The sequence below is a fragment of the Marinobacterium weihaiense genome (assembly GCF_019061305.1).
Lineage (GTDB): Bacteria > Pseudomonadota > Gammaproteobacteria > Pseudomonadales > Balneatricaceae > Marinobacterium > Marinobacterium weihaiense.
This window is the reverse complement of record NZ_JAHQZT010000015.1, coordinates 1-57671: the sequence shown is the minus strand read 5'-3', so window position 1 is coordinate 57671 and position 57671 is coordinate 1. Positions and strand designations below refer to the sequence as shown.

Genomic DNA, 57671 nt, shown 5'->3' with positions numbered 1-57671 from the left:
TTTGCTTAATCTGGGTACCCAGGCACTGACGGCCAACAGGACGGCCTTGTCGGTGGTGGGGCAGAACATCGCTAACGTCAACACCGACGGCTACAGCCGTCAGCGCCCGGAGTTTGCGTCCCGTGAGGGCATTGCCGGTGTCGAAATATATGACATCACCCGCATCGCCGACCAGTTCTTGAGCCGCCAGATCTGGTCGGATACGTCCTCCTACAGCAACTCCGAGATTTACCAGGCGTTTGCCAACGAGCTGGACAACCTGTTGGCGTCCGAGGCCACCAGTATCTCCAGTGCTATGGATAACTATTTTGGTGCTCTGCAAACCGCCGTTGATGACCCGACCAGTCTGCCCAACCGTGAACTCTTTGTCGCCGAGGCCGATGCACTGGTGCAGCGTCTGAATGGCATGGACGCCAATCTGGAACGGCAAAACAACAACCTGAACTCGCGGCTGGAAAGCACCACCTCTCAGGTTAATGCCATAGCGCGCAACATCGCCGAACTGAACGACAAGCTGCGCATTGCCACTGCCGCCGGCAGCGAGGTGAATGAGCTGCTGGACAAGCGTGACGCCCAGCTGGATCAACTGGCAAAGTTCGTTAACTTCACCACGGTGGATGACAAGAATACCGGTGGCGTTAACGTGTTTGTCGGTAAGGGCGAACCTCTGGTGATGGGCAAAGACGCCAACCGTCTGCTGACCACCGTTGACCCGGCTGATGCCAGCAAGCTTAATGTATCGCTGCAGATCGGCAACAACGTCAACAACATCACCGACCAGATCAGTGGCGGTGAAATCGGCGGTTTGCTCGACTATCGTGACAACATGCTGGATACGGCGCGTGATCAGATCGGCATCATCACCCTGGCGTTTGCCGACACCATGAACCAGCAGCACATGAAAGGCATGGATCTGGATGGCGAACTGGGTGGTCCCGTGTTCACCGATATCAACTCGCCCACTGCCATGGCCAACCGTATTCTCAGCGATGGCCGTAACGGCTCCAGCCTGACGAGTTCCAGTGTTCACATCGATAACACCAGTGAGCTGAAAGCGAGTGAATACAAACTTGTCTTCGATGGCGACAACAGCTTCACCCTGGTACGTGAAAGTGATGGCAAGCAGTGGGATGCCGACGACTTCGCGGCCCAAGCCAGCGCTGAAGATGTGGATGGCGACAAGCAGATTCACTTTGACGCCGGTTCAGGGGAAATGACCCTGCGCATCGATGGCTTCACCCTGAGCATGGACCCCTCCGGCAACGCCTTTACCGCCGGTGATCAGTACGTGATCCGTCCGGCCCGTACCGCAGCGTCCGATATTGATATGGTGCTGCAGGACCCGCGCGACCTGGCGCTGGCCAGTCCGGTCAAAATCGAAGCTGGCGAGGGCAACCAAGGTACCGGTGTTGCCTCGGTCACCGTGACTGATCGGGCAAGTCTTGAAGGTGCGCTGAATGGTCAGCGTCTGGATCCGCCGATCAAAATCGAGTTCAGTGAGGTTGAAGTCCCGACTGACCCCTCTGATCCGGCTAGCCCGACCGAATTGCAAGCCGTTTATCGAATCTATGATGTCACGGACCCGAACAACCCGGTGGAAATCGACCTCAGTGATGCAGCTACGCCACCCATTGAACCGACGCCCTTTGTGGCTGGTGAACCGCTGAGCCTGCCGGATTATGGCTACGAGGTGGTGATCAAGAACCAGCCCAAGGCCGGTGACACCTTCACCCTCGGCTACAATGAAGGTGGCGTATCGGATAACCGCAATGCGCTGGCCATGTCGGATCTGCAGTTTGACAAAACCACTGTGGATAAAGCGTCCTATCAAGATCGTTATGGTCAGTTGATCGAGCGTGTCGGCACCCAAACCGCCGTGGCGCAGATCAACGCTCAAGCCAGCAAGTCGGTGTTGGATTCCAACCTGAATGCACGCTCCAGTATCAGTGGTGTCAACCTGGACGAAGAAGCGACCAAGCTGATTCAGTTTCAGCAGGCGTACTCGGCATCGGCCCAGTTGATTCGTGCATCGCAGACCATTTTTGACGCTTTGATCAGCGCCGTATAAGGAGTCAGTCATGCGTATTTCGACCTCCCAGGTATTTTTATCCAACCTGGACAACCTGACCCGCACCAACACCGAGCTGTTCAAAACCCAGCAGCAGCTGTCCACCGCCAAAAAGGTGCTGCAGCCATCTGATGATCCGTTGGCCGCGGCCCAGATCATCAAGCTGAAAAAGGAAGTGGCGCGCAACGACCAGTTTCAGGGCAACATTGATGTATCCCGTCGGCGCCTGGAGCTGGAAGAGATCGCGCTGGATCAGCTCAACAACATCAATATCCGCCTGCGTGAAATCACCATCCAGGCCGGTAATGGGGTCTTGTCAGCGGCTGACCGTGAATCTTTAGCCACCGAAGTGGATGAAATGACCCAGCAGATGTTGGGTTTGATGAACACCAAGGATGCTCAGGGTGAATACCTGTTTGCCGGTTTTAAAGGGGGTGACGCGGCTTACGTGTACGACGAAGACACACGTCAGTATGCGTATCAGGGCGACAGCGGCCAGCGCTATATCCAGATCGGACCGGACAACCGCATTGCCTCCACCGACTCGGGCCAGAAGCTGTTCGAGCAGATTGAAGGGCCTGAACGTCCAGTCGTTACCAACAATCCAGATGGTGCGGTTACGCTTGTGGGGGTGGCTGACCCGGAGTTGTTTGAAGCTGCAGTAGACGCGGGTAAACTGCCGTATCGCTTTAGTGTTAGCTATGATGCGGGTGACCCCGCAGCAACACCGCCAGTGCTTCCATCTAATCAGCTGGTTGTGACGGATGCATTGGGTGATTCGGTAGAACCCGATGATGGTACACCCGTACCCTATACAGTAGCAGCCGGTGATGAAGTTACTTATGGGGGTATGACAGTCAAAATCGGCAATCTGCCGGATGCAAGTGCTGCGAATGATTTTACCGCCAGCATAGATGCGCGCACGGAGCGTACCAACCCGCTCAACGTAGCGCTGAACCTGAGCGAAGGCTTGCGCAACCTGGATCTGAAAGACCCGGCCCAGAAGGAAACTTTCGGTAACTTGATCGCCGATACCCTGAACAGCCTGAAACAGGCGGAAGAGAGCAACATCCAGGCGCGCACCTCCCTGGGCGCCCGCATGAATGCGCTCGATCAGCAGGAAGCGGTCAATACCGACTACCAGCTGTTCACCAAGGAAGCCTTGTCATCCTTTGAAGATCTGGACTACGCCGAAGGCCTGAGCCGTTTTGCTCTGCAGCAGACAGTATTGCAGGCAGCGTACCAGAGCTTCTCGCAGATCAAGGATCTGAGCCTGTTCAACTATATCTGAAGGTTGACTGGGCATATTGAACAAAACCTGCCGCCATTGCCTCGCTGATCCGAGTGCAGGCGGCAGAGTATAAAGCTTGGCTATTTGAACGAGCCATACGCCTTGCTGGCCTGTTTGCCCAATTTGATCTTCGCCTTCTCGGCGCCCAATTCATCACGCTTCTGCTCCAGCAGATCCGCAATGCTGTTTTCCAGTGCCCGCGCCTGTTCAATCAAGTCCCGGCAGCCTGCCAGCACATCGCGCGGGTAGGGCTGTTGGCTTTCCTGATCCAGCTCTGCCACCAGCACGGTGCGCTGCTGCTGCAGTTCTTCAAGTGGTAGCAGCTCACCGGCTTCAATGCTGTCATGCATTGCTTGCGTGGTTTGCAGCAGCTGGAGGGAGAGTTCGGTTATTTTGTCCATGTAGGCTTACCCTCAACGGCGCATGTTGTCAGCGTAGGTGACGTGATTGAAGCTATCGATCATCCATGTCAGCTGCTCGCGTGGAATTTCGGTCGGAACCAGCTCGAAGTGTGCCATACGTCCGATAATTTTGACCGGCTTCGCCAGTCGTTCAACTACATGGTAATAGTCCCTGTCGGCATAATCATCAAACAGTACGATCGTTGGTTTTTTGATCTTCATGAAAGTTGCCACGAAACAGGCGATTCTGAAGCGCCCGTCGATCAGGACTACATCCGGCTCAATAAAATCATCCCTGTCCCAGACGCTCAGTGGATAGGCATGGAAGTTACGCCAGCCAGAGTCATCAACCGGCCGAGCCCAGGCGGCGGTTGGGCCTGTGTTAACCGAGTGGATGATGGCGGGTGATGGGTGTGGCTCCTGCGCGATATAGCGGCGCATTTTATCGGCCCAGTCCAAGTCATTCTCAACGGTGAAGATACGCTTGCCTTTCATCTCTGAGGCCACAATGGTAGAGCCACCACTGCCGTACTCAAGAATTGTATGGGCACCGGCGTAAACCTCCTTCAAGTGCTCGGCAACCGCTGCAGGCAGGGTCAGGTGCGGCTTGGCAACCGGCCCGGCGGCGGAGGTGTGGGTGCTACTGTTGGCAATCAGCCTTGGTGGGCGTCTTATGCCGGAGGGTTTGCGCGGTTGCTTGTCTGCAATCTGCTTGTGCACCTTGTAGTCGATGTACTGCGAGGCCTCTCCGGTGCTGCCTTCATCGGTAACCGGATCGTTGTACCCAAGCACTTCATACGCCAGCCCCTCAAGACCGTAGGCCGTATCAGCAATAAAAGCGAGCTTGCGCCGATCATTGTCGCTCATCGCCTTCAGGCGTTCATGTGCCGGAATAAACAGCGCGGTGGCACTGAACAGCTCATTGGCGTATCGGTTGGCACCGATGATCGTTTGCGGCACGTGTGTGCGGCGCTCGTCATCACTGAAACAGTAAAAACGAAAGCCATGGCGTGCCGCCCAATGGGAAATCTCAGTCAGATTGGGTTGACGATGGTGTGTGGGCTGGAAGGCGATATCCGCATGCAACAGTAATGCATTTTTAAGGGCGTTTGAACCCTGCTCCAGCACATCAAGGCTGTTGTTTAGGTCGTCCAGGACCAGCCAGTCGATGCGTGGCAGTTCGCTGACAGTATCCAGTGCCAGAGTATTGATCGGCAGCTCTGCCAGTACTTTCAGCTCATGGCGGATCGGCTCGGGTAGGTGATCATGCGCGGGTAGCGGTTTAAGTGTGCCGCTTAGATTACCAGATTGACAGGCATACAGCGTTGCCGGTTTGCCATCACCTAAAAGAACATTGGGATAGTAGTGCATGCCATCAGCATGACGCAGCAGGTGCTTAAGGTGATGACTGGCCGGGTCAAACGCGATCAGTTCGAGCGTACCGGCCTCCAGCATCTGCTTGATCACTGGCACATTCATCAGCTGACCTCCGTGATCAATCGCGATCACCTTGCCTTCGAACTCCCATTTGAAGGTCTGCTGATCTTCAGCTTCGGGCGGTGCCTCCGGATGTAGGAGCGGCACGGGTTCGGCTTCATCGGCAAACACCACCTCGCCCTGTTCATTAAAGCTTAAGGCCTCGGGCTGTTTGCCTTCGCAGTAGCGCTGCCAGATCGCACGCAAGGCATTGTTCAGATGGCCGGCAAAAGTATCGGCATCGCAGACCGGCGATTGCAGCAAGACTGCACGCAGGTGGGTGCGGATGGTGGCCAGGCTATCCAGATCGGCAGCCAGCTCCAGTACCCGGGCGTGGTATTCCTCCCAGCTGTGTGTGACAAGCTCCGGCATGCCGGCGTTGACCAAGTGGGTAGCCGAGTGGCGGCCTGCGAAGGTTGGTCCCGGCATGGTGACCACCGGTACCCCCATGGCAAAAGCTTCACAGGTGGTCAGGCCGCCGGAGTAGGGCCAGGGGTCAAGCGCGATATCCACTTCGTTGTAGCAGTCCAGCAGCTCTCGGTGTACCGAAGGGCCTTCAATGCGAACCCGCTCTGCACTGATACCCAACTGCTCCAGTTTGGCCCGGATTCGCTGCTGTAACTCTTCCGAGACGTAGAAGTGCCCCTTCAGGTACAGGTGCGAACCTGGCAGGGCGTGCAGGATGTTAGCCCAGTGTTCCAGCACCACATCGTTAACCTTGGTAGGGTTATTGAAACACCCCAGCGTAATATAGCCGTTGCGTTGCGCCGGCAGTGACTTGACTGGCGGGATGTAGTCGGGCATCTCATAACAGATGTAGTCGCCCGGCAGCCGCATCAACTTTTCGGTGTAGAGATGGTCGACCCCGGCAGGGGTTTCGATCCAGTCACTGACCAGGTAATCGATACTGCTCAGGCCGGTGGTGTTGATAAGGCCGCCCACCCATTTCACCAACACCGGTGCCGGCTCCAGCGCCATCACGCGCATGCGGCTGCCACTGAAGTGACCGGCCAGATCGATCAGGATATCGATTTTGTCCTGCCTGATTTTGGCGTCCAGCGCCTCATCGGACAGGTGGTTCACCAACTCGTAATGCCCCAATGCCTGAAAGCGCTTGTTGATACCATCAACCTTGCCGTTACTGCTGTAGAAATAAAACTCAAAGGCATAAGCAGGAAGGTGCTCCAATGCACGGGTGATCATGCGGCCCACAGGGTGGCCATTGAAACCTCCGGAGACCATGCCGATTCGTAACACTTTATCGGGTGTTGTATCGCTCGCAACGGCTCGGATGGCCGGTTTGTTCAGGGGAAAACGGCGCTCCCACTCCAGGCAAACCTGGTGTATCTGTTCGGCGGTTGCATCCGGGTCGTAGTGCAAAATGGACAGGTAGTTGGAATAGGGCAGTGTATTACGACCCGCTATGGGGATGGCTTTTTGGTACAGGGACTGAGCGCGTTTGAGGTCGCTCAGGTCGCGATACAGGTTGCCTGCGTTATTCAAAATATTGTCATTGGTGGGAAACGCCTTGAGCAACCGTTCGTAGATAGGAATAGCCTCGGGATGACGGTACAGCTCGGTTAAAATAGTGGCTTTATGAAACAGGTAAAACTGATCATTCGGCGCCAGTGCCAGTGCCTTGTCGATCTGCTCCAGTGCCGAATTCAGCTGCTTCTGCTCGTAGTGGGCATGAGAAGCAAAATAGAAGGCTTGATCACTGTCTTCTTTTACGGCCAATACTTTATTTGCTTCCAGCAGAGCATCCTGGTGGCGGCCGGATAACAGGAAAAACTCCGCATGCAGCAAGTCCAATGCTGTATCGCGCTCACGCAGCAGGGTTAGGCTGTTGTTATCGAACAGCTGCTTGGCAGCTGTCATATCCTTGGTATCGAGCGCGTAACGCAGCAAATACTTATAGGCACTCAACGTATCGTTGCCCATTGCAAGCTGCTGCCGGGCAGTGGCTACCGTCATTGATGAGGCTTTTTGGGGTGAGGTGCGTTTGGGCTGTTTTGGCTGTGCGCGGCGCTTGCTCATGCTGGCATCCTGTTAAAGCGAATCTGACCGACATCCTAAAGCGGGCTTCGTTCGTTGTCACGGCTGGTGTTGGGCGTGGTTTTAGGTGTGAAGGGGGGCACGAAAAAAATCTCAAGCTTTCCTGGCATCGGGCGATAACAAGAGTACGAGTGGTTAACCGTGCAGCTTGAAAAGCTGAAAAATTTCAAAGATGTGCTTACAGGTGGCCAGAGTGGCCACGTATTGAGGAGATAGACTCATGGCTATGGTAATCAACTCCAACATTATGTCGCTTAATGCGCAGAACCAGCTGACCAAAAGTCAGAACGATCTGAACACCTCTATGGAGCGCTTGACCAGCAGCAAGCGAATCAACTCTGCTGCTGACGATGCTGCGGGCTTGGCCATCGCCAACCGTATGACTTCTCAAATTCGTGGTCTGGATCAGGCGGTGCGTAACGCCAACGATGGTCAGGCACTGATCCAGACCGCCGAGGGCGCGCTGGATGAAACCACCAATATTCTCCAGCGCATGCGTGAGCTGTCGGTACAGTCTGCCAACGGTACCTACGACTCAGGTAACCGTGCCACCCTGAACGCCGAGGTCTCTCAGCTGCAGGAAGAGCTGACCCGTATCGCTGATACCACCTCGTTCAACGGCCAGAAATTGCTAGATGGTAGCTTGGGCGAGTTGAAGCTGCAGGTGGGCGCCGACGCCAACCAGACTATCTCTGCCGAAATTGGCAAACTGGATGCCAAAGGCTTGGGTGGCAGCTCGGCTGATGTGATCGGTACTGCAAGTAGTGCCTCTTTGGCAGACGGTTTAGGCGCTATTTCAGATAGTACAGACGCGACAACTATGAAAATTAATGGCCAAAGCGTCGGTAACCTCACTGATGGTGCGACAGGCTCTAGTTCTCTTCAGAGTAAGCTGGATGCGATCAACTCCAGGATTTCTGGTGTTGAGGTGGGTGCCTTTACCGAGTTGGAAGGCAAGTCTGGCGATTCAGTAACCGGTGTGATTACTGGCAGTAATGTACTGGAGATCAAACTTGTAGGTCCCGGTGCTGAAAATAACCAATTACAAATCACTGATACCGGCAGCATGGAAGAGCTAGTGGATAAAATCAACGAGCAGGGCGGTGGCATGCTCAAGGCCAGCCTGAACGATGAGGGTGGTCTGGTTCTGTCCAGTGAAACCGGTGCACAGATTACGGTAACAGCGAGCGATGCCAGTGTCGCGGCAGGTCTTACTGATGATAATGCGACTGATAAAGTTCAGAACGCCCAGCTAACTTTCACCATCACCGACCCCAGTGTTGAGAATGTGGATATCGAGTTGGGTACAACTGCGGTTCACGCTGCGGCGATAGGTGCAACAATTGGTCTGCAGGAGCGTGATGGCGCTGATATTACCGGCTTCTCTACTGGTGGTGGTGCCACCCTGGCTGCTCAGGAATTGGTGATCAACGGTGTTGCTATTGGCGCGGCTGAGACTGGAACAGGGGTCTCCACTATCGCGGCCAACAATGTAGCAGCGATTAACGCAAAATCGGCTGAAACCGGAGTGGTTGCCTCCGTTGCTGATGATGAGTCCATTACTCTGCACTCAGTCAGCGGCGATGAGATCAGTATCTCCTACGGTGATGCGGCGACTGCCGAAACCAACGTGAAAGCGATTGGATTCCTGGAAACCAATACGGCTGAGAGCGCGGGCAACTCTGTAGCCGATATCGACATCTCAACAGCAGCAGGTGCCCAGAAAGCGATCGGTATTCTGGATGATGCGCTGGAACAGGTGAACAGCGTCCGTGGTGACCTTGGTGCGATCTCCAACCGTTTGGACTACACCATGAACAACCTGTCCAACATCTCCGAGAACCAGGCCGCTGCTCGGTCTCGTATCGAAGACGCCGACTTTGCCAAAGAGTCTGCCAACCTGTCCCGTGCACAGGTACTGCAGCAGGCCGGTTCAGCCATGCTGGCCCAGGCCAACGCTGCACCGCAGCAGGTACTGTCACTGCTGCAGTAATACGCACTAGGGTCTATCCTTAATGTGTAAGGGCTGCCCCACTGGGGTAGCCCTTTTGACCAGGAGGTAACGGGTATGAGCATCGAATCAATCGGCACGAATAATGCCCCGTCACAACAGGTCGTGTCTTCCCGTCAGCTGCCTGAGGCCAACAACGCCGCCACTGCTGCACAGGTTAAGCCCCTGACCAACAGCACCCAGTCGGTACAGCAGAACGCACCGGCAGAGAAGGTTGAGGTATCGGCAGAACGGCTGCAGGATGCTGTCGAGAAGATGAACGAACTGATGCAAAGCGGTAATCGCTCGCTCAGGTTCCAGGTGGATGACACGGCCGAACGTGTTGTCGTCAAGGTACTGGATATCGAAACGGATGAAGTTATCCGCCAGATACCCACGGAAGAAACCTTGAAATTTTCAGAATTTCTTGAGGGTATGGTGGGGTTGATCTTCGACCAGAAGGCCTGATCCTTCCGGGCAGTCTGCTACACTGTATCGCCCAAGCCCAGTCAGGGAGGCCCCTCTAATGTCCAATATCATTTCATCACTTGGTGGCGGTTCAGGGATTGATACCACCAATCTGGTATCCCAGCTGACTCAGCTGGAGCGCGCGCCCAAAGAGCAGCGTCTGGATACGCGCCAGGAAAAACTCGAAGCGCAGATCTCCGGTTACGGCGCGCTCAAAAGCGCCATGTCTGAATTCCAGAGCCTGATGGCTCCGCTAGGGGGCAGCGATATTTTCAACGCCCGCTCGGTTGCCTTCCCTGAAACCAATGTTATCACCCCCAATTCACTTGCCGCCGGTGCTCAGGCGGGCAGCTATCAGATTGAAGTGCTTGATGTCGCCCGCGCCCAGTCGCTGGTGATGGGTGGCAGCAGCGACCGCAATGCGCCCCTGGGTGCAACCGGTGAGCTGAATATTCAGTTCGGCGAGTGGGGCTACGACACCACTGATCCCAATAACCCCATCCCTGACAGCTTCACGCTGAACGATAATCGCCCCGCGCTGAATATTACGGTGGAGGCGACCGACACCCTGCAAACCCTGGCGGACAAGATCAACAAGGGTGATTCCGGGGTGCAGGCCAGCGTAATGAAGGTGGATGGTCAGTTCCAGCTGATGCTGAGCGCACCTTCCGGTGGCGGCAACGCCATGCAGATTACGGCATCCGATCCATCCCTGTCGGCATTCGAGTTCAATGCCACCAACCAGGGCGCGCTGGAAACCCAGCAGGCCAGTGATGCGGTGCTGAAAATCAACGGCCTTGAAGTTCGCCGTGAAACCAACACGATCAACGATGTGATCGATGGTTTCGACTTTACCCTCAACCGCGCCAGTGTGGGCGAAACCGTCAGTTTCTCCATCGATGCCGACAAGGGTGTGGCGCAGCAGGCGATCCGCGATTTCGTCGAGGGTTATAACAGCTTCCTGCAGACCGCCAAGAACCTGACCGGCGTCACCAAGGATGAAGACGGCAATACCGTGCGCGGAGAACTGGCCGGTGATGGTACCGCCAAGTCATTGATCAGCCAGCTGCGCAGCATGATCGGCAGCGAGGTGCAGGGGCTTGAGTCGGGCTTTACCGCGCTGACCAACCTGGGTATTCGTACCGAGCTGGATGGTACTCTTTCAATCAACGAGAAAGAGTTTACCGCCGCCATGACCGATAACTTTGATCAGGTCGGTCAGTTGTTTGCGCGCAAGGCCAGCTCAAGCAATAACTTTGTCGATGTGGGTATCGGCGCCCGTGCCGGTGGTACGGTAGCGGGGCAGTACAATGTCGAGATTACCCAGGACCCGAGCAAGGGCAGCATCCAGACCGATGCGGTGGCTGAAGGCCTGTTTGATACGCCTTTTGATGCCGGCGCGGGTGATAACAGTTTCAGAATCAGCGTAAACGGCACCCGTTCCAACCTGATCACCTTGACCGGTACCTATACCAGCGCAGAAGAGATGCGCGCCGAGCTGCAGTCGCTGATCAACGGTGACGAGCGCCTGAAAGGGGTCAACGCCCAGGTGGACGTGGCTTATGATGAAGGCACTGGCCAGTTCAGCTTCACTTCGCGTGATTACGGCAAAACCTCCACTGTGAGCTTCAGTGGCGCCACTGCCGCCATGGCCGACTTGGGTATCAGCGATGATTTGCTCGGTACTCAGGGCAAGGATGTACAGGGTACAATCAACGGGGTGAAGGGCTTTGGTGCCGGTGAGGTGCTCTTGCCTGAACTGGGGTCCGACGCCTACGGCCTCAACCTGACTGTGCGTCCCGGTGCTTCCTCTCAGGGGGCTTTTACCATGAACTTCTCCCAAGGGGTCAGCGGTGAGTTGAGTGGCCTGATCGAGCGGTTTTTGGGGCAGGGCGGTGCCATTAGCTCCCGTGAAGAGAATATCGACAAGCAGTTGGAGGAGGTCGCCGTTGACCGTGAAGACCTTGATCGCCGCATGGAGCAGTATGAAACCCGCATAAGCGCCCAGTTTCTGGCGATGGAGCGAATTATCAGCAGCTTGAACGGGACCGGCGATTCCCTTGATGGTCTTATTGATCGCTTGCCGTTTACCGCGAAAAAGTAAAACCGAGCCGTTATAGTCATGGTTCTTTTTTCATTTACCGACAGCTAAGAGTAATCAGATGAACAACAAGGCAATGAATCAGTACAAAAGTGTCGACCTCAACGCTGCGGTTGAAGCCGCCAGTCCCCACCAGCTGATCAGCATGCTCTACCGGGGTGTACTGGAAGCACTGGCCAAGGCCGGTGGTGCGATCGAGCGCAAAAATATCGAGCAGCGCGCTGAGCAGATCAACAAGGCCTGCCAGATCATTGTTAACCTGAAAGGCTGCCTGGATATCGAGAAGGGTGGTGAAGTCGCCGAAAATCTGGACAGCCTGTACGATTACATGCTGCGCATCCTGATGGAAGCCAACCGCAACAACGATGCAGCCAAGGTGAAGGAAGCCGCCGACCTGCTGGCACCTATCGTTGACGGCTGGTCACAGATCCCGGCTGAAGAACATAACAAAACCGCTGTGAAGTAAAAGCGGTAAAAGGGTCGAGTAACGTTTACTCACCCCGCACCTGAACAAGCCGAGTTTATGCTCGGCTTTTTTGACGGCATTCACAAAAGGAGGTGTGATGAGCCATGACCAGAACTTCAAGAATCTGATTCTTGATTACCCTCGCGAGGCGCTGGAGTTCTTTGCGGCTGACGAAGCCGCAAAGATTGACGCCTCAGCACGCATTTTACCCCTGCGGCAGGAGCAGTTGAAAGAACGCCTCGGCGACCGCTTTCATGAGCTGGATGTGCCGCTGCTGGTGGAGTGGCCTGATGACAAGCGTGAAGCCTTGCTGTTCATACTGGAAGAGGAAAGCGACCCGCGCCGTTTCTCCATCCACCGGCTGGCGCACTACTGTCTGCACCTGGCCGAAATGCTCAACACCGAGCGGGTGGTGCCGGTGGTGATCTTCCTGCGTGATGGCGCAGTGCCTGACCGGCTGGAACTTGGCGGCGATCGCCACACCTATCTGAGCTTCCGTTACCTGGCTTGCCACCTGCCTCGCCTGGACTGGCAAGAGTACCGCGATAGCCAGAACCTGACCGCACGGCTAAACTTGCCCAATATGCATTACGCGCCTGAGCGGCGTGTCGAAGTCTATGCACATGCCGTGCGAGGGTTGTTCGAGCTGGAACCCGATCCGGAAAAGCAGATCAAATACATCGACTTTATCGACATCTATACTGCGCTTGAGCCGGACGAGCTTGAGCGTTATTGCCAGGAATATTCGGAGGATGTGCAGAAAATGAGCAGCTTCGCGAAACGCCATTTGGAGCAAGGCCGTCAGGAAGGTATGCAGCAAGGTATGCAACAGGGCGAGGCCCGGATTCTGTTGCGCCAGATGGAGCGTAAATTCGGCAAGGTATCGGTCGAAGTACGCCAACGCATTAACCAGGCTGATGAATCCACACTCTTGGAGTGGTCCGAACGTATCCTGACCGCCAACAGCCCGGAAGAGGTGCTGCATTGAATGATTAATGCTTTGTCGCCTGTTTGGAGTAGCTGTGCGTTTATCCACTGAGCAAATCAACGCAATACTGAACAGCGTTACTCAGGTACTGGGAGATGCTGTCCTTTTCGTAGGGGTTTATGGCTCTCGTCTGGACGATGAGCGAAGAGGCGGTGATGTTGATTTGTACTTGGAAACTACCCGCCCGGTACCGTTATTGCGGAAGGCGGCGCTTGTTCTTGAGCTGGAAAAGCAACTGGGTTTGCCCGTTGACTTGCTGGTGCATGTGGCGAGCACAGCGTACACCCCCTTTCAGCTGATAGCGCGAAAGAACTCCATGTGTCTGAAAGAGGCTGCATAATGGTTGACCTTCTGCAAAATGAAAAACGATACCTGTCTCAGCTATTGGAAGCTGTTCAGCGATGCTCCTATTTTCTGCATGAATCAAGCTCCAAGTTGGAATGGCCGTTGAGTGGTGATTCCCTTTGGCAGCGGCGCAAGGATGCCGAGTTATTTGAAACCTTGGCTGCCATCAATGAGCGCTTTGCAAAGCTGCAGGATACACTTGCTTCAACCATGCGCCACTGTGCGCTATTGATGAGTGAAAATACGGATAACTTCTTGAAAGTTCTTGTGTACTTTGAGAAGCGTGGAGTAGTGCCATCAGTTGAGCTGTGGCAACAGGGACGCATGGCTCGGAATATGGCGGCGCATGATTATGAGACGGACTACAGCCTGATCGCTGAACATTTTAATGTGCTCTCTGAGCTTACCCCGATGTTGCTCGTAACAGCGGGTCATTTGGTCGAAATTTGTAATAACGAACTGAAACTGAGTGCCGAACCTGGCGACTTCAACGATGAATTTGCCACGCTCTTGAGAGATATCGAGTGCTGGGAGAAATAAATGAGCAGTTTCGCGGAACCTATCCTGACCGCCAACAGCCCGGAAGAGGTGCTGCATTGAATAGCAACGCCGATATTCGCTGGAAACAGCGCTTCCAGAACTTTTCCCGCGCTTTTACATTGCTACGTGAAGCGATGGAGCTTGATCCTGCAGGACTGAGCTAGCTGGAAAATCGTTATTTTGGCTGGATGGACGATGTCCTTGAAGATGCCTGAAAGTGCTACCGGTCTGACTGCTGAACAAACAGGGTTGCTTGCTGAATGCTTTGACGCTTTCCCTGCTGTCGAGCAGGTGGTGCTGTATGGCTCCCGTGCCAAGGGTAATTGGCATGCACGCAGTGATGTTGATCATTACGACACCCTCAAGAATGCCCGCTTAAAAGACCATATCGACAGGGTTGGCATCGTGATTTATGACCGTCAACAAACGCATTGTGGTAAATAATGCCAATCCATTGACATCCCCCGCCCATCCAGTACCTTTGACAGAATCCTGACGAACCTCTTCGGATTCACCCATGCAAGGAACGGATACCCCCATTGCCCGCTTTGAGCTGCTGATACTCGACGATGATGCCGAGCGGCGGCAGGCGCTGCATACCTGTTTTGCCTTTATCGGCCTTGAGTGCCATGTTTTTGACTTTGTGAGCTGGCTGCAGCAGGGCAAGGCGTTTGATCTGTCGCGTATTGGTTTGGTGCTGATCGGCGAGAGCAGTCTGCCCATTGCGCTGGGCAAACTGATGACCGAACTGGATGCCGCGCGGGTGCGGCCCAAGCTGCTGGCCTGTGATTGGCCGGAGCTGTCGGCCGATGATTTTGCCCGTCACGGCATTCTGGGCCTGCTGGAAGCACCTTATCGTTATCCACAGTTGCTGGACTGGTTGCATCTGTGTGGGCTGATGCACGAGCAGCAACTGGACGCCTGGCCTTTGCAGGCGGAGATGCCGGGGTTTGTCGGCCAGAGCAAGCCGGTGCGCGAGATTCGTCAGCTCATTACCCAGGTGGCGCCGCGGGATATCAGCGTGTTGATCACCGGTGAGTCGGGCACCGGCAAGGAAGTCGTCGCCCGTTGTCTGCACGAACATTCGCCACGTTGCGACGGGCCTTTTGTGCCGGTGAACTGCGGGGCGATTCCATCGGAATTGCTGGAGAGCGAGCTGTTCGGTCACGAGAAGGGCGCGTTTACCGGCGCCATTTCCAGTCGGCCGGGGCGTTTCGAGCTGGCCAATGGCGGTACGCTGTTTCTGGACGAGATCGGCGATATGCCGCTGCCGATGCAGGTGAAATTGCTGCGGGTGATTCAGGAGCGCCAGTTCGAGCGGGTGGGCGGCAGCAAGACACAGGAAGTGGATGTACGCATCGTCGCGGCCACCCACAAGAACCTTGAGCTGATGATCGAGGCGGGTCAGTTCCGCGAAGACCTCTATTACCGTCTCAACGTGTTCCCCATCGAGATGCCGGCGCTGCGCGATCGGCTGGAAGACCTGCCGCTGTTGATCAACAACCTCTGTGGACAACTGGACGAGGGCTGTTCGCTGCAGTTTCATCCGGCGGCGCTGGCGTCACTGCAGCGTCACCCCTGGCCCGGTAATGTGCGTGAACTGGCCAACCTGATCGAGCGGCTCAGTATTATTCATCCCGGCGGGGTGATCGGGGTGTCCGAGTTGCCGCCAAAATTCCGTCACGTAGAAGAACCAGACCCGGCACGCTACGAACAGCTTAGCCTGCCGAATACGGTTGAAACCGAACCAGCCATGGCTGCGGTGAATAGAACCGGCACGCTGGATTTATCCACAACCCTGGCGTTGCCGGATGAAGGGATCGACCTTAAAGGCTGGCTGGAATCTCAGGAGCAGGCCCTTATCCGCCAGGCGCTGGATGCCTGCAAGCAGGTGGTGTCCAAGGCCGCACGATTGCTGCAGATCCGCCGCACCACGCTGGTGGAAAAGATGCGCAAATACGGGATTGAACGCCAGTGACCGATAGCCAAGCCCTTGAACAGCGCATCACCGAGCTGGAAGCGGAGCTGGCACAGTCACGTCAGCAGCAACAGCATCTGCAAAGCCTGATCAGCCGCATTCCTGGTGGGGTACTGGTGATCGGCCAGACCGGCCGCATCAACGACTTTAACCCGGCTGCCGAGACGCTGTTGGGGGTCGATCTGGCCGGCAAAAGCTGGCTGGAGGTGATCAATCTCTGCTTTGCGCCCCGGCCCGATGACGGTCATGAGGTGTCGTTGAAAAACGGCCGTCGCGTCAGCCTGTCGACCCAGGCGCTGGAAAACGAGCCCGGCCAGCTGGTATTCATCACCGATCAGACCCACACCCGCACCTTGCAAGAACAGCTGCATCACTATCAGCGCCTGTCGGAGATGGGACGGATGATGGCCTCGCTGGCGCATCAGGTACGCACCCCTTTGTCGGCGGCGCTGCTCTATGCCAGCCATTTGATGGCGCCGCAGCTGGATGATGACAAGCGCATCCGCTTTGCCGGCAAAGTGAAGTCGCGACTGACGCATCTGGAGCAGCAGGTGCGCGACATGCTGATCTTTGCCCGTGGCGAAACCAAACTGGAAGACCGTGTCGATGGCCGCACGCTGATGGCGCGGCTGGAGGATCTGCTCGACCAGCCGCTGACCCAGTATGACGCCGATTGCGACTGCATCAATGAGGCACCTGATGTGCTGATCCAGTGCAATCTGGAGGCCCTGCTGGGGGCAATTCTGAACCTGATCAACAATGCGCTTCAGGCCTGTGGCGAAGGCTGTGAACTGCAGCTGCGCATTAGCCGAGAGGCGGACCGGCTGTTGATCGCCGTCTGCGATAACGGCCCCGGTATGGATGCCGCCACGCTGCAAAAGGCGCAGGAGCCTTTCTACACCACCAAATCCCACGGTACCGGGCTGGGCCTGGCGATCGCCCAGGTGATGGCACGCGCCCACCACGGCACCTTCGAGCTGGATTCCACCCCGGGGCAGGGCACCTGCGCCCGTTTCCGGCTACCTTTACTCCAGCCTGTAACGCAACCAACCGAACAAGGAATGACATGAGCGCGACCGTTCTGATCGTAGAGGATGACGTGGATCTGCGCGAGGCGATCACCGATACCCTTGCGCTGGCCGACATCGCCTATCTGGAAGCCGGTAGCGGCGAAGAGGCGCTGGCACTGCTCAAGCAGCAGTCGGTGGATATGGTGGTTTCCGACGTCAATATGCCGGGGATGGACGGCCATGCACTGCTGGCGCGGTTGAAAGAGACGTTTCCGGCCCTGCCGGTGGCGCTGATCACCGCCTATGGCCAGGTGAGCAAGGCGGTGGATGCGATCCGCAAGGGGGCGGTGGATTACCTGATGAAGCCGTTCGAGCCGGAGCAGCTGATCGAGTTGATCCGCACCCATGCCCAGGGCATCACGCCTGCGAATCGGGACGAGCCCATCGCCGAAGCGCCGGGTAGCCGACAGCTGTTGCAGCTGGCGCAACGGGTGGCCGCCACCGATTCCACGGTGCTGATTACCGGCGAGTCCGGTACCGGCAAGGAGGTGCTGGCGCGTTATATCCACGATCACTCTTCGCGTGCCGAGCAGCCGTTTATCGCCATCAATTGTGCCGCCATTCCCGAAAGCATGTTGGAAGCGACCCTGTTCGGCCACGAAAAAGGCGCTTTTACCGGTGCGGTGAGCAGTCAGCCGGGCAAGTTCGAGCAGGCCAACGGCGGTACCCTGCTGCTGGACGAGATCAGCGAAATGGACCTGGGCCTGCAGGCCAAACTGCTGCGCGTGTTACAGGAGCAGGAGGTGGAGCGCATCGGCGGGCGCAAGGTGATCCCGCTCAACGTGCGGGTGCTGGCCACCAGCAACCGCCAGCTGGAACAGACCGTGGCCGAGGGCCGGTTCCGCGAAGATCTTTATTATCGCCTGAACGTCTTCCCGCTGCAGTGGCAGCCGCTGCGTGAGCGCATCGAGGATATCCCGCCGCTGGCGCAGCGTCTGCTGGCGCATCACTGCCGCAAGATGGGCCGGGCAGCGGCCGTCCTGGATACTGCGGCGGTGCAGCGCCTGTGTCAGCACAACTGGCCCGGTAACGTGCGCGAGCTGGATAACGTCATCCAGCGGGCGCTGATTCTGCAGGGCGGGTCCCGGATTCTGGCATCGGACCTGCATCTTGGCACCCAGGCGATCCCCTTGACCTCTTCTCCGGTCGAGATCGCACCGGTAGAACCCGTTGAAGAGGCATTGCCCGATGGGCTTCTGGGCAATGATCTCAAGCAGCACGAATATCAGTTGATTGTCGAAGCGCTCAAGGCCACCGGCGGAAGTCGCAAGGATGCCGCTGAAAAGCTCGGCATCAGCCCACGCACACTAAGGTATAAGTTGGCCCGAATGCGTGAAGAGGGAATTGATCTGGAGTCGATGTTAGCAGGTTAGTAAGCAGTCGCTTACCGTGGAGTTTAAGACTTTTGTTGTGATCCGAGTAGACCAATGTCTAATTCAGGGGGATGGAGCGGCTTGGGTATAACCGTTCTATCCAACTCGCATACGCCGACACACCAATAACAATAGCGGCGTGAAAGGTATAACAACAAAACGCAAGTTAAGGGCATCACGATGAGTGAACAAAACGTATTTCCGGTCGATCCGGCTTTCGCGGCCAAGGCGCATATCGACAACGATAAGTATCTGGCCATGTATGAGCAGTCGGTTAACGATCCGGATACTTTCTGGGGTGAGCAGGGCAAGCGCCTGGATTGGTTCAAGCCGTACACCCGCGTCAAGAACACCACGTTTGATCCGCACAACGTCGACATCAAATGGTATGAAGACGGCGAGCTGAACGTCGCGCACAACTGTCTGGACCGTCATCTGGAAACCCGTGGCGATCAGGTGGCGATCATCTGGGAAGGCGACGATCCCAACGAAGATGAAAAAATCACTTACCGCGATTTGCATGCGCGTGTGTGCCGTTTTGCCAATGCGCTGAAGACCAAGGGCGTGCAGAAAGGCGACGTGGTCACCCTGTACATGCCGATGATCCCGGAAGCGGCCGTGGCCATGCTGGCCTGTGCCCGTATCGGTGCGGTTCACTCCATCGTCTTCGGCGGTTTCTCGCCGGAAGCGGTTGCGGCCCGTATCGAGGGCGCCAAGTCCAAGGTGGTGGTCACCTCCAACTATTCCCTGCGTGGCGGCAAGGCCGTACCGCTGAAAGAAAACGTCGACAAGGCGCTGGACAACCACGAAGCGGGCAATCTGATTGAAACTGTATTTGTGGTCAAGCGTGTCGAAAAAGAGGTGGCCTGGAACGACAGCCGCGATGTCTGGTTTGAAGAAGCGGTTGCCAATGAGCCCGCCGAGTGCCCGGCAGAGCCAATGAACGCCGAAGCGCCGCTGTTCATTCTGTACACCTCCGGTTCAACGGGTGCGCCCAAGGGCTTGGAGCACACCACCGGCGGCTATCTGGTGTACGCCTCCCTGACCCACGAAACTATCTTCGATTACCACGAAGGTGATGTGTACTGGTGTACGGCTGACGTGGGTTGGGTCACCGGCCACAGCTATATTGTTTACGGTCCGCTGGCCAATGGTGCCACCACGCTGATGTTTGAAGGCGTGCCGAGCTACCCGGACAACAGCCGTTTCGGCCGCGTGATCGAGAAACACAAGGTCAATCAGTTCTACACCGCGCCGACCGCCATCCGTGCCATGATGCAGCAGGGTGAAGACGTACTGGGTGATTCCGACCTGTCCAGCCTCAAACTGCTGGGCTCCGTGGGCGAGCCGATCAACCCGGAAGCCTGGAACTGGTACCACCGCGTTGTCGGTCAGGGCCGCTGCCCGATCGTGGATACCTGGTGGCAGACCGAAACCGGCGGCATCATGATCGTGCCGCTGCCGGGGGCAACTCCGAACAAGCCGGGCTCCGCATCCCGTCCGTTCTTCGGTGTACAGCCGGCGCTGCTGGATAACGAAGGCAAGGAGATCGAAGGTGCCGGTGAAGGCAACCTGGTGATCAAGGACTCCTGGCCGGGCCAGAGTCGCTCCATCTGGGGCGATCACGAGCGCTTCATCCAGACCTACTTCTCCAGCTTCAAGGGCGTGTACACCACCGGTGACGGCGCCCGTCGCGATGAAGATGGCTACTACTGGATCACCGGCCGTGTGGATGACGTAATCAACGTCTCCGGTCACCGTATGGGTACCGCCGAAGTGGAATCCGCGCTGGTGGCACACCCGGCGGTTGCCGAAGCGGCTGTAGTCGGTTACCCGCATGACCTCAAGGGTCAGGGTATTTACGTGTATGTGACCCTGCAGACCGGTTATGAGCAGTCTGACGAGTTGATGAAAGAGCTGCGCAGCTGGGTGCGTTCCGAGATCGGCCCGATCGCATCCCCTGATCTGATTCAGTTTGCACCGGGCATGCCGAAGACTCGCTCCGGCAAGATCATGCGCCGTATCCTGCGCAAGATCGCGGAAGACGATTTTGGTGCCCTGGGTGACACCTCTACCCTGGCGGACCCGAGTGTGGTTGATGATCTGATCGAGCACCGCATGAACCGCAAGGGCTAATTCGGTCGCTGCTACAAGTAAAACGCCGCTCGGCTGTGCTGAGCGGCGTTTTTTTGTGCGCAAAGTAGCGACAGGTAGGCGCGTGGTGGGGCTTTGTCGACAAAAGAGTGCTATTATTGCGCACCGGAAATCTCAATGTTCGCCACCTTCATGGACCCCCGGTCGGTCCTGAAGTACCAGGGAGATGATGTATGCAGCTGGCCCAGAAGATCATTATTGCGGATGACCATCCTCTTTTTCGCGCTGCCTTGCGTCAGGCAGTGACACAGGCGGTGCCTGGTGTTGAAATCGTGGAAGCGGATAGCCTGGCAGCGGTGCAGGAAGCTGTTGAACAGCATGGTGATGCCGATCTAGTACTGCTGGACATCCATATGCCCGGTACGCATGGTTTTTCCGGCCTGGTATTCCTGCGTGGCCAGCACCCGGGCATGCCGGTAGTAGTGGTATCCGGCAGTGAGGAAACGCATGTCATGAAACGTGCCATTGACTACGGCGCGTCCGGTTTCATTCCCAAGTCGGCCCCCCTGGAAACCATCTCTGAAGCGATCAGCATGGTGCTGGAAGGCGAGGAATGGCTGCCACAGGAATTGACCGACAACATGGATGAGGTCAGTGAAGAAGAGCAGCAGTTTGCGGCCGCACTGGCCTCACTGACACCACAGCAGTTCCGTGTGTTGACCATGCTCACCGAAGGGCTGCTCAACAAGCAGATCGCCTATGAGCTGAGCGTCTCTGAAGCGACCATCAAGGCACATGTCACCGCGATTCTGCGCAAGCTGGGTGTTCATAGCCGCACTCAGGCGGTGATAGCGGCCCAGCGTCTCGGTGTAGAACCGCCCAAAACCGAGGTCTGACGCGAGCAGGCGGCGCTGCCCTTGTCCACCGACCTTCCTGACTATCCGGGTACGGTGCGTGTTCCCGCGGTAGCTGCGTGAGAGCGCACTCTATACCCGATAGACCCTTCGTACAGGCCCGCTGAAAACGCCTCGTAACGGCCGTGTGAGCCGACACTGTGTGCCGGGTCACACGGCCGTGTTCTTACTGCCCAGACTGTTCCTTTTCGGCTCGGATATTGGCGATGATCTTGTTGATCATGGCGCGCAGCGCTGCCGGCTTCACCGGCTTGGTCAGCAGCTGAGCACCGGCCGCCTGAATTTCGTCGCGGACCTCATCGGTACGATCGGCCGTAATCACGATGGCCGGTGTAAAGTAGTCCGCATCAGCCGGCTGGCCTTCCAGCAAGGCCAGCTCATGCAGGGCCATGATGCCGGTATCGGTTTCGCCCAGATGGTAATCGGCCAGCACAATGTCCGGCACCCACGCGTGCTCGGCCAGCGTGGCCAGGGCTTCGTCGGCTGACAGGGCTGTCACGACTTCACAGGACCAGCCATTGAGCAGGGCTCCCATGCCTTCCAGAATCTTGGGCTCGTTGTCGATGACCAGTACCTTGATGCCATTGAGGCCCTTGCTGCGAATCCAGCCACGCTGCTTGGGGCGTGCCTTCTCCGCCTTGGCGGGGTCGCCCAGCGGCAGGGTGATGCTGAAGACGGTGCCACGGCCGGGCCAGGAACGGACTTTCAGCTGGTGGCCCAGCATACGCGCGATACGGTCGGTAATGGCCAGGCCCAGCCCCAGGCCCTTGACCTGGCTGTGCTTGGGATTGTCGATGCGCTTGAACTCCTCAAACACCTCTTGCAGCTTGTTTTCCGGAATACCGACACCGGTATCCCATACTTCCAGGCGCAGTTGTTTGCCCACCCGCCGGGCACCCATGAGCACGCGACCGGAGGCGGTATAGCGCATGGCGTTGGAGAGAAAGTTCTGCATGATACGGCGCAGCAGGGTTTGGTCGGAGTAGACCACCTGCCGGCAGTTGACGGTGTCGAATTTGAGTCCCTTGTCACGGGCCAGCAGGCTGAACTCGGTACTCAGCGGCTGGAACAGGCTTTCCAGCGAGAAGTGGGTCAGGACCGGCTCCAGCGCTCCTGCATCCAGCTTGGAGATATCCAGAATGGCGGTAATCAGTTCTTCAGCAGCTTTCAGCGAGCCATCCAGATTCTCCACCAGCTGGCTGGTGGACTCGCTATGGCTCTGCTGTGCCAGGGCCGAGGTGAATAGGCGGGCGGCATTCAGCGGCTGCAGCAGGTCGTGGCTGGCCGCAGCCAGGAAACGGGTCTTGCCGAAGTTGGCCGCTTCGGCATCCGACTTGGCCTGGCGCAGCTCATCTTCCATCAGGGCACGGATAGTGTTTTCCTTGCGCAGCTCCTTGTTGACCACGGACAGGGCATGGGTCCGTTCCCGGACACGCTGTTCGAGGTTTTCATTGGTTTCCTGTAGCGCTTGCTCGGCCTTGCGACGCTCGGTGATGTCCTGATACAGGGTAAAGTAGCCCAGCACATCACCGTACTCGCCAATATGAGGAATGTAGGTCACCTCGGCAAAGCGCTCGCGGCCATCACGGGGTGGCAGCTTGGTTTCAAAGCGCTGGCGCTCGCCTTTCAGCACTGCGTCAATATATTGTCGGCGATGTTCAAACTCGTAATGCGGCAGTACATCCAGCACTGAGGCCCCGGCAATGGTATGTCGGTCCAGGCCAAAGGCGTCCGCGTAAGCCTTGTTGATGAACAGGAAGCGCTTGTCCGGATCCAGATAGCCGATCAGGACCGGCACATTGTCGGTGTAGATACGGATGTTCTGCTCGCTTTCACGCAATGCCTCTTCCACCCGCTTGTGCTCGGTAATATCCATGTAGGTGTTGACGTAACCGCCATTGGGCATGGGGTTGCCGCGTACTTCCAGTACCGTGCCGTCGGGGCGGTGACGTTCATAGCTGTGTGGGGCACCGGTGCGAATTGATTCCAGTCGCATCTTGACCTGATATTCCACATCGCCCAGGCCGTATTCCCCCTTGATGGCGTTGTAACGGAACACTTCTTCGATGGGGCGCCCGACACAGATCAGGCCTTCGGGATAGTTGAACATTTCGATATAGGGCCGGTTCCAGGCCACCAGACGCATCTGCTGATCGACCACGCTGATGCCCAGGCTGATGTTTTCGATGGTGGATTGCAGCAGGGAGCGGTTGAACCTCAGTGCCTGCGAGGCTTCGTCCACGATGGTGACGACATCACCGATTTCCATTTCTTTGCCGCGTAGGGTGGAGTCCATCACAATGCGCGCCGACGAGGCGCCAATAGCACCGGCGAGCAGGCGCTCGGTATGCTGGATCAGCTCGGGCGAGGCTTTTTCGGCCGCCATGGGCGGACCATCCCCCTGACGGCGGCCGAAATTGCTGAAGGCCTGGCGGGTACGGGTCATGCCCAGGAAACGCTCGCTGAGCATCTGCAGGTCGCCCACGGTGACCTGACCGAAATGACGCGAGGGGTCGGCGATACCCTTGGCCGCAATATTCACGAAAGCACTGGCTTGGATGCGGTCGACCAGACGCTGATTGGCCAGGCGCGATACCAGCACGAATAGCAGAGTGTTGGTGCCCAAGCTCCAGAGAACGCCATGTGTCAGCGGGTCCAGGCCGGTCAAGCCAAACAGGCTGGTGGGGCTGAGCCAGGTATCGTTGCCGCTGAGCTGTGGTAGCCACTCAAACGGAATCAGGCGTGCCGAGTTGAGCGTCGGCACCACCAGAGTGTAGAGCCAGAGCAGGCAACCTGCGGCCAGGCCCGCCAGCACACCGTGTCGGGTGCCGCCTTTCCAGTAGATGCCGCCGATAATGGCCGGCAAAAACTGGATGGCGGCCACGAAGGCCAGCAGGCCAAACGAGGCTAGGGGTCCCTGTTCACCCAAAATGCGGTAGTAGAAGTAGCCCATCAGCAGCAAACAAAAAATGGTGATGCGACGTACGCGCAGCAGCAGGGCGCCCATATCCTTGGAGCGGTTCAGGTGCAGCCAAGAAATGCGGAACAGTAGCGGCATGACAATATCGTTGCAGACCATGGTGGCCAGGGTGATGCTGGCCACGATCACCATGCTGGTGGCTGCCGACAGGCCGCCGATGAAGGCCAGCGTGGCCAGCTTTTCTGAGCCGGCTTCCAGTGGCAGCATGAGCACGAAGGTGTCGGCATCCACCTGGCCGTCGGTGAAGGTGATCAGGCCGCCGGTGGCAATCGGTAACACGAACAGGGCCATCAGCAACAGATAGAGCGGAAACAGCCAGCGGGCGGTGAACAGGTTGCGGCGGCGGGTGTTTTCCACGATGCTGACATGGAACTGGCGCGGCAGGCAGATGGCGGCGGCGCAGGCGAGCACGATTTCGGTCAGAAAGCCGGCACTGAGGCGGGTATCGAAGTTGTCGTTGTAGCGCAGCTGCGCCTGGATTTGAAACGCCAGGTCGTCCATGCCGTCAAACAGGCCGAATACCACGAACAGACCAACCCCCACAAAAGCGGTCAGCTTTACCAGTGACTCGAAGGCCACGGCCAGCACCAGGCCCTCATGATGCTCGGTGGCATCAATGTGGCGGGTACCAAACAGAATGGCGAACACGGCCATCAGCAGAGCCACGAACAGGGCGGTATCACTGCCCTTGCTCAGCGCTTCTGTAGCCCCGGGCGCGAGGGCGTTGTAACTGATTGCCACGGCCTTGAGCTGCAGGGCGATGTAGGGAATGGTACCCATGACCGCGATCACCGTCACCAGCACGGCGAGGCTCTGGCTCTTGCCATAGCGCGAGGAGATGAAGTCGGCAATGGTGGTGATGTTCTGCTGCTTGCTGACCAGAAAGATCTTTTCGATGACCCGAATGGCCAGCAGGAACACGATCACGGGGCCCAGGTAAGTGGCCAGGAACTCCCAGCCGGTGGAGGCTGCACGTCCGACCGCACCATAAAAGGTCCAGCTCGAGCAGTACACGGCCAGCGATAGTGAGTACACCACCGGGTTGCCGGCCCATTGCTTGCCGGCACTGCTCTTGTCGCCGAAATAGGCGATGGCGAACAACAGCCCCAGGTAGGCAAGTGAAATCAGAATAATGGACCAGCCGGACAGCATAGGGCGTCTCTCACATCAGGTTCAGCGATACCATTCGAATTCAGCGGGCAGCCTTGGCTCGACATGGCGCGTGTCAGGGTAAAGCGGTTTCAGGTACTTGACTATTGTATTACATGAGCAGAGTCATGTTTTTGGCGCTTTATCATAATGCATTGATTCCTTTGAGTTATTTTAAATAACCTGAGCGAAGAACGCAGGCGTTCTACTAAAGTCGGGGCTTTTATTGCAACTCCTCTTTATGCAAGATCAAAGCGTATCTTCTCGGCTCCAATAACAAGAAAACGGAGAAACACCATGGCAGATAATAATTCAAAAGCTGCTCAGTACTGGTCGACGAATCTTCGTCTGATCCTGGGGAGCCTGGTCGTATGGGCCTTCGTGTCCTACGGCTGTGGCATCCTGTTCCGCCCCCTGTTGTCCGGTATTTCGGTAGGTGGCGCTGACCTTGGCTTCTGGTTCGCTCAACAGGGCGCGATTCTCAGCTTTATCGGCATCATTTTCTTCTATGCCTGGAGAATGAACAAGCTCGATAAAGAGATGGGCCTGGAGGAGTAAGCCATTATGAGTCAGTTTGCAATTAACCTGATTTTCGTCGGCGCATCTTTTGCGCTTTACTTCGGCATCGCCATTTGGGCGCGTGCCGGTTCTACCAAAGAGTTCTACGTGGCAGGCGGGGGGGTTCACCCGGTTGCCAACGGTATGGCCACCGCTGCGGACTGGATGTCTGCCGCGTCTTTTATTTCCATGGCAGGTCTGCTGTCTGCCGGTTATGTCAACTCCTCCTTCCTGATGGGCTGGACCGGTGGCTACGTGCTGCTGGCAATGCTGTTGGCGCCTTACTTGCGCAAATTTGGCAAGTTTACCGTGCCTGACTTTATCGGCGACCGCTTTTACAGCAAGGGCGCGCGTTTGGTTGCGGTCATCTGTTTGATCGTGGCATCCATCACCTACGTTATCGGTCAGATGGCCGGTGCTGGCGTGGCCTTTGCCCGCTTCCTGGAAGTCAGCAATACTGCCGGCATCTGGATTGCGGCTGGTGTCGTATTCTTCTACGCCGTGTTCGGTGGTATGAAAGGCATCACCTACACTCAGGTAGCGCAGTACGTGGTTCTGATCGTGGCGTACACCATTCCGGCGGTCTTTATCTCCTTCCAGCTGACCGGCAACCCGCTACCGATGTTCGGCATGTTCGGTGAATATACGGCTGACGGTGCGGCCAATGCGGTTCCGCTGTTGGAAAAACTGGACCTGGTCGTGCGTGACCTTGGCTTCCGCGACTATACCGCTGATGTCGACAACAAGCTCAATATGGTGCTGTTCACCCTGTCGCTGATGATCGGTACGGCGGGTCTGCCGCACGTTATCATCCGTTTCTTCACTGTACCGAAGGTAGCGGATGCGCGCTGGTCTGCCGGCTGGGCGCTGATCTTCATTGCCCTGTTGTACCTGACGGCTCCGGCGGTTGCCTCCATGGCACGTCTGAACCTGATCAAGACCGTTTATCCGAATGGCACTGAGCAGCAGTCACTGGCATATGCCGAGCGTCCGAGCTGGATCCAGACCTGGGAAGAAACCGGCCTGATCACGTTCGAAGACAAGAACAACGACGGCCGTATCCAGATGTACAACGACAAGAACGAGGACTTTACGGCAACCGCTCAGGCGCGCGGCTGGAATGGTTCTGAGCTCAATGTCAACAATGACATCCTGGTACTGGCGAACCCTGAAATCGCACAGCTGCCTTCCTGGGTTATCGGTCTGATTGCGGCCGGTGGTATCGCGGCGGCACTGTCGACTGCAGCGGGTCTGCTGCTGGCGATCTCCTCTGCGGTTTCGCATGACCTGATCAAGACCATGATCAACCCGAACATTACCGAGAAAGGTGAGCTGACGGCTGCCCGTGTGTCCATGGCCGTGGCTATCCTGGTGGCGACCTGGCTGGGGCTTAATCCGCCGGGCTTCGCGGCCCAGACCGTGGCCCTGGCCTTCGGTATCGCGGGTGCGTCCATCTTCCCGGCACTGATGATGGGTATCTTCTCCAAGCGTGTTAACAACAAGGGTGCGGTTGCCGGTATGGTTGCCGGTCTGGCGGCAACGCTGCTGTACATCTTCACCTTCCTGGGCTGGTTCTTCATTCCGGGTACCAACATGCTGGCGAACACGCCTGACAACTGGATTCTGGGCATCTCTCCGCTGTCCTTCGGCGCCATCGGTGCGATGATCAACTTCGCGGTTGCCTTCATCGTCTCCAATGCGACTGAAGAGCCGCCGGTCGAGATTCAGGAACTGGTCGAAAGCGTCCGTTACCCGAAGGGTGCTGGCGCTGCCGTTGATCACTGAGTCATAATGTTGCCCGATAACGGACCTCGGTCTGACAAGGGTTGATCCAAAATCGGGCTTCCAATTGGAAGCCCGACTTTTTTCAGGAAGGGTATATATGATCTGGAACCTGGTAGCGACTGTATTTGCCGGCCTGGGGGCCGCCGGGATCGCATTGATTCTGCGCCTGCTCAGCGGCAAGAAACTGCCCAAATGGATTATTCCGGTATTTGCCGGTCTTGGTATGCTGGCGTACCAGATCTATACCGAATACACCTGGTATGAATTCAAGCGCTCGCAGTTGCCGGCCGGGGCCGAAGTGGTTGCAACCGAGACTGACAGCATGATCTGGCGTCCCTGGACCTACCTCAAGCCGATGACCGTAGCGTTTACCGTGGTGGATACCGGTTCGGTCAGTGACCAGATGGTCGAAGGTGATCGGGTGGTGGAATTCGTACGCTATCGGTTCGAGAAGGCCTATGTGGATCAGGTGCAGCCGCACCGTCAGCTGCTGAACTGCGCCTCGCGCGAAATGGTTGAACTGAACGAAGAGGCTCAGCCGCAGCTGAACAGTTTGCAGACGCTTTCCAAGGTCGATGCCCTGTATCAGCACTTGTGTCGTTGACTCTTTCGGCGTGAAATGCTCCGACTAAAGTCGGGGCATCATTACCATCAACGGTTTGTTAGATTCAGATAAACCCCAGTGTTTCACCTGAAATAACAACAATAGGATGGTGTCATGTCTGTGCAAAATGAAAGCGCGCGTTCGTATTGGCGCGAAAATATCAGGATCATCATGACCTATATGGTGATCTGGTTTGCAGCCTCCTATGGCTGCGGCATTCTGTTTGTTGAAGAACTCGATCAGATCCAGTTCTTTGGCTTCCCTCTCGGTTTCTGGTTTGCCCAGCAGGGCGCAATCTACATCTTCATCGGCCTGATCTGGGCGTATGTGTTCAGCATGAACCGGCTGGACGAAAAATACGACGTGCACGAATAACAATAACAAGTTAAGGATGGCTTCGTTATGAGTCTTGATCTGCTCACCTATATCTTTATCGGTGGCTCTTTTGCACTTTATATCGGCATTGCCATCTGGGCACGTGCCGGATCAACCAAAGAATTCTATGTTGCCGGTGGCGGTGTGCCGCCGGTCGCCAATGGCATGGCAACTGCAGCAGACTGGATGTCAGCGGCTTCATTCATTTCCCTGGCGGGGATCGTATCCTTCATCGGCCGTGACGGTGCCGCTTACCTGATGGGCTGGACCGGTGGCTACGTGTTGCTGGCGATGCTGCTGGCGCCCTATTTGCGCAAGTTCGGCAAATTTACCGTGCCCGATTTTGTCGGTGACCGTTACTACTCCAGTACGGCGCGTACCATTGCCGTCATCTGCACCATCGTTATTTCTTTTACCTATGTGGCCGGGCAGATGCGTGGCGTGGGGATCGTGTTCTCCCGCTACCTTCACGTCGACATTGAAACCGGTGTCGTCGTGGGCATGGTTATCGTGTTTTTCTACGCGGTTCTGGGCGGCATGAAAGGTATTACCTACACTCAGGTGGCCCAGTATTGTGTGCTGATACTGGCATTCATGGTGCCAGCGATCTTCCTGTCCATGCAGGTGACCGGACATTTTCTGCCCCAGACCGGGCTGGGGGCGACGCTGGACAGCGGTAAATCGGTGTTGACCACGCTGAATGAACTGTCGGTGGAGCTGGGCTTTGCCGAATATACTCAGGGCAACAAGACGACGATCGACATGTTTTTCATGACTGCGGCGCTGATGTGCGGTACCGCGGGTCTTCCGCACGTAATCGTGCGCTTCTTCACCGTACCACGCGTCAAGGATGCGCGTGTCTCTGCAGGCTGGGCACTGATTTTCATTGCCATTCTGTACACTACGGTGCCTGCTGTAGCCGGTTTTGGTCGCGTCAACCTGATCGAGACCATCAATGGTCAGGATAACACCGGTGTCGAGTACACGCAGATGCCGGCCTGGTTCAAGAATTGGGAAGAGTCCGGCTTGATTGCATGGACTGACAAGAACGGTGACGGCAAGGTGTTCTACTCGGCCGGTAACGCTTTCGAGAATGGCAAACCGAGCTTTATTGAAGGTACGGGCGATCACGGCGAGCGGCTGACAGCCAACCCCACGGCCAATAGCAGTGAGGTCTATGTCGACCGCGATATCATGGTGTTGGCCAATCCGGAAATTGCCAATCTGCCGGACTGGGTGATTGCGCTGGTGGCTGCCGGTGCGGTGGCGGCGGCGCTGTCGACGGCGGCGGGGCTGCTGCTGGTGATTTCGACCTCGATTGCTCATGACCTGATGAAAAAGACTATCAATCCGAACATCACCGACAAGCAGGAGCTGCGTTACGCACGCCTGGCAGCGATCGTGGCGATCATTATCGCCGGCTATTTCGGCATTAACCCGCCCGGGTTCGTGGCTCAGGTGGTGGCGCTGGCCTTTGGTCTGGCGGCCTCATCAGTCTTCCCGGTGATCATCATGGGCATCTTCAGCACCCGCATGAACACTCAGGGAGCTGTGGCCGGCATGATTGTGGGGCTGGTGAGTACCATTGCCTATATTGTCTACTTCAAGTTCATGGGCGGTACGGCTGACCAGTGGTTCTTCGGCATCTCGCCGGAAGGCTTCGGTACTGTCGGCATGATTCTGAACTTTGTCGTGGCCATGACCGTGGCGACACTGACGCCGGCACCGCCACAGGAGATTCAGCACATTATCGAGGACATTCGCATTCCGCGCGGGGCGGCTGAAGCCCAAGTGCATTGAACTGCGGTTTTCAGGAGGCGGGGGCCACAGCGACAGTTTCCGGTCGCCCGCCTGACTCTGACCCCGACACGTTTCGGAGGGCATGCCCATGCCAAACTCCTTTAAAATGGACAACATCCCGTTCAGCTTGCTGAACGACGGCGAGCAGCAGTTGCTGCGTGATCATCTCGATATCGCCTATTTCCAACGTGGTGAAACCGTCATTGCCGCCGGCGACGTGCCCGAAGGGGTCTACGTCATCCTGAAAGGGCGAGTTGGAGAAAGTGAAGCGCTTGAGGCCGGCGCTGATGCGCCGCAGCAGATCTTCGTCCATTACCAGAATGAAGATTACTTTGGTGGCTGGTCTGCCCTGCGTGGCAAAGCGATCCACAACTTTGTGGCCGAAGAAGAAACTATCTGCCATATCCTGCCGACACGCACGCTGCTGGACCTGATGGCCAGCAATGCCCAGTTTGCGGACTACTTTCAACAGAACCTGGCGGTCAAGCAGCAGATTGTGGCTCAGCATGGCAGCAATCAGGATATGGCCGAGTTCATGTTGGCACGCATTACGGATGCCGCCGTGCGTGACCCACTGGTCGTCGAGCAGGGGACCAGTATTCGTGAGGCGACCGAGCTAATGCGGCAGCACAAGGCAGACTGTGTCCTGGCGCGCAAAGGGGGGCGTCTGGGGATGGTGACCGGGACTGACCTGCTGGATGCCGTGGTGCTGAACCAACGGCCGCTGGATACTGATGTGTCCGATATCGCCAGCTATCGCCTTGTCAGCATCGACCATGAAGACTATCTGTTCAATGCTCTGGTCACCATGACGCAGCAGCAGATCGAGCGCGTGGTGGTCACGGCTGGCCAGGAGATGGTGGGCGTGGTCGAGCTGACTGATGTGCTGAGTTATTTCTCCAGCCATTCCCATGTGATTGGTCTACGCATCGAACGGGCAGACAGTATCGACCAGCTGCGCGAAGCGGCTCAGGGGTTGAACGAGCTGATCAAGGCGCTGATCTCGACCGGCGTCAAGATTCGCTTCACCATGGACTTGCTGGCCGCGATGAACGGACGCATCATTTCCAAGCTGTTTGATCTCATCATCCCGGCGGACATGCAGCCCCATGTCTGCCTGATCGTGATGGGGTCTGAAGGGCGTGCCGAGCAGATCATGAAAACCGACCAGGACAATGCCCTTATCTTCCGTGACAACCTCAGTTGGCCGGGCATGCAGGCCTGCATGGACCGATTCAGCCAGACGCTGATTTCCTTTGGCTTCCCGCCCTGTCCTGGCCGGATCATGGTCTCCAACCCGGAATGGGTCAATTCGGTCGGCGACTGGACCCAGCGCCTGAGTGACTGGGCGGCGACCTGTGACGGCACGGCGCTGATGCAGCTGGCCATCGCGGTTGATGCCAAACCGGTGGCCGGCAACGAGGCCTTGTTCAAGGTGGCGCGTAACTGGTTCCTGCGCCATCTGCGCAACAACGATGTGTTTTTTTCCCACTTCGCGCGGGCCGCTGTCGAATTCGATACGCCGCTGACCTTCTTTGGCAACCTCAAGGACCGGGGGCAGCTGGATATCAAGAAAGGGGGTATCTTCCCCATTGTGCATGGCGTGCGTACGCTGGCACTGGAGCACCGTATCCTCAAGACCAACACCTTTCAGCGTATCGAAATGCTGGTTGAGCAGGGCACCATGCAGGAGCAACACGGCAAGGACATGAGTGAGGCATTGGCGCTGTTCATTCAATTGCGTCTGCGCCAGCAGATCCGCCGCGCCGAAGAGGCCGAGGATGGATTGGACCCGACACCCAATCAGATCGATCTGCAACAGCTGAACAAGCTGGAGCGTGACCTGTTGCGTGATGCCCTCCATGTCGTCAAAGGGTTCAAGAAACATCTGGCACAGCGTTACCATCTGGGAGGGTAAGCAGCGATGATCATCCCGCGCTCGATACGGCGCCTGAAAGAAAAACGCGAACATCGCGAGGGCCCCTGGGCTCACCTGTTCGAAAGCTATAAGGGCGACGAGCTGGTGTCGCTGGACTGCGAGACCACCAGTCTGGACGTTAAAAAAGCCGAGATTCTGTCCATCGGCGCGGTACGCATCAAGGGGCGCAAGGTGATTACCAGCGAGCGCCTCGATCTGAAACTCAAGCCGCCTGCTAGTCTCAGCGGTGATTCGATCAAGATTCACAAGATCCGTGCCAGTGACTTGGCGGACGGCATCGAACTGGAAGATGCGCTGGAGCAGGTGCTGGCATTTATCGGCAACCGTCCAGTTTTGGGGTATTACGTCAACTTCGATATACGCATGTTGGATAAATTCATCCGTCCGCGCTACGGCTTTGGTTTGCCCAACAAGGCGGTCGAGCTGTCCCATGTCTATCATGACATCATCAAGTGGAAGCATGTAGGCGGCGATGTGGATCTGCGCTTTGATACCATTGCCGGCAAACTGGATATTCCCATGCTGGAACGTCATACTGCGCTCGGCGATGCCATCACAGTGGCGTTGATGTACGTGCGTTTGAAATACGGCGAGACGCCTCGTACCAGTTACTGACAGCATGCGAGACTCAGATGACCGAAAAAAGCGGGCTTAATGGCCCGCTTTTTGCTTGGTACTGGTTAGGAGGTGACCAGGCACCCGTAATACGTCAGTATATTGTCGGCTTGAAACGCTCTATGCTTGATGCAAAAGGGCCAGTCTCTATAATGTCAAAAAATTGCCGCAGGAGGTGGAACGCATGGTTGAGCGTGCTGATATCAACAGCCTGCTGTCCCAGATGCGCTCGATTCGAACCGAGATGCAGCAGGGTATAACACCCGTCGCCCAGCCGGATTTTGCTGCGCCGGGGATCAGCAAGACCGAAAGTGCCGGTTTTGCTGATCTGCTCAAGAATGCCGTGGACAAGGTCAATGAACACCAGTCGGAAGCATCCCGGCTGAGAACCGCTTATGAGCAGGGCGATCCGTCCGTGGATCTGCCACAGGTCATGATTCAGGCGCAAAAAGCGTCAGTATCCTTTCAGGCCATGACACAGGTACGCAATCGCCTGGTCACTGCCTATGAAGATGTAATGAAAATGCCGATTTAAGGCAGTTAACGGTTAAGGGTTGAATGGATAACACGGCAGCACAGGTCAGCAGCAAAGGCAGCCTCATGTCCGGCTTCAATAGCTTGGGCATCCTGCGTCAGCTTGGCCTGATGGTCGGGTTGGCGGCCAGTATTGCCATCGGCTTTGCCGTGGTGCTCTGGTCTCAGAAGCCGGATTACCGGGTGCTGTTCTCCAACCTTAACTTTGCTGATGCCAATGAGGTTATCGAGCAGCTGCGTCTGTACAGTGTGCCCTACAAGTTTGATGCCGACGGCCGAGCTATTCTGGTGCCGGAAGAGCATGTTCATCAGGCTCGCCTGAAACTGGCGGCCGAAGGCTTTACTTCCGATAAGACGGTCGGCTTTGAACTGCTGGAAAAAGAGCAGGGCCTGGGCACCAGTCAGTTCATGGAAAACGCCCGCTTTCGGCGTGGGCTAGAAGGTGAGTTGGCACGCACCATCAGTAGTGTGTTGGCGGTGCGCTCGGCGCGAGTGCATTTGGCCTTGCCCAAGGAGTCCGTATTTGTTCGTGATCAGCGCAAACCGCGTGCGTCGGTGTTTATCGAGATGTTCTCCGGACGTTCACTGGAGCGTGACCAAGTCGCCGCCATTGCCAATCTGGTGGCGTCGAGTATTCCGGAGCTGGCTGTTGAAGATGTAACGGTTGTCGACCAAAAAGGTCGCCTGCTCAACACCCGTGACCAGGATGAAGATGTGGTGCTGGCTGCCAAGCAGCTGGAGTACACGCGCAAGATCGAGCAGACCCTGCTCAATCGCGTCAACAGTATCTTGCAGCCGGTTGTGGGGCTGGGCAACTTCCGGGCCGAAGTGTCCACCGATATCGACTTCACCGAAGTGGAGCAGGCCGACGAAATTTACAACCCGGACTTGCCCGCGCTGCGCAGCGAAAAAACCATGGAGGAAAAGCGTGCATCCGGCGCGCAGCCACGCGGTGTGCCGGGGGCGTTATCCAATCAGCCACCGGGCCCCAATGCGGTGCCGGAAGACGTTGATGGGGAAGGGAGTGCTCTGGCTCAGGCTTCCAGTGGTTCCAGCCGGGAGCAGGCGGTGCGCAATTATGAGCTGGACCGTACCCTCAGCTACACCCGTCACCAAACCGGCGTGGTTAAGCGTCTGAGTGTTGCCGTGGTAGTGGATGACCTGGCCGGTACTAACCCTGAAACCGGCGAGAGCGAACGCAGGCCCTGGACCGAAAATGACCTGGAACGCTTGCAGGTGCTGGTACGCAACGCGGTAGGCTACTCCGCCGTGCGGGGTGACAGTGTGACCGTGATCAATTCGCCGTTCGTGCCGGCGGAACCCGTTGACATGACCGAGCCAGCCCTGTGGGAGCAGGACTGGTTCTGGGATGTGATCAAACAGGTTATGGCAGGGCTGTTTGTGTTGCTGCTGATTCTGGGGGTGTTGCGCCCGATTCTGCGCAGTCTGGCGGATGCCGGCAGCAGCAAGGACGTCATGACCCTGGGTCCGGCCGGCGAGATTGCCGCCGATCTGGAGGGGCTTGAAGGCAGTGGCGTGGCGGATGATAAGGTTACGCTGGGGGGCAGCAGCGGCGACCGTGGCGTACTGCCGACGCCCAATGAAAGCTTTGATTATCAGTTGAACGCTATTCGCAGCATGGTGGCGGAGGATCCGGAAAAAGTGGCCCAGGCCGTACGACAGTGGGTAATCGATCATGACCGATGAAAGTGAACTCACGGATATCCAGAAAGCCGCCATCTTGCTCATCAGCCTTGGCGAGTCCGATGCGGCCGAGATTCTCAAGCACTTGGGCCCCAAGGAGGTGCAACGGATCGGCGAGGCCATGACCCAGCTGGACAACGTGCCCCAGTCGCGCGTGGAGAGTGTGGTGGCCGACTTCATGAACGTGGTCAGTGACCAGACCGGTATCGGTATCAACAATGACCGCTATATCCGCGCCATGCTCAATCAGGCGTTGGGCGAAGAGAAAGCCAAGACGCTTATCGACCGTATCCTGTTCAGCACCAACACCTCGGGGCTGGATACTCTGCGCTGGATGGATGCCCGTCAGGTGGCCGAAGCCCTGCGCTACGAGCACCCCCAGATTCAGGCGGTGGTGATCGCCTATCTGGACTCGGACCAGGCCGCCGTGGTGCTGTCCTACTTCGATGAAAAGGTGCGCCTTGAAATTCTGATGCGTATCGCTGCACTGGACCGCATTCAGCCGCAGGCTCTGCAGGAGCTGAATGACATGTTCGAAAGTCAGTTCACCGGCAGCAAGGCGAGCCAGTCCCGTACCCTGGGTGGGGTACGTTCGGCCGCCAACATCATGAACTTCATGGAGTCCTCGCTGGAAGCCGAGATCATGGAGGGTATCCGTGACAATGACGAGGGTCTGGCCAGCGAGATCTCCGATCTGATGTTCGTGTTCGACAACCTGTCGGATGTGGATGACCGTGGCATTCAGGTTATTCTGCGTGAGGTATCCACCGACAGTCTGGTGCTGGCGCTGAAGGGGGCCGATACGTCGCTGCAGGAAAAAATCTTCAAGAATATGTCCAAGCGTGCAGCCGACCTGTTGCGTGACGACCTGGAAGCGAAGGGGCCGGTGCGCGTATCCGAAGTGGAAGATGCACAGAAGGAGATTTTGACCGTGGCACGTCGCCTGGCGGATGATGGCGAGATCGTGCTGGGTGGCTCCGGTGAAGAGATGATCTGATGAAGAGTGATGCTCCTGTTCGCATTCGTGCTGCTGATGCCGGTGTTGTCGAACGCTGGTTGCCCCCGGATGTGGGAGGGGAGGCACGGGTGGTACAGGCCTTGGCGCGCAAACCGCCCAGCCCGCTGGAAGAAGTGGATGTTTCCGTCGTGGAAGAGGAAATATTCGCCGAAAAATTGACGCTTTCCCAGTGGGAAGAGCTGTGCGAGGCCGCGCGCCAGGAGGGCTACACCGAGGGCCTGCGCCAGGGGCAGGAAGAGGGGCGCCAGCAGGGGTATGAAGCAGGTCATCAGCAGGGACTGGACGCCGGCCAAGCCGACATTACAGCACGCCTGCAGCAACTGGATGCTTTTTTAGAACAGTTGCAGGCACCGCTCGAATATCAGCGTGAAACCATTGAAGACAGCCTGATCCGTCTGGTGGTCGAGCTGGCCGAAGCCGCCGTCAAGGCGGAGCTGAGCGTCAACATCGAGCACTTGGCGCAGAGTGTGCGCGAAGCGCTGGCCCAGTTGCCCGAAGGCAGTGGTGAAGTGGTAATACAGGTGCACCCCACGCAACATGAGTCGTTAGTGCCGCTGCTGGAAACGGATAACATGAAGCTGGTGGCGGATGAGACCCTGACGCCGGGCAGTTGCCGGGTTGACAGCGGCACCTGCCGGGTCGACTATCAGGTAGAGCAGCGTTTCCGTCAGGTGGCCGACCAGCTGCTGGCGCGCCTGATCAAGACCCCTGATCCCGAAACGCCGGAATCCTGACCCACCATGGATATTCTTGTGCCGGACATGGATCTGCGCCTCAAGCGCTATCTGCACTGCCAATACGAGCCTCCGCGCCCGGAAGTCGAAGGGCGCGTGACGCGTTTGATCGGGTTGACCCTGGAAGCGGTGGGGCTGAAAGTGGCGCTGGGTGACTATTGCCTGGTGTCGTTGCAGGGCGAGGGCAGCGTTGAGGCTGAGGTGGTCGGTTTTGCCGGTGATCGTATCTATCTGATGCCGCTGGACAGCGTGGATGGTCTGGCGCCCGGTGCGGCCGTGCGGCCTCGGGTCGGTGCCAGCCTGGTACCTGTGGGCTTTGGGCTGCTGGGGCGTGTCATCGATGGCATAGGGCGACCACTGGATGGCAAGGGACCACTCAAGCCGGATGACATGGTGACCCTGCAGGGCGAAACCATCAACCCGCTGCATCGTCACCCGATTGAACAGACGCTGGATGTCGGTGTGCGTGCCATCAATGGCCTGCTGACGGTGGGGCGCGGCCAGCGTTTGGGTCTGTTTGCCGGCAGTGGCGTCGGCAAGTCCGTGTTGTTGGGTATGATGACGCGCTTTACCGAGGCGGAAATCACCGTGGTTGGGCTGATCGGTGAGCGTGGGCGAGAAGTGCGCGAATTCATTGATCACAGCCTGGGTGCTGAAGGTATGGCTCGCTCGGTGGTGGTGGCTGCACCGGCGGACGATTCGCCCCTGATGCGCTTGCGGGCCGCCCAGCTGACGACCCGCATCGCCGAGTACTTCCGTGCCCAGGGCAAGAATGTGCTGTTGTTGATGGATTCTCTGACCCGCTATGCCCAGGCTCAACGCGAGATTGCACTGGCGGTGGGTGAGCCGCCAGCCACCAAGGGGTATCCGCCGTCGGTCTTTGCCAAGTTGCCCAAACTGGTGGAGAGGGCCGGTAACGGCAGTACCGGCGGCGGTTCGATCACCGCCTTTTATACGGTGCTTACCGAAGGGGACGATCAGCAGGACCCGGTTGCGGACTCTGCCCGTGCCATTCTTGATGGCCATTTCGTACTATCACGTAGCTTGGCCGAACAGGGGCATTACCCGGCACTGGATATCGAGGCCTCGATCAGCCGTGCTATGCCGCAGATCGTGGATGCCAGCCAGCTTAACCTGGCGCTCCAGTTCAAGCGTCTGTATTCCCGTTATCAGCAGAACGCCGATTTGATCTCGGTGGGCGCTTATGTGCGCGGCAGTGATGCTGAAACCGACCGGGCCATCGATATGCTGCCGGCTATTCGCGCTTATCTACAGCAGGGCATGCATGAGCCCATGCCAATCAAGCGTTGCATGCAGGAGCTGGCAATGGTCATGTCACCGCCGCCGCAGCAGGCGCAGCCGACCCAGGCGCCGGGGCAGAATCTGCGCCGTACACCTTGAAGGAGGGTAGGTTCGTATGAGTAAACCGCGATCACAGCGGCTGGAAGTCGTGCTTGCCGTGGCCGAGCGCAAGCGGCGCGAGGCCGAACGCTTTCTGGCGGATGCGCGTCAGCGTGTCGGTCAGGGCGAGCAAGGGATTGTTCAGTTGCAGCAATACCTGAGCGAGTACCAGCAGCAGTTCACGCATACCGGCCGTCAGGGCGTTAGCATTGACGCGCTGCAGTCACGGCAGGCGTTCATGCAAAAGATCAGTCAGACCATGCATCAGCAGGAGCAGGCACTGCAACAGGCGCGCGATCAGTTGCAGCAGGTGCAGGCCTATTGGCAGCAGGCCTATGCCCGCGAAAAAGGCATCGAGAAGCTGGTGCACAAGGCGCGTGAAGAAGAGTTGCAGCAGCGCGAGCACAAGTTGCAACAGGAAATCGACGAGCGCTCCCAACACCTGCGCCCTCGCTATATATAGTTGCTGGCACTGTATTTGCATTGACAGATTGTCACCCCTCTGCAGGAGTCTGTCATGGCTATCAATCAATCGCTGCCCTCATCATCCTTGATGCTTAACATTGCACCGGCGCCAGCACCGGCGACGGGTACTTTGCCTGTGGCAACGGCACCGGCACCGGCACAGGCAGGCTTTCAGTTGCTGTTTCAGGGCTTGTTGCAGGCTCAGGGCGGCCGCATGCTGGCGGCAGGCGAGGGAAAGCCCTTGCCTCCAGGGGGCGAGCCCTTGCCGGAGGGGCTTGAGCTGGCCGAAGCCACAGTGGACGGCGGTGTGACCGGTGCAGCCATGTCGGCCCAGGTTCTGCCAGAACCTGTAACCGTTCAGGCCACCGAGGCTGGCGGGCGGTTGGTGCAGATATCAACGGCTATGCCTGCGCCTGCAGACGCAGCAGCGCCCGGAGTCAGCGCGAAACCGAACGGCGTTACATCGCCGGCCGGTAATGTCCCGGCTCAGGCAGCAGGGGGAGCCCCGGCACCAGCTGCGACCGTCACATCAGGCGCAGGCGCGCCATCTGTACCTCCCGCTGATACCAGGGAAAATGTGCAAGGAAGCAGGGCGGTGCAGCAGGCGGCGGTAATGCAGCCGACGCCACCGGATACACAGCCCTTGACTTCAACGACACCGGCCCGCCCCGGCGTCTCTGTCGAAGGGGCGACCACACCTGCCTCTCGGCCTCAAGCGAGCGCCTTGACCGGTATACAGGCTCCAGCGGGCGAATTGCCCGGCGGGCAGGTCGCTCAGATGACGGGGCGGGTGCCTGCACAAGTGGCTGCGGCTGCCAGTGCACCTCCCAGCCTGCCCACTACGGCGCCTGCATCCTTGCAGGCGGGTGGTGTTCCCTCGCCGTCTGAAGCCGAGGGCGTCACGTACCGGGCTCAGCCAGCGCCGCCATTGATGGCCGAGGCGCGCTCGGCGCCCGTGCCCGCCGGGCAGGCAGCGGCCACCGCTGCAGCAGTTCAGCCGGCTCCGGTAACGGTGTCGGCTGGGGGAGGGGCTACACCGCTATTGAATGGCGCGACCGAAATGGGGCAGCGTGTGCCGCCTTCGGCCGGGGTTGCCCCCCGTCCCGAGGCCAGCGTGGCAGCCGATGCTACCGATGATGGAATGGAGGTGCCGTCAGTGCAGGCGGGCAATGCCCTGCGCCAGGCGGCTGTGAGCAGTGCCCAGGGGAGTGAAGTCACCGACGTGAGCGGCGGGCGTGATGCCGCTTTGACCGCGCGACCGGATGCGGGACGAACGGATGCCTCCGCTGTCCGCACCCAGGCAGAAGCGGGGGCCGTGCGCGCCGAAGTCACGACGGCTGCTTTGAGAGCGGCAGCGGAGGCGGGTGAAGTCGGTGACGATGGCGGACAGCAGTCCCGTCAGGATGGGCAGAATGCAGCGGCGCAGTTGGCCGGTAGCTCACGCGGCAGTGTAGCGGCGTCAGTCACCACTCAGCCCGCCACTTTTGCCGAGCAGCTGCAGCAGCAGATGCAGCAGCAGCTGGGCGATCCTCGGTGGGGGCGGCAAATGGGCGAACGCGCCATCATGATGGCGCAGCATGGCCCGCGCAGCGCCCAGATTCAGCTTGATCCGCCAGAGTTGGGAGCCATGCAAATCCGCATCCATGTGCAGGGTCAGGACCAAGTCAGCGTTAGCTTCACCAGTGCTAACCCGATGGTACGTGATGCGCTGGAACAGCAGTTGCCGCGGCTGCGTGAAATGTTCTCCGACCAGGGGCTTAACCTGCAGGATTCGTCCGTTTCGGATGAGGCACGTCAGCATGGTTCGGATTCGCGTGACCGTGGCTCTGATAATGGTGGTGCAGGGCGCTATGCCGGCGGCGGTGATGCCGAGGACACAGACATGACGGTCATCAGTCAGGCCGCGTTGGGTCTGGTCGACTATTACGCCTGAGACTACAGCCGCAAAGGCAGTGTGGTATATTACTCGCCTGAATTGTAAGGATGCTGACTATCAGCGGAGGCATGAATGGCGGGCAATGAAACAGCCGAAGAGACACCGGCTGACGGCAAGGGCTCCAATAAAAAACTGATTATCATAATTGCACTGGTCGGCGTGTTGATGCTGGGCGGTGGTGCAGGTCTGACTTATTTTCTGCTGGCTCCGGGTGAGCAGGCGGCGGCCGGTGCGACTGCTGCCGAGCCGGTGCAGCAAGATGCGGTTTACACCAAGGTGCGTACACTGGAAGGCAAGCCATCCTTTGTAGTCACGCTGCAGTCCGAAGACAACAAGCGTCACTATCTGCAGGCGTTTGTCGAGGCCAAGAGTCGCAGCCCTGAAGTGGATGCCGCGCTGCAGCTGCATATGCCGCTGATTGTGGCGCGCCTCAATGCGCTGTTCAGCTCGCAGTCGTTTGAAGAGCTGCAAGGCATCGAGGGCAAGCGGGCGTTGCGTGCCGAGGCGACTGAACTGGTGCAGTCCATCATGCAGGAGAAGATCGGTCAGCCTGGCGTGGAAACCATCCTCTTCACCAACTTTGTCATGCAGTAAGGTAAGCTGATGTCGGTCAAGGATCTGCTCTCCCAGGACGAGATCGATGCGCTGCTCCATGGCGTAGACGATGGCGATGTCGATACTGACGAGGAGCCCAGTGGTGGCTCGGAAGACGGTATTGAGCCCTATGACCTGGCCAGTCATGACCGCATCGTGCGTGGGCGCATGCCCACGCTGGAAATGATCAATGAGCGCTTCGCCCGACATACCCGCATCAGTCTGTTCAATCTGCTGCGCCGCACGGCTGACGTGACGGTTGGCGGTATTCAGGTGATGAAGTACGGCGACTACATTCATACCCTTTACGTACCGACCAGCATGAGTCTGGTCAAGGCGCACCCCCTGAGGGGGACGGCCCTATTCATCATGGATGCGCGGCTGGTATTTCGCCTGGTGGATCAGTTCTTCGGGGGCGATGGTCGCCACGCCAAGATCGAAGGGCGTGAGTTTACGCCCACCGAAACCCGCATCGTGCACAAGACGCTGCAGCAGCTGTTTCATGACTTGCAGGAGGCTTGGCGACCCGTGTATCCGCTGCAGTTCGAACACGTCGGCCATGAGGTTAACCCGGCAATGGCTAATGCGGTCAACCCAACCGAGGTGGTGGTGGTCAGCACCTTCCAGATTGACCTGGAGGGTGGTACCGGCGAGCTGCACATCACCATGCCTTACGCGATGCTGGAGCCGGTGCGCGATCAGCTGCTGTCCGGTGTGCAGACGACGGAAGAACAGAAGGATGAGCGCTGGCTGACGGCGCTGCGCCGTGACATCATGATGGCAACGCTGGAACTGGACCTCAAGGTGGCCGAACGCGAGCTGACACTGCGGGACATCATGGAGCTGGAAGCGGGCGACATCATACCGGTTGAAATGGCGGACAGCCTGTCCCTGAACGCCAACGGCATCCCGCTGTTCAACTGTCAGTTGGGTACCTCGCGGGGCAATCTGGCAGTTAAAATCAAGGATACCATCAAGCGGCCGGGCTCTGACTGACGCGGCCTGCGGAGAATCATGACGTGAGTGACGAGAACAACAATCCGGATCAACAGGCCCTGGCCGACGAGTGGGCGGCCGCGCTGGAGGAGCAAACCGGTGACGCGGGTGTCGATGCGGACGCCCTGCTGGACGATGTACAGGCTCAGTCGGCCCCGTCGGCGCGTGGGGTCGAGCTGGATGAACTGCAGGATGACTCGGTGCCGATAGCGGACCCCAAGCTGGATGTCATTCTGGATATTCCCGTGAACCTGACCATGGAAGTGGGCGGCACGGAAATTGCCATCCGCAACCTGCTGCAGCTGAGCCAGGGCTCGGTCATCGAGTTGGACCGGGTGGCGGGCGAGCCGCTGGACGTCAAGGTCAACGGCACCCTGATTGCCCATGGGGAAGTGGTGGTCGTCAATGATCGCTACGGCATCCGCCTGACCGACGTGATCAGCCCGCAGGAACGTATCCGGCGGTTGAAATGATGCGCAGGCTGATGGTACTGGCACTGCTGCCGCTGACCGCCATGGCCGAAGCGCCACCCGCGCGGGCAGACCTGCCAGACCCGCTGTCCTGGGGCAGCCTGGTTCAGCTGGGCCTGGGACTGACGCTGGTGGTGGGGTTGATCCTGCTGCTGGGGTGGTTGGTACGGCGCGTCAATGGTACCACAGCATCGGGGCAGGGCATGAAGGTGCTGGCGGCATTGCCGCTGGGGCAGCGCGAGCGCGCTGTACTGGTACAGGTAGGGCAGGAGCAGCTGCTGTTGGGCGTTGCGCCGGGGCGTGTCAGCCTGATCAAGCATTTCGATGCGCCGGTTGTCGATTCAGAAGCCCTGCGTGGTGCGGCCTTTGCCGATCGTCTGCAGCAGGCTCTGGGGCGCGGAGGGCCACAATGAGGCTGCTGGGACTCCTGGTGCTGGCGCTGCTGCCGGTAATGCCTGCTCTGGCTGATACCGGCATTCCGGCCGTGACGCTGGTGCCGGGCGAGGATGGTACCGCCAACTACAGCGTCACCATCCAGATTCTGGCCTTGATGACGCTGCTGACGTTCCTGCCGGCGATGTTGATGATGATGACCTCCTTTGCTCGCATCATCATCGTGTTTGCCATTCTGCGCCAGGCACTGGGGCTGCAGCAGACGCCTTCCAACCAGATCATCATCGGCCTGTCGCTGTTTCTGACCCTGTTCATTATGTCGCCGGTGCTGGATGAGGTGAACGCCCGCGCCGTGCAACCTTACATGGCGGAGGAGATGGCGCCGCTGGACGCGTTCAAGGCGGCGGGCGAACCCTTCCGTGACTTCATGCTGCGGCAGACGCGCGAAAGCGACCTCAATCTGTTCATGCGTATCTCGGAAACGCCGCCGGTGGAGCGAGTGGAAGACATTCCTTTCACCATCCTGATTCCCTCGTTCATCATCAGTGAACTGAAAACTGCCTTTCAGATCGGCTTCATGCTGTTCATTCCCTTTCTGGTCATCGACTTGGTGGTGGCCAGCGTGTTGATGGCGATGGGCATGATGATGCTGTCGCCGGTGATCATTTCGCTGCCGTTCAAGATCATGCTGTTCGTGCTGGTGGACGGCTGGGCCATGGTCGTGGGTACGCTGGCGGCCAGTTTCGGCATATAGACGGGAGGGCACTATGGATCCGGGCATGACACTTGACCTTTTCGGCCAGGCCTTCTGGCTGGTGGTGGTGATTGTTGCCGTGATCGTGGGGCCGTCGCTGGCCGTGGGGCTGGTGATTTCCGTGTTTCAGGCGGCGACGCAGATCAACGAGCAGACTCTTAGCTTTCTGCCGCGTCTGATCGTGACGCTGCTGTCGGTGATGTGGGCCGGCCCCTGGATCGTGACGCGCATCACCGACCTGTTTAACTACCTGTTCCTCAACATTCCCCGTCTGATTTCCTAGGAACGTCATGGAAATCAGCCTGCTGCAGATCGAACACTGGGTCAACGGCTTTCTCTGGCCCCTGTTTCGAGTCATGTCCTTTTTCATGGCGATGCCGATCATTGGCACCCAGATGCTGCCGACGCGCCTGCGCCTGGGGTTGGCGCTGGCCGTCACGGTGCTGCTGGTGCCGGTGCTGCCGCCCATGCCTGCGTTCGATGCGCTGACCCTGGAAAACTGGATCGTGGTGGCGCAGCAGGTACTGATCGGCAGTCTGCTGGGCTTTTCGGCCAATATCCTGCTGCAGAGCTTTGTCGCCGGGGGGCAGATCATGGCGATGCAGATGGGCCTGGGGTTTGCGTCCATGACCGATCCGGCCAACGGGGTCAGCGTGGTGATCGTGGCGCAGATCTATCTGATGCTGGTGATGATGCTGTTTTTGGGCATGGATGGGCATCTGGTGCTGATCGAAATTCTGGCGCAGAGCTTTCATGTACTGCCGGTGGCCGCGGGTGGACCCAGTCAGGCGACGCTCTGGCAGATGGCACTTTCCGGGGGCTGGCTGTTCATGGCCGCGTTGCTGATGGCGCTGCCGGCGGTTACGGCGCTGCTGGTGATCAACTTTGCCTTCGGTATCATGACCAAGGCCGCGCCACAGCTGAATATCTTTGCCATCGGCTTCCCGTTCACCATGCTGATGGGGATTTTCATTGTCTGGGCTAGCTTGTCCGGCTTCTTCAGCCATTACCAGGTGTTTGCCTCCGAGGCACTCAATACTATCGCCGGTCTGCTGCAGGCGGGGACGTAGATGGCAGAAGAAACCGGTCAGGAAAAAACCGAAGAGCCCACGGCGAAACGGCTGAAAGAAGCGCGTGACAAGGGCGATATTCCGCGCTCACGGGAGCTCTCGGCCACGGCCCTGCTGCTGGCTGCAGCGGCATCGGCCCTGCTGTTCGGCAGCGAGGTTGCCGGCACCATGATGAATATCATGGTGGAAAGCTTCAGTCTGGATCGACGGGATGCCTTTGATCCAGCCCGCATGTTCAGCCACTTGGGAGAGGCGCTCTTTGAAGGGTTTTTCAGTCTCTGGGGTTTTTACCTGCTAACCCTGCTGGCTGCACTGCTCAGTCCCATCGCTTTGGGTGGGTGGAACTTCAGTGGTCAGGCGATTCAGCCCAAGGGCAGTCGTCTGAATCCGCTCAGCGGCATCAAGCGCATGTTCTCGCTCAAGGCGCTGATCGAGTTGGCCAAGGCGCTGGCCAAGTTTCTGCTGGTGGGCTCCTTTGCCATCATGGTGCTTTGGCTGGACCGTCCCGACCTGGTAGCACTGGCCCGGGAGGCGGTGGAGCCGGCCATCGCCCACTCGTTGCAGATTCTCGGCTGGTCGTTTCTGGTCATGAGTCTGTCACTGATCATTATCTCCCTTATTGATGTGCCCTTTCAGCTCTACGATTACAACAAAAAGCTGAAAATGACACTGCAGGAGGTCAAGGACGAAATGAAGAACACCGAGGGCAAGCCCGAGGTGAAGGGGCGCATCCGCCAGCTGCAGCGCGAGATCGCCCAGCGCAAGATGATGTCCGACGTGCCCGAGGCAGACGTGGTGATTACGAACCCGACGCACTACGCCGTTGCACTCAAGTATGATCAGGGCGGCAGCGGTGCACCGAGGGTGGTGGCCAAGGGGGCCGATTTCGTGGCGCTCAAGATCCGCGAGGTGGCCGAAGCCAATGATGTGCCCTTGCTGTCGGCGCCTCCGCTGGCACGAGCGCTGTATCATGCGACTGAGATCGGTGATGAAATACCGGCCGGTCTGTATCAATCGGTGGCCCAGGTGCTGGCCTATGTGTTCCAGCTCAAGCGCTACCGGCAGCGCCTAGACGAGGCGCCAGCCCCGCTGCGTGACGATGACCTGGATATTCCGGACGAATTCCGTCGTGAACCGGAAGAATAATTGGCGGACTTTTTGCATATCCTCAGTGTAAACGCGTGTAAAATGTCAAAAAAACATCAGCTGCACCGTTGAACCGGCGGGCTCCCGTAACACGAGCCGGCCTGGGAATTTATTTATTGTTTTTTTGACACCCTTGGAGGAAGCGTGGAACGCGAAGTCATCCTGAATAATGTCCGTGGCCTGACCCAGGGGAACCTGGGGATACCACTGTTGCTGCTGGTTATTCTCGGTATGGTCACTCTGCCCATGCCCGCGTTCCTGCTCGACGTGTTTTTTACCTTCAATATCGCTCTATCCATCGTGGTACTGCTGGTCAGTATCTATGCCTTGCGACCGCTGGACTTTGCCGTCTTTCCGACCATTCTGCTGGCGGCTACGCTGCTGCGCCTGGCGCTGAACGTAGCCTCGACGCGTGTGGTGCTGCTGTTCGGACACGAGGGGGGCGATGCGGCCGGCAAGGTGATTCAGGCCTTCGGTGACGTTGTCGTTGGAGGTAACTACGTTGTGGGTATCGTGGTGTTCCTGATCCTGGTGATCATCAATTTTGTGGTCGTGACCAAGGGGGCCGGGCGCATCTCGGAAGTCAGCGCCCGCTTTACCCTGGATGCCATGCCCGGCAAGCAGATGGCCATCGATGCCGACCTGAACGCAGGTCTGATCAACCAGGACGAGGCCCGGGCGCGGCGCAGCGAGGTTACCCAGGAGGCAGACTTCTATGGGGCCATGGATGGTGCATCCAAGTTTGTGCGCGGCGATGCCGTCGCCGGCATACTGATACTGGTCATCAACCTGCTGGGCGGGCTGGGCATCGGCATGGTCCAGCACGGCCTCAATTTTGACATGGCACTGCAGTACTATTCGCTGCTGACCATCGGTGACGGTCTGGTGGCGCAGATACCTTCCCTGCTGCTGTCCACGGCGGCTGCGGTCATGGTGACCCGTGCCAATTCCTCCGAAGCGATGGGCACTCAGGTATTCCGGCAGATGTTTGCTTCCCCGCGTGCACTGAGTGTGGCGGCTGCCATACTGTTCATCATGGGGGTCGTGCCCGGAATGCCACATTTTGCCTTTATCAGCCTGGCAGCAGCGGCTGCCGGCGGAGCCTGGTGGATCAACCGTGAAGAGCAGCGCCGCGCCGAACAGGCGGCCGAACAGGCCGAAAAAGCCGAGGAGGAGGCGCCGGCCCCGACGGAAGACAACCGTGAGCTTGGATGGGATGATGTCATGCCGGTGGACATGATCGGGCTTGAGGTGGGCTATCGGCTGATCCCGATGGTGGACAAAATGCAGGGCGGGCAGTTGCTCGGGCGCATCAAGGGGGTGCGCAAGAAGTTGTCTCAGGATCTGGGCTTTCTGGTGCCTTCAGTCCACATTCGCGACAACCTGGATCTGTTGCCGGGGGCCTACCGCATCACGCTGATGGGGGTGATTGCCGGCGAAGCTGAAATCTACCCGGACCGTGAGCTGGCGATCAACCCGGGGCAGGTGTTCGGGGATTTGAACGGTATCAGTGTCAAGGATCCGGCCTTTGGACTGGATGCGGTCTGGATCGACAAGAGCCATAAAGAGCATGCCCAAACCCTGGGGTATACCGTGGTGGATGCCAGTACGGTGGTGGCCACGCACATCAACCAGGTGCTGCAGACTCACGCCCACGAGCTGCTGGGGCATGAGGAAGTGCAACAGCTGCTGGACCTGCTCACCAAGAGTTCGCCCAAACTGGTGGAAGAGCTGGTGCCGAAAAAGCTGTCGATCAGTGCGTTGCTCAAGGTGTTGCAGAATCTGCTGATGGAGCAGGTGCCACTGAAAGACTTCCGCTCCATCGCCGAGGCACTGGCCGAAGCGGTACAGCGGACCCAAGACCCGCTGGCGTTGACGGCAGCCGTGCGAGTAGCGATCTCACGCCTGATTGTGCAGACGATCAACGGTTCGGAACCGGACCTGGCCGTGATTACGCTGGAGCCCTCGCTGGAGCAGATGCTGTTGGGGTCCATGCAGCAGGGGCAGGGCGATGAAGGTCTGGTGCTGGAGCCCGGCATGGCCGAGCGGCTGCAGCGCTCGCTGGCCGAGACGGCTCAGCGCCAGGAAATGGCCGGCAAGCCTTCGGTGCTGTTGGTGGCCGCGCCGGTGCGGCCGTTGATGGCCAAATTTGTCCGTTATGGCGAGCATCAAATTCATGTACTCTCCTATCAGGAGATTCCCGAAAACAAGAAAGTCACCATCGTGGCCACCGTAGGCGGACAAAATGGCTAGGGTTTGGCGACAGGCGGCCGATAAGGGAAGGATATGAAAGTAAAACGTATCTTTGCACCGGATATGCGTCAGGCTATGCGCCGGGTTCGAGAGGAGATCGGCCCTGACGCCGTGATCATTTCCAACCACCGCGTGGCCGGTGGCGTGGAAGTGGTGGCGGCGCATGAGGATGAGTATGAGGCCGCCCAAGCCGAGCTCAAGCGCAACCGCAGCGCACGCCCTCCCGACAACCGTCGCGAGGAACAGATCCGCATACTTACCGGCAGCCATTCGCACCAGTCCGAGCAGGCCAGCCGCAATGCGGCGCTGGAAGAGGAGCTCAACAAGACCCGGGCGCGTATCGCCGAGGCCAGTCGTCGCCTGTCTGAACCGGATGTGCGTGCCGATCGCAACGTCAATCGGCAAATCGATGACGAAGATGACGAAGATTTGCGTTCGATTCTGGCGTCGTTGAAAGCGCGTAACCGGCGCCGTAGTGCGACGCCCGAATCGGCCCCGGAGCCAGTGCCACGTCCGGCGCCACCGCCGCCCGCCAGTCGCCCCCCGCGCAGTGCTCAGCCGTCCCGGCAGGAGCCGTCATTCGTTCCCGAGCCGGTGCTGCCGGAGGAGGACCCGGCGCTGCGCAGCATGCAGCAGGAGATCCAGGAGCTGCGGCAGCTGCTGCAGCAGGAAAAAGCTGCTCCGCCACCGCGTCGGGATCTGTCCGCGCAGCACCAGCAGGTGGCACAGCGGCTGCAACAGCTGGGTCTTGGCGTACCGCTGGTGCGTCAGTTGATGAGCGGGGTCGAGCCGGAACTGGCACCGGATACCGCCTGGCGCAATGCATTGGCGCGCCTGGCGGATGCGTTGCCGGTACTGGGCGAAGAACTGGTCGAGCGCGGCGGCATGATTGTTTTTGTCGGCCCGACCGGCGTGGGCAAGACCACCACCATTGGCAAGTTGGCGGCACGTCACGTGCTGCAGCACGGCAGCTCCAGCGTAGCGCTGGTGACCACTGACTGTTTCCGTATCGCGGCGCACGAGCAGCTCAAGACCTTTGGCCGCATTCTCGATGTACCGGTACGGGTGGTGGATGAAAATCACAGCCTGGAAGAGGTCTTGCAGGGGCTGCGCAACAAACGTCTGGTGTTGATCGACACGGCGGGCATGAATGCTTCCGACCCCCAGGGGCAGCTACAGATGCAAATGTTGTCCGGTGTCACCCTGCGTCTGAAGAAACTACTGGTACTATCCTGTTCCAGTCAGCTGCAGCTGATGCGCAACGCGTACGAGACCTATTCGACGCTGGGGCTGCAAGGCTGCGTACTGAGCAAGACGGACGAATCCGGTAGTCTTGGAGAGGCCTTGACCCTGGTGGTGGAAAAGCAGCTGCCCATTGCCTACGTGACAGATGGCCAGAAAATACCGGATGATATCGGTATTGCCCAGCGCAACGACCTGGTCAGTCACACCGTGGTGATCGCCCAGCGCAGCGCACAACCGGGTGAGGATGACCAGGATGCATCAGTATTTCGGGCCGGGTGAGGAACAGTAGATGAAAGACACTCACCCCGTAAAAGTCATCGCCGTCACCGGCGGCAAGGGCGGTGTCGGCAAGACCAATGTATCGGTTAATCTGGCGTCGGCCCTGAGTGAGATGGGACGCAGGGTGGTGCTGATGGACGCGGACCTGGGGCTGGCCAATGTGGATGTAATGCTGGGGCTGCGGCCGCAGCAGAATATCGCGGATGTGCTGGCCGGGCGCTGTACGCTGAGAGATGTCATGGTGGAAGCGGGCGAGGACTTCTGGATCGTGCCGGCGGCATCGGGCACTCAGGACATGACCGCGCTCAGTGCACACGAGCATGCCGAATTGATTCATGCCTTCAATGACGTGGCGGATGAATTGGATGTGCTGGTAATCGACACGGCTGCCGGCATTTCCGATTCGGTGGTGAGTTTCGTGTGTGCGGCACAGGAGGTGCTGGTGGTGGTGTGTGACGAACCGACTTCCATCACCGATGCCTATGCCTTGATTAAGCTGCTCAACAGGGATTATCAGATGACGCGCTTCAGGGTGCTGGCCAACATGGTGAGAACGGACACGGAGGGACGCAGCATGTTCAATAAACTGTTAACAGTTACCGACAGATTTCTTGATGTTACGCTTCAATACCTGGGTTCAATACCTTATGATGAATCGGTTCGCAAAGCCGTACAAAAACAAAGGGCTGTGTTGAAAGCCTTCCCGAAAGAGAAGGCGGCCTTGGCCTACCGCCAGTTAGCCAACAAGGTTGATAGTTGGCCGGTCAGCACCAGTCCCAGAGGACATCTGGAATTCTTTGTCGAGCGGCTCGTACAGGGCGCGCGTCAACCCTGAAAGAAGCGTATATGTACAACGTAGTGGAGTTTAAATCCGGTCAGGAGCTGATCCAGGAATACACCCCGCTGGTTCGGCGCATCGCTCATCATCTGATGGCGCGTCTGCCTGCCCACGTGGTGTTGGATGACCTGATTCAGGCCGGCATGATGGGGCTGCTGGAAGCGGCCCGCCGGTATGACGCCGGCAAGGGAGCCAGCTTTGAAACCTATGCCGGCATTCGCATTCGTGGTGCCATCATCGATGAGGTGCGCCGTGGCGACTGGACGCCACGTTCGGTACACCGTAATGCGCGCCGCATCAGTGAAGCCATGGTGCAGGTGGAACATCGCAGCGGCCGAGATGCATCTGATGCGGAAGTGGCCGCCGAACTGGGTGTCAGCGTGGCAGAGTATCACGCGCTGCTGCGAGACTCGGTTGATAGCCGCCTGTTCAGTTACGATCAGCTGACGGATGCGGTGGATGATGCGCCGGTTGAACAGTTTGCGGCCGCCGAGCCGGACCCGCGCCGTGCGCTTGAGAGCAGTGGCTTCAAGCAAGCACTGGCGCAGGCGATCGGGGCGTTGCCCGAGCGTGAGCGTCTGGTATTGTCGTTGTATTATGACGAAGAACTGAATCTCAAGGAGATCGGTCAGGTACTGGGGGTCAGTGAGTCCAGGGTCAGTCAGATTCACAGCCAGGCGGCGTTGAGATTGCGCGGTCGGTTGCGGGACTGGCGCTAGCCTGACGACCTCCAGAGGTCTCTTAGGGGCGTTTTCTGAATTGGGAGAAGTGTCTTGAAAAAAGACATCAAAATACTCGTTGTGGATGACTTTTCCACTATGAGGCGAATTATCAAGAACCTGCTGCGCGACCTGGGCTTTACCAACGTCGATGAGGCGGATGATGGCAAGACGGCGCTGCCGATCCTCAAGCAGGGCAGTGTCGACTTCTTGATTACTGACTGGAACATGCCTGAAATGACGGGCATTGACTTGCTCAAGACAGTCAGGGCCGACCCTTCGCTGGCGCACATACCCGTCTTGATGGTGACGGCAGAAGCGAAGCGTGAACAGATCATTGCCGCGGCGCAGGCTGGGGTTAATGGCTATGTCGTCAAGCCGTTCACGGCAGCCGTGCTGAAAGAAAAGATCGACAAGATCTTTGAACGTATCGAGGGCTAACAGCGTTAGCGGGGAGTTTTGATGGCAGCGCAAACGGCCAGCAAAGTGGATTTCAACGGCTTTGACGAGTTTCTGCGTGACCGCGCCAAAGCGCTGGTTGCCGAACTGGAAGCCGGTAACCTGCCGGAGGCAATGGGGCTGATCAATGAGCTTCAGTTTGCCCGTCATCAGGTGTTTTATAACGAAGTGGGCCATCTGACCCGCGGTTTGCACGAGGCCATCAAGGCTTTTTCCAGTGATGTTGGTGGCACAATGGCCGGCAACGATAACGAGGAAAGCCTCTCCGGTATCGGTGATGCGTCTGACCGGCTCAATTATGTCATTGAGCTGACAGAAAAGAACGCCCATGAAACCATGGACCGGGTCGATCGTTCGCTGGGCATGGTGGACCGGCTGAATCAGCAGAGTGAACGCTTCAAGGAGCTGTTGTTGCTGGTGGGACAGCTGGAAGGCGAATTCAGTGCACTGGACGGGGTCTATGACCGCACCTGTGAACTGAAAAATCAGTCTGAAGCCACGATTGAAGAACTGCGCACCACCTTGACCGATATCCTGGTTTCACAGAGCGTGCAGGACATTACCGGGCAGTTGATCCGGCGTGTCATCACACTGGTGACGCAGGTTGAAGGCCAGCTGGTCAAACTGATGAATATGGCTGCCAAAGTTGAACGGCTGAGTAGCCTGGAAACTGTTGAGCAACCCGCTGAAACAGGTAGCGCCGACACACGCAGGACGCCATCGGGTGCTGATCGTAAAACAGATCCTATTCAGGCGGAGGGCCCCCAGCTACCGAAGGGGGGGCAGGACACGCTGTGTGATCAGGATGATGTTGATGACCTGCTTTCCAGCCTGGGATTTTGATAGGAGCTCTCTATGAGTCTGGATGTCGATCAGGAAATTCTGGAAGACTTTCTCGTTGAAGCCGGTGAAATACTGGAACAGTTGTCCGAGCAGCTGGTTGATCTTGAACAGCGGCCTGACGACAAGGACCTGCTGAACGCGATCTTCCGAGGATTCCACACGGTCAAGGGCGGTGCCGGCTTTCTACAGCTGGATGCCATGGTGGAATGCTGCCACAAGGCCGAAAACCTTTTTGACCTGCTGCGCAATGGTGAATTGAGCGTCAACTCGGATCTGATGGACGTGGTGTTGCAGGCGCTGGATGCCATCAATGCCATGTTCGAAGCCGTGCGTGCCGGTGAAGAGCCGCAGCATGCCCCGGCCGCCTTGCTGCAGGCGCTGGCGACCTTTGCAGAAGGGGGGGTATCGTCAGCACCGGCTTCGGCACCTGAGCCGGCTGCCCCAACACCGGCACCCACAGTTCCCGAGCCTGTGGCGGCCAACCCCAATACTCCAATGGACGATTTCGAGTCATTGCTGGGGGATCTGGAAGGCAGTCATCAGGCAGCGCCGGCAGATACCGGCAGCGGTGATAACGACCTGATTACCGAAGATGAGTTCGAGGCTCTGTTGGATGAGCTACATGGTCCAGGCAAGGGGCCGGGCAATGAAGCGGCCCCGCCTACCGAGGCGGCACCGTCCTCCGCCGCCGAAGACCTGATTACAGATGACGAATTCGAAGCGCTACTGGATGAGCTTCAGTCCACGGGGCAGGGGGCGTTTGCCCATCTTGAGTCGGGGCATGAAGCGGTTCCGCAGGCAGCCCCGCAAGCGGCTGTAGCACCGGTGGCGCAAGCTGCACCTGCAGCCCCGGCCGTCCCGGCAGAGCCGCCGCCAGCACCTGCTCAGGTAACGGCTGTGGCTGCAGAGCCTCAGGAAGCCAAGGCCAAGCCGAGCGCATCCAAGCCTGCGGCTGAAAGCAATGTACGTGTTGATACCCGCCTGCTCGACAAGATCATGAACATGGTCGGTGAGTTGGTACTGGTCCGCAATCGTCTGGTACGCCTGGGCGGCACCCGCGAAGATGAAGAGATGGCCAAGGCATTGGGTACGCTCGACATGGTCACGGCTGACCTGCAGACTTCAGTGATGAAAACGCGCATGCAGCCCGTGAAGAAAGTCTTCGGCCGTTTCCCGCGCTTGATCCGCGATTTGTCGCGCAACCTCAAGAAGGAGGTGCGTCTGGAGCTGCGGGGTGAAGAAACCGACCTCGACAAGAACCTGGTCGAGGCGCTTGCAGACCCATTGATCCACTTGGTGCGCAACTCGGTTGACCATGGCATCGAGGCCCCGGATGAGCGTGCCCGTATAGGCAAGCCGCGCGAAGGACATGTGCTGCTGTCGGCCGAGCAGGAGGGCGATCACATCCTGCTGATCATTCAGGATGACGGTGCCGGCATGGACCCGGAAGTGCTGCGCAACCTAGCAGTCAAGCGGGGCATGATGGATGCTGAGGCAGCACGCCGCCTGACGGACCAAGAATGTTTCAACCTGATCTTTCAGGCCGGTTTTTCCACCAAGACGGAAGTCTCCGACGTATCCGGGCGTGGTGTGGGCATGGACGTGGTCAAGACTAAGATCACCCAGCTCAACGGTACCCTGAGTATCGACTCCATCATGGGGCAGGGAACCCGTATTGCCATTCAGGTGCCGCTGACGCTGGCGATCATGCCGACCCTGATGGTCATGTTGGAGGATCAGGCCTTTGCTCTCCCGCTGGTCAACGTCAACGAAATCTTCAATCTGGATCTGACCCAGACCAACGTTGTCGACGGTCAACAGGTGATCATCGTGCGTGACCAGGCCTTGCCGTTGTTCCATCTCAAGCGTTGGCTGGTACAGGGGCAGAGTTGTGCCGAGCTGCCGGCTCAGGGGCATGTGGTGATCGTCAGCGTGGGGACTACGCGCGTCGGCTTTGTGGTTGATCAGCTGGTGGGCCAGGAAGAGGTCGTCATCAAGCCGCTGGGCAGCATTCTGCATGGTACCCCGGGGTTGTCCGGTGCCACCATTACCGGTGACGGCCGCATAGCATTGATTATTGATATACCCAACTTGCTGAAACATTACGCATCGAGCTGAGACGGCTGGCGTAGATGAGGGATTCATATGCCGGTTAAGGTGCTGATTGTTGATGATTCGGGCTTCTTCCGTCATCGGATCGAGGAGATGCTCAAGGGCGATCCACGGCTGGAAGTGGTGGGCACGGCGGTCAACGGCAAGGAAGCCGTTGACCAGGTCAAGCGGCTCAAGCCTGATGTGGTGACCATGGATGTGGAGATGCCACAGATGAACGGCATCGAGGCCGTGCGCATCATCATGCGAGAAGCGCCGACCAATGTACTCATGCTGTCGTCACTGACGCATGAAGGCGCCCGTGTCACGCTACAGGCACTTGAAGCCGGTGCGGCCGATTACCTGCCCAAGGACATTCGTGCCTGGATGGACAAGAACAGCAGTGTTCGCGGGCAATTGATCGACCGTCTGGTTGCGCTGGGACGCACCCGTCGTTTTCGGCGCAGCAGTGCCCTGGAGCGCTCCTTCCCGGGACGCGAGACCAGTGGCACCAGTATGGTGTTCCGTCCGGATGACCCGGCACCCACTCCTCGTACATCCCGCCCCGAGCGACCGGCGGCCCGTGCGGGGACCGCTGCTGAGAACCGTCGAGCACCGGTCAGCCGGCCTGCTCCTGCCGGCAGCAGTGATGCCCCCACTACGCCGGCATCACGAGTACAGTTCCCCGACTGCAAGCTGCTGGTGATCGGAGCCTCCACGGGTGGCCCGGCCGCACTGCAAAAGGTCCTGACAACCCTGCCAGCCAACTACCCTTACCCGATTCTACTGATTCAGCACATGCCTAAGACCTTTACCCAAGTCTTTGCCGAGCGCTTGAACCAGCAATGTCAGATCAGCGTGAAGGAAGCCGAGGATGGCGATAGCCTGCGCCCCGGGCTGGCGCTGTTGGCGCCGGGAGGGCTACAGATGATGATCGATCCGCGCCAGAAAGATCGCGTCCGCATTCTGGCCGGTGATGAGCGTCTGACCTACAAGCCCAGCGTGGACGTCAGCTATGCCTCAGCCGCTAAAACTTACGGCAGCAAGGTGTTGGGAGTTATCCTGACCGGTATGGGCGCCGATGGCTGTGATGGCGCACGCCTGCTCAAACAGGCCGGTGCCACCATGTGGGCACAGAATCGTGACAGCTGCACCATTTATGGCATGCCTCAGGCCGTGGTAAATGCCGGCCTGGCTGATGCCGTTCTGGAGCTTGATGATATCGGGCCGCTGCTGGCACGACGCGGCGCGCGCTGATTTCGGCTCACCAACAGGAAGACAGACAGATGCAGGTATGGGCAGTTGCAAACCAGAAGGGAGGCGTTGGCAAAACCACCACCGCGATCACCCTGGCCGGGTTGCTGGCCGAGGTCGGCTACCGTGTCTTGCTGGTCGATCTAGACCCGCATGGCTCCATGACCAGCTACTTTCGTTATGACCCGGACGAGCTGGAGCACAGCGTCTACGATCTGTTTGAACAGACCCGGGTTGATGCCGAGCGTGTCCACCAGCTTGTCCTGAGTACCAGTCATGACAGCATTCAGCTGATCCCGGCGGCCACGGCGTTGGCCACGTTGGAGCGCAAGGCCGTGGCCCAAGAGGGCATGGGTCTGCAGGTAGCCAAGGCATTGCGCCACCTGCAGGCCGATTATGATTATGTCCTGCTGGACAGTCCGCCGGTGCTGGGGGTATTGATGGTGAATGCACTGGCGGCCTGCCAGCATCTGGTGGTGCCGGTACAGACCGAGTTTCTGGCACTGAAGGGGCTGGAGCGCATGGTGCGCACCATCCAGATGATCAACCGGGCGCGCAAGCACAAGCTTCCGTTTACCATCGTGCCGACGTTTTATGACCGCCGCACTCAGGCATCCGTCAATAGTCTGCGCGAGTTGCACAAACACTACCCGGAGCACCTCTCCAACGCGGTTGTGCCTGTGGATACCAAATTCCGTAATGCCAGCCTCAAGGGGGTGGTGCCCTCGTCACTCGATGCCGGCAGTCGCGGGGTACATGCTTACGCCCGCCTGCTGCGCAGCCTGCTGGAACAGCGATAACGGAGAACGCAATGGCCGACCAGAAACAAGTGGTATTTGAATACCTGGAAGCGTTGCTGCAGGAGCCGGAGCTGGATGACGAAACGGGTACTAACACGGAGACATCCGTGGCCCCCGAGGGGTTGACTGAGCCCGCGGTTGGCGACAACCTGACTGTAGAGCCAGAGCCAGAGCCAGAGCCAGAGCCAGAGCCAGAGCCAGAGCCAGAGCCAGAGCCAGAGCCAGAGCCAGAGCCAGAGCCAGAGCCAGAGC

At 58.2% G+C, this 57671-nt stretch carries 50 protein-coding genes (1 of these 50 running past the window's edge); 47 read left to right on the top strand and 3 right to left on the bottom strand.

Translation table 11 applies throughout. The features are described 5' to 3' along the window. Both flgK and flgL read left to right on the top strand, forming a co-directional pair. Positions 1 to 2068: the 3' portion of a flagellar hook-associated protein FlgK gene (gene flgK / locus KTN04_RS11945; protein ID WP_217335462.1), read on the top strand. The gene continues 11 nt to the left of window position 1, outside the view; 2068 of the gene's 2079 nt are visible here — the last part of the coding sequence; its start codon lies beyond the left edge, outside the window; the stop codon is at positions 2066 to 2068. A 10-nt stretch (positions 2069 to 2078) separates the two neighbouring features. After that, positions 2079 to 3359 (top strand): flagellar hook-associated protein FlgL, encoded by a 1281-nt coding sequence (flgL, locus tag KTN04_RS11940; protein ID WP_217335461.1) that lies wholly within the window; start codon positions 2079 to 2081, stop codon positions 3357 to 3359. A gap of 80 nt (positions 3360 to 3439) precedes the next feature. Here the strand turns inward: flgL and KTN04_RS11935 are convergent, their stop codons facing one another. Together KTN04_RS11935 and KTN04_RS11930 are read right to left on the bottom strand one after the other, a co-directional pair. Beyond that, positions 3440 to 3760 (bottom strand): flagellar protein FliT, encoded by a 321-nt coding sequence (locus KTN04_RS11935; protein WP_217335460.1) that lies wholly within the window; start codon positions 3758 to 3760, stop codon positions 3440 to 3442. A gap of 12 nt (positions 3761 to 3772) precedes the next feature. Continuing rightward, a complete protein-coding gene (locus KTN04_RS11930; RefSeq protein WP_217335459.1) occupies positions 3773 to 7273 on the bottom strand; it encodes an O-linked N-acetylglucosamine transferase, SPINDLY family protein in 3501 nt (1166 codons plus the stop codon). A 238-nt stretch (positions 7274 to 7511) separates the two neighbouring features. Here KTN04_RS11930 and KTN04_RS11925 point away from each other — a divergent pair, with 238 nt between their 5' ends. The 13 genes from KTN04_RS11925 (at position 7512) to KTN04_RS11865 (ending at position 21600) form a co-directional block, all read left to right on the top strand. Beyond that, the gene (locus tag KTN04_RS11925; protein WP_217335458.1) at positions 7512 to 9284 is read left to right on the top strand and encodes a flagellin N-terminal helical domain-containing protein; all 1773 of its coding nucleotides are present in this window, start codon (positions 7512 to 7514) and stop codon (positions 9282 to 9284) included. A 75-nt stretch (positions 9285 to 9359) separates the two neighbouring features. Further along, entirely contained in the window at positions 9360 to 9749 is a 390-nt protein-coding gene (locus tag KTN04_RS11920) for a flagellar protein FlaG (protein ID WP_217335457.1), read from the top strand. Positions 9750 to 9807: 58 nt separating this feature from the next. Continuing rightward, positions 9808 to 11853 carry a flagellar filament capping protein FliD gene (fliD, locus tag KTN04_RS11915; protein WP_217335456.1) on the top strand — a complete coding sequence of 682 codons (2046 nt, stop codon included), beginning with the start codon at positions 9808 to 9810 and terminating at the stop codon, positions 11851 to 11853. Positions 11854 to 11911: 58 nt separating this feature from the next. Then, the gene (gene fliS / locus KTN04_RS11910) at positions 11912 to 12316 is read left to right on the top strand and encodes a flagellar export chaperone FliS (protein ID WP_217335455.1); all 405 of its coding nucleotides are present in this window, start codon (positions 11912 to 11914) and stop codon (positions 12314 to 12316) included. 97 nt (positions 12317 to 12413) lie between these two features. Beyond that, the gene (locus tag KTN04_RS11905; RefSeq protein ID WP_217335454.1) at positions 12414 to 13304 is read left to right on the top strand and encodes a DUF4351 domain-containing protein; all 891 of its coding nucleotides are present in this window, start codon (positions 12414 to 12416) and stop codon (positions 13302 to 13304) included. Between the two features lie 34 nt (positions 13305 to 13338). Then, positions 13339 to 13644, top strand: a complete 306-nt coding sequence (locus KTN04_RS11900) for a nucleotidyltransferase domain-containing protein (protein WP_217335453.1) — start codon at positions 13339 to 13341, stop codon at positions 13642 to 13644. Continuing rightward, positions 13644 to 14189, top strand: a complete 546-nt coding sequence (locus tag KTN04_RS11895; protein ID WP_217335452.1) for a hypothetical protein — start codon at positions 13644 to 13646, stop codon at positions 14187 to 14189. The genes KTN04_RS11900 and KTN04_RS11895 overlap by 1 nt, the downstream gene beginning before the upstream one ends. A gap of 195 nt (positions 14190 to 14384) precedes the next feature. Beyond that, positions 14385 to 14633 (top strand): nucleotidyltransferase domain-containing protein, encoded by a 249-nt coding sequence (locus tag KTN04_RS11890; protein ID WP_217335451.1) that lies wholly within the window; start codon positions 14385 to 14387, stop codon positions 14631 to 14633. A 73-nt stretch (positions 14634 to 14706) separates the two neighbouring features. Beyond that, positions 14707 to 16167, top strand: coding sequence for a sigma-54 dependent transcriptional regulator (locus KTN04_RS11885; protein WP_217335450.1), 1461 nt, complete (start codon positions 14707 to 14709; stop codon positions 16165 to 16167). Further along, positions 16164 to 17237, top strand: a complete 1074-nt coding sequence (locus KTN04_RS11880) for a sensor histidine kinase (protein WP_217335449.1) — start codon at positions 16164 to 16166, stop codon at positions 17235 to 17237. Before KTN04_RS11885 ends, KTN04_RS11880 begins: the two co-directional genes overlap by 4 nt. Further along, positions 17234 to 18610, top strand: a complete 1377-nt coding sequence (locus KTN04_RS11875) for a sigma-54-dependent transcriptional regulator (protein WP_217335448.1) — start codon at positions 17234 to 17236, stop codon at positions 18608 to 18610. The genes KTN04_RS11880 and KTN04_RS11875 overlap by 4 nt, the downstream gene beginning before the upstream one ends. Before the next feature lie 180 nt (positions 18611 to 18790). Further along, positions 18791 to 20746, top strand: coding sequence for an acetate--CoA ligase (gene acs, locus KTN04_RS11870; RefSeq protein WP_217335447.1), 1956 nt, complete (start codon positions 18791 to 18793; stop codon positions 20744 to 20746). A gap of 191 nt (positions 20747 to 20937) precedes the next feature. After that, positions 20938 to 21600, top strand: coding sequence for a response regulator transcription factor (locus KTN04_RS11865; RefSeq protein WP_217335446.1), 663 nt, complete (start codon positions 20938 to 20940; stop codon positions 21598 to 21600). Positions 21601 to 21784: 184 nt separating this feature from the next. On the opposite strand, the gene KTN04_RS11860 is transcribed toward KTN04_RS11865, so the two are convergent. Continuing rightward, positions 21785 to 25750 carry a hybrid sensor histidine kinase/response regulator gene (locus KTN04_RS11860; RefSeq protein WP_217335445.1) on the bottom strand — a complete coding sequence of 1322 codons (3966 nt, stop codon included), beginning with the start codon at positions 25748 to 25750 and terminating at the stop codon, positions 21785 to 21787. Between the two features lie 294 nt (positions 25751 to 26044). On the opposite strand from KTN04_RS11860, the gene KTN04_RS11855 reads away from it, so the two are divergent. From KTN04_RS11855 to KTN04_RS11700, 32 genes are all read left to right on the top strand, one after another. After that, complete coding sequence (locus KTN04_RS11855) at positions 26045 to 26305, top strand: DUF4212 domain-containing protein (RefSeq protein ID WP_217335444.1); 261 nt, start codon at positions 26045 to 26047, stop codon at positions 26303 to 26305. A 6-nt stretch (positions 26306 to 26311) separates the two neighbouring features. Continuing rightward, complete coding sequence (locus KTN04_RS11850; RefSeq protein WP_217335443.1) at positions 26312 to 28090, top strand: sodium:solute symporter family protein; 1779 nt, start codon at positions 26312 to 26314, stop codon at positions 28088 to 28090. A gap of 97 nt (positions 28091 to 28187) precedes the next feature. Further along, positions 28188 to 28694, top strand: coding sequence for a hypothetical protein (locus KTN04_RS11845; RefSeq protein ID WP_217335442.1), 507 nt, complete (start codon positions 28188 to 28190; stop codon positions 28692 to 28694). Positions 28695 to 28808: 114 nt separating this feature from the next. After that, positions 28809 to 29069 (top strand): DUF4212 domain-containing protein, encoded by a 261-nt coding sequence (locus tag KTN04_RS11840; protein ID WP_217335441.1) that lies wholly within the window; start codon positions 28809 to 28811, stop codon positions 29067 to 29069. A 27-nt stretch (positions 29070 to 29096) separates the two neighbouring features. Further along, entirely contained in the window at positions 29097 to 30869 is a 1773-nt protein-coding gene (locus KTN04_RS11835) for a sodium:solute symporter family protein (RefSeq protein ID WP_217335440.1), read from the top strand. Between the two features lie 88 nt (positions 30870 to 30957). Then, on the top strand, positions 30958 to 32787 hold the full coding sequence (locus KTN04_RS11830; RefSeq protein WP_217335439.1) for a putative nucleotidyltransferase substrate binding domain-containing protein: 1830 nt from the start codon (positions 30958 to 30960) through the stop codon (positions 32785 to 32787). A 6-nt stretch (positions 32788 to 32793) separates the two neighbouring features. Beyond that, positions 32794 to 33423 carry a 3'-5' exonuclease gene (locus KTN04_RS11825; protein ID WP_217335438.1) on the top strand — a complete coding sequence of 210 codons (630 nt, stop codon included), beginning with the start codon at positions 32794 to 32796 and terminating at the stop codon, positions 33421 to 33423. A 184-nt stretch (positions 33424 to 33607) separates the two neighbouring features. Continuing rightward, positions 33608 to 33958, top strand: a complete 351-nt coding sequence (gene fliE / locus KTN04_RS11820; protein ID WP_217335437.1) for a flagellar hook-basal body complex protein FliE — start codon at positions 33608 to 33610, stop codon at positions 33956 to 33958. Positions 33959 to 33981: 23 nt separating this feature from the next. Continuing rightward, positions 33982 to 35664 carry a flagellar basal-body MS-ring/collar protein FliF gene (gene fliF / locus KTN04_RS11815; protein ID WP_217335436.1) on the top strand — a complete coding sequence of 561 codons (1683 nt, stop codon included), beginning with the start codon at positions 33982 to 33984 and terminating at the stop codon, positions 35662 to 35664. Continuing rightward, positions 35654 to 36658 carry a flagellar motor switch protein FliG gene (gene fliG, locus KTN04_RS11810; RefSeq protein WP_217335435.1) on the top strand — a complete coding sequence of 335 codons (1005 nt, stop codon included), beginning with the start codon at positions 35654 to 35656 and terminating at the stop codon, positions 36656 to 36658. The genes fliF and fliG overlap by 11 nt, the downstream gene beginning before the upstream one ends. Then, positions 36658 to 37413, top strand: coding sequence for a flagellar assembly protein FliH (locus KTN04_RS11805; RefSeq protein ID WP_217335434.1), 756 nt, complete (start codon positions 36658 to 36660; stop codon positions 37411 to 37413). The genes fliG and KTN04_RS11805 overlap by 1 nt, the downstream gene beginning before the upstream one ends. 6 nt (positions 37414 to 37419) lie before the next feature. Continuing rightward, on the top strand, positions 37420 to 38814 hold the full coding sequence (gene fliI, locus KTN04_RS11800) for a flagellar protein export ATPase FliI (RefSeq protein ID WP_407659257.1): 1395 nt from the start codon (positions 37420 to 37422) through the stop codon (positions 38812 to 38814). 16 nt (positions 38815 to 38830) lie between these two features. After that, positions 38831 to 39277: a flagellar export protein FliJ gene (fliJ, locus tag KTN04_RS11795; protein WP_217335433.1), complete on the top strand. Its 447-nt coding sequence runs from the start codon at positions 38831 to 38833 to the stop codon at positions 39275 to 39277. Positions 39278 to 39331: 54 nt separating this feature from the next. Beyond that, entirely contained in the window at positions 39332 to 41212 is a 1881-nt protein-coding gene (locus tag KTN04_RS11790) for a flagellar hook-length control protein FliK (protein WP_217335432.1), read from the top strand. A gap of 75 nt (positions 41213 to 41287) precedes the next feature. After that, positions 41288 to 41809 carry a flagellar basal body-associated FliL family protein gene (locus tag KTN04_RS11785; protein WP_217335431.1) on the top strand — a complete coding sequence of 174 codons (522 nt, stop codon included), beginning with the start codon at positions 41288 to 41290 and terminating at the stop codon, positions 41807 to 41809. A gap of 9 nt (positions 41810 to 41818) precedes the next feature. Next, positions 41819 to 42805: a flagellar motor switch protein FliM gene (gene fliM / locus KTN04_RS11780; RefSeq protein WP_217335430.1), complete on the top strand. Its 987-nt coding sequence runs from the start codon at positions 41819 to 41821 to the stop codon at positions 42803 to 42805. 23 nt (positions 42806 to 42828) lie between these two features. Beyond that, positions 42829 to 43278, top strand: a complete 450-nt coding sequence (fliN, locus tag KTN04_RS11775; RefSeq protein ID WP_217335429.1) for a flagellar motor switch protein FliN — start codon at positions 42829 to 42831, stop codon at positions 43276 to 43278. Next, the gene (gene fliO / locus KTN04_RS11770; protein ID WP_254262526.1) at positions 43278 to 43688 is read left to right on the top strand and encodes a flagellar biosynthetic protein FliO; all 411 of its coding nucleotides are present in this window, start codon (positions 43278 to 43280) and stop codon (positions 43686 to 43688) included. The genes fliN and fliO overlap by 1 nt, the downstream gene beginning before the upstream one ends. After that, the gene (fliP, locus tag KTN04_RS11765) at positions 43685 to 44422 is read left to right on the top strand and encodes a flagellar type III secretion system pore protein FliP (RefSeq protein ID WP_217335427.1); all 738 of its coding nucleotides are present in this window, start codon (positions 43685 to 43687) and stop codon (positions 44420 to 44422) included. The genes fliO and fliP overlap by 4 nt, the downstream gene beginning before the upstream one ends. A 13-nt stretch (positions 44423 to 44435) precedes the next feature. Continuing rightward, the gene (gene fliQ, locus KTN04_RS11760; RefSeq protein WP_217335426.1) at positions 44436 to 44705 is read left to right on the top strand and encodes a flagellar biosynthesis protein FliQ; all 270 of its coding nucleotides are present in this window, start codon (positions 44436 to 44438) and stop codon (positions 44703 to 44705) included. Positions 44706 to 44712: 7 nt separating this feature from the next. Then, a complete protein-coding gene (fliR, locus tag KTN04_RS11755; protein ID WP_217335425.1) occupies positions 44713 to 45492 on the top strand; it encodes a flagellar biosynthetic protein FliR in 780 nt (259 codons plus the stop codon). Beyond that, positions 45493 to 46638, top strand: coding sequence for a flagellar biosynthesis protein FlhB (gene flhB / locus KTN04_RS11750; RefSeq protein WP_217335424.1), 1146 nt, complete (start codon positions 45493 to 45495; stop codon positions 46636 to 46638). A 144-nt stretch (positions 46639 to 46782) separates the two neighbouring features. Then, positions 46783 to 48891 carry a flagellar biosynthesis protein FlhA gene (gene flhA / locus KTN04_RS11745; RefSeq protein ID WP_217335423.1) on the top strand — a complete coding sequence of 703 codons (2109 nt, stop codon included), beginning with the start codon at positions 46783 to 46785 and terminating at the stop codon, positions 48889 to 48891. Between the two features lie 33 nt (positions 48892 to 48924). Beyond that, positions 48925 to 50415 (top strand): flagellar biosynthesis protein FlhF, encoded by a 1491-nt coding sequence (flhF, locus tag KTN04_RS11740; protein WP_217335422.1) that lies wholly within the window; start codon positions 48925 to 48927, stop codon positions 50413 to 50415. A gap of 10 nt (positions 50416 to 50425) precedes the next feature. Next, a complete protein-coding gene (locus KTN04_RS11735) occupies positions 50426 to 51250 on the top strand; it encodes a MinD/ParA family protein (RefSeq protein ID WP_217335421.1) in 825 nt (274 codons plus the stop codon). A gap of 11 nt (positions 51251 to 51261) precedes the next feature. Continuing rightward, positions 51262 to 51972, top strand: a complete 711-nt coding sequence (locus tag KTN04_RS11730; RefSeq protein WP_217335420.1) for an RNA polymerase sigma factor FliA — start codon at positions 51262 to 51264, stop codon at positions 51970 to 51972. Positions 51973 to 52026: 54 nt separating this feature from the next. Further along, positions 52027 to 52413, top strand: coding sequence for a chemotaxis response regulator CheY (cheY, locus tag KTN04_RS11725; RefSeq protein ID WP_217335419.1), 387 nt, complete (start codon positions 52027 to 52029; stop codon positions 52411 to 52413). Positions 52414 to 52434: 21 nt separating this feature from the next. After that, a complete protein-coding gene (locus KTN04_RS11720; protein WP_217335418.1) occupies positions 52435 to 53274 on the top strand; it encodes a protein phosphatase CheZ in 840 nt (279 codons plus the stop codon). Between the two features lie 12 nt (positions 53275 to 53286). Beyond that, positions 53287 to 55392 carry a chemotaxis protein CheA gene (locus KTN04_RS11715; protein WP_217335417.1) on the top strand — a complete coding sequence of 702 codons (2106 nt, stop codon included), beginning with the start codon at positions 53287 to 53289 and terminating at the stop codon, positions 55390 to 55392. A gap of 27 nt (positions 55393 to 55419) precedes the next feature. Next, positions 55420 to 56622 (top strand): protein-glutamate methylesterase/protein-glutamine glutaminase, encoded by a 1203-nt coding sequence (locus tag KTN04_RS11710; protein ID WP_217335416.1) that lies wholly within the window; start codon positions 55420 to 55422, stop codon positions 56620 to 56622. A gap of 29 nt (positions 56623 to 56651) precedes the next feature. Continuing rightward, positions 56652 to 57419, top strand: coding sequence for a ParA family protein (locus KTN04_RS11705; protein WP_217335415.1), 768 nt, complete (start codon positions 56652 to 56654; stop codon positions 57417 to 57419). Positions 57420 to 57430: 11 nt separating this feature from the next. Then, positions 57431 to 57671, top strand: a 241-nt coding sequence (locus KTN04_RS11700) for a hypothetical protein (protein ID WP_217335414.1), incomplete at its 3' end; no start/stop codon positions are given.

Bases quoted from the DNA above. Each gene is read 5' to 3' on its own strand.
- flgL (WP_217335461.1), top strand. From the start codon at position 2,079: ATGCGTATTTCGACCTCCCAGGTATTTTTATCCAACCTGGACAACCTG.
- KTN04_RS11935 (WP_217335460.1), bottom strand. From the start codon at position 3,760: ATGGACAAAATAACCGAACTCTCCCTCCAGCTGCTGCAAACCACGCAA.
- KTN04_RS11930 (WP_217335459.1), bottom strand. From the start codon at position 7,273: ATGAGCAAGCGCCGCGCACAGCCAAAACAGCCCAAACGCACCTCACCC.
- KTN04_RS11925 (WP_217335458.1), top strand. From the start codon at position 7,512: ATGGCTATGGTAATCAACTCCAACATTATGTCGCTTAATGCGCAGAAC.
- KTN04_RS11920 (WP_217335457.1), top strand. From the start codon at position 9,360: ATGAGCATCGAATCAATCGGCACGAATAATGCCCCGTCACAACAGGTC.
- fliD (WP_217335456.1), top strand. From the start codon at position 9,808: ATGTCCAATATCATTTCATCACTTGGTGGCGGTTCAGGGATTGATACC.
- fliS (WP_217335455.1), top strand. From the start codon at position 11,912: ATGAACAACAAGGCAATGAATCAGTACAAAAGTGTCGACCTCAACGCT.
- KTN04_RS11905 (WP_217335454.1), top strand. From the start codon at position 12,414: ATGAGCCATGACCAGAACTTCAAGAATCTGATTCTTGATTACCCTCGC.
- KTN04_RS11895 (WP_217335452.1), top strand. From the start codon at position 13,644: ATGGTTGACCTTCTGCAAAATGAAAAACGATACCTGTCTCAGCTATTG.
- KTN04_RS11890 (WP_217335451.1), top strand. From the start codon at position 14,385: ATGTCCTTGAAGATGCCTGAAAGTGCTACCGGTCTGACTGCTGAACAA.
- KTN04_RS11885 (WP_217335450.1), top strand. From the start codon at position 14,707: ATGCAAGGAACGGATACCCCCATTGCCCGCTTTGAGCTGCTGATACTC.
- KTN04_RS11875 (WP_217335448.1), top strand. From the start codon at position 17,234: ATGAGCGCGACCGTTCTGATCGTAGAGGATGACGTGGATCTGCGCGAG.
- acs (WP_217335447.1), top strand. From the start codon at position 18,791: ATGAGTGAACAAAACGTATTTCCGGTCGATCCGGCTTTCGCGGCCAAG.
- KTN04_RS11865 (WP_217335446.1), top strand. From the start codon at position 20,938: ATGCAGCTGGCCCAGAAGATCATTATTGCGGATGACCATCCTCTTTTT.
- KTN04_RS11860 (WP_217335445.1), bottom strand. From the start codon at position 25,750: ATGCTGTCCGGCTGGTCCATTATTCTGATTTCACTTGCCTACCTGGGG.
- KTN04_RS11855 (WP_217335444.1), top strand. From the start codon at position 26,045: ATGGCAGATAATAATTCAAAAGCTGCTCAGTACTGGTCGACGAATCTT.
- KTN04_RS11850 (WP_217335443.1), top strand. From the start codon at position 26,312: ATGAGTCAGTTTGCAATTAACCTGATTTTCGTCGGCGCATCTTTTGCG.
- KTN04_RS11845 (WP_217335442.1), top strand. From the start codon at position 28,188: ATGATCTGGAACCTGGTAGCGACTGTATTTGCCGGCCTGGGGGCCGCC.
- KTN04_RS11840 (WP_217335441.1), top strand. From the start codon at position 28,809: ATGTCTGTGCAAAATGAAAGCGCGCGTTCGTATTGGCGCGAAAATATC.
- KTN04_RS11835 (WP_217335440.1), top strand. From the start codon at position 29,097: ATGAGTCTTGATCTGCTCACCTATATCTTTATCGGTGGCTCTTTTGCA.
- KTN04_RS11830 (WP_217335439.1), top strand. From the start codon at position 30,958: ATGCCAAACTCCTTTAAAATGGACAACATCCCGTTCAGCTTGCTGAAC.
- KTN04_RS11825 (WP_217335438.1), top strand. From the start codon at position 32,794: ATGATCATCCCGCGCTCGATACGGCGCCTGAAAGAAAAACGCGAACAT.
- fliE (WP_217335437.1), top strand. From the start codon at position 33,608: ATGGTTGAGCGTGCTGATATCAACAGCCTGCTGTCCCAGATGCGCTCG.
- fliF (WP_217335436.1), top strand. From the start codon at position 33,982: ATGGATAACACGGCAGCACAGGTCAGCAGCAAAGGCAGCCTCATGTCC.
- fliG (WP_217335435.1), top strand. From the start codon at position 35,654: ATGACCGATGAAAGTGAACTCACGGATATCCAGAAAGCCGCCATCTTG.
- KTN04_RS11805 (WP_217335434.1), top strand. From the start codon at position 36,658: ATGAAGAGTGATGCTCCTGTTCGCATTCGTGCTGCTGATGCCGGTGTT.
- fliI (WP_407659257.1), top strand. From the start codon at position 37,420: ATGGATATTCTTGTGCCGGACATGGATCTGCGCCTCAAGCGCTATCTG.
- fliJ (WP_217335433.1), top strand. From the start codon at position 38,831: ATGAGTAAACCGCGATCACAGCGGCTGGAAGTCGTGCTTGCCGTGGCC.
- KTN04_RS11790 (WP_217335432.1), top strand. From the start codon at position 39,332: ATGGCTATCAATCAATCGCTGCCCTCATCATCCTTGATGCTTAACATT.
- KTN04_RS11785 (WP_217335431.1), top strand. From the start codon at position 41,288: ATGGCGGGCAATGAAACAGCCGAAGAGACACCGGCTGACGGCAAGGGC.
- fliM (WP_217335430.1), top strand. From the start codon at position 41,819: ATGTCGGTCAAGGATCTGCTCTCCCAGGACGAGATCGATGCGCTGCTC.
- fliO (WP_254262526.1), top strand. From the start codon at position 43,278: ATGCGCAGGCTGATGGTACTGGCACTGCTGCCGCTGACCGCCATGGCC.
- fliP (WP_217335427.1), top strand. From the start codon at position 43,685: ATGAGGCTGCTGGGACTCCTGGTGCTGGCGCTGCTGCCGGTAATGCCT.
- fliQ (WP_217335426.1), top strand. From the start codon at position 44,436: ATGGATCCGGGCATGACACTTGACCTTTTCGGCCAGGCCTTCTGGCTG.
- fliR (WP_217335425.1), top strand. From the start codon at position 44,713: ATGGAAATCAGCCTGCTGCAGATCGAACACTGGGTCAACGGCTTTCTC.
- flhB (WP_217335424.1), top strand. From the start codon at position 45,493: ATGGCAGAAGAAACCGGTCAGGAAAAAACCGAAGAGCCCACGGCGAAA.
- flhF (WP_217335422.1), top strand. From the start codon at position 48,925: ATGAAAGTAAAACGTATCTTTGCACCGGATATGCGTCAGGCTATGCGC.
- KTN04_RS11735 (WP_217335421.1), top strand. From the start codon at position 50,426: ATGAAAGACACTCACCCCGTAAAAGTCATCGCCGTCACCGGCGGCAAG.
- KTN04_RS11730 (WP_217335420.1), top strand. From the start codon at position 51,262: ATGTACAACGTAGTGGAGTTTAAATCCGGTCAGGAGCTGATCCAGGAA.
- KTN04_RS11720 (WP_217335418.1), top strand. From the start codon at position 52,435: ATGGCAGCGCAAACGGCCAGCAAAGTGGATTTCAACGGCTTTGACGAG.
- KTN04_RS11715 (WP_217335417.1), top strand. From the start codon at position 53,287: ATGAGTCTGGATGTCGATCAGGAAATTCTGGAAGACTTTCTCGTTGAA.
- KTN04_RS11710 (WP_217335416.1), top strand. From the start codon at position 55,420: ATGCCGGTTAAGGTGCTGATTGTTGATGATTCGGGCTTCTTCCGTCAT.
- KTN04_RS11705 (WP_217335415.1), top strand. From the start codon at position 56,652: ATGCAGGTATGGGCAGTTGCAAACCAGAAGGGAGGCGTTGGCAAAACC.